Raw genomic sequence first — 48091 nt, 5'->3', positions numbered from 1 at the left:
GCCGCCTCCCGTCAATCCAAGCCGGCCAAAACCCAAAACATCGCCAAACCAAATGGCTTTCTTTTATGCCTGACAATTTCCCCGGACAGCCCTGCGCGAGCGGGGAGAGGGTTAGGGAGAGGGGCAAGCCATCGGCGCAAACCGGATAGCCGTGGCATAAGGCCGAGCATGACGTCCCGGGTTTTGCAGTGGTTCGTCAGCTTTAGCGACGGTTGTCCAAAACCCGCAGGATCAGGTTTCGTCTGCCCTTGCGCTGGACGAGATCGATATCGCTGACGAGCTTGGCGCCGCCCTCGCGCCGCTCCAAGGTGATCTTGCGGCTGTGGAAGGCTTCCAGCTCGGCGCGATGCGCCACGCTGATGATGGTGACGGTCGGCAATTCGTCGATCACCATCTCCATCATCCTGTCCTGGCTCTTCTCGTCGAGTGCCGAGGTTGCTTCGTCGAGCACGATGATATCGGGGGTGTGCAGCAGCAGCCGTGCGAAGGCGAGCCGTTGCTTTTCGCCGCCTGACAGGATCTGGTCCCACGGCGCGTCTTCCTCGATCTTCTCGCTCAGATAATCCAGCCCCACCTTGGCAAGGGCGGCCTTGATTTCCTCCGGCGTCCAGCTGTCGGCGGCGCGGGGGTAGGCCACCGCGCGGCGAAGCGTGCCGGACGGGATATAGGGCCGCTGCGGCAACATGAACAAGCGCCGGTCACCGTGGAAGTCGACGCTGCCGTGACCCCAGGGCCAAAGACCGGCGATGGCGCGCACCAGCGTGCTCTTGCCCGAGCCGGATTCGCCTGCCACCAGCACACGCTCGCCCGGCGCGATCTCGACCTGGGTTTCTTTGACCACCGCGGTGCCGTCGTCGAGAGACACTGCGAGATCGTTGAGGTTCAGGATCGCATTGTCCTTGGTTTCACCGTGCCTGATGCGTCCCAGAACGTCGCTCTGTTCGGCGCGCTCGAGCCCGTCGAGCGACATCATCAGCGAGGCGACGCGCCGCGCGCAGGCGTTCCAGTCGGCAAGACGCGGGTAGTTGTCGACCAGCCATCCGAACGCCGTCTGAACGATGGCGAAGGCGGAGGCAGCCTGCATGACCTCGCCAAGCGTCATGCCGCCGGCGAGAAATTTCGGCGCGCATAGCAGGAGCGGCACGACAGGCGCAATCAGCATCGACCCGTGCGAAACGAAGGTCGTACGCATGTGCTGGCGCGCAAGCAGCGCCCATTGCTTCAGCACATTGGAAAATGTCTTGTCGAGATCGCTACGCTCCTCTTCCTCGCCGCCGAGCAAGGCGATGCTTTCGCCGTTTTCGCGCACACGGGTCAGCGTGTAGCGAAGCTCGGCCTCGACCTGGTTCTTGACCTCCGAGACCTGGACGAAATGGCGGCCGATGACCGCGATCACGGTTGAGGTGATCACGGCATAGAGAACCGCGGTGACGACGAGAAAACCGGGGATGGTGATGGTCGACCCGGCGATCGGCAGCGTGAGCGCTCCGCCGATCGTCCACAGCACGACGATGAAGGTCGAGGCCGACAGAAAGGCGGCTATGACGCCGGCGATGAAATCGACCGGCGCTTCGGTGGCGATCCGCAAATCCTCCGAGAGGCGCGCCTCAGGATTCTTGTGGTCGCCGCCGATGAGGTTCAGCTGATAATAACGACCGTTGGCCAGCCAGCGCGTGATCACCGCCTTCGTCAGCCAGGAGCGCCAGCGGCGCTGGATCATCATGCGAACATAGACTTGCGCGGTGACAAGCGCGACGCTTCCGAGCACAAGCGGCACGAAGACGGCGCTGAGATAATAGACGGTGCCGGCGTCGTGTCGCTCTATGGCGTCGAAGATGCCGCGGTTCCAGCGATTGATCCCATATTGGAAGCCGACATTCATGCAGATCATCGTCAACAGACCGATCGAGCACGGCCAGGCGAGCTTGTCGCCACCACGGCCCCAGTAGCGGCGGGCGCTGATCCAGAAACGCCTCAACAAATATCGCTTGCGCGCCTGCTCGGCCTCCTCGGGCGTGAGCTTCTGACTTGGTTCGATGACATCTGGCGGCGGCGCGGTCTCGACAGTCGATGCCTTCTCCTGGCGCGACTTCTCGGCACCGTCCTGCTCGGTGCCATCGACCGATTTCGGGTTGAGTGTGACGTCGGTCATAAGCACGATAACGGCTTACAAATCAGAAGGTTTCATGACGCCGGCGTCAATGTGGCGCTCGCATGAACCCGACGGCTGCCGGCATAGGCGGCTCAGACGTTATCGTTCATAGTCTGCGGCAGCGATTGCAGCAGGGTCTGTCGGGCGGAGCGCAGGTGCACGCGGCAGGCTTTGCCGATCGCTGCCTGGTCGCCGGATTCCAGTGCGGCGATATAATCCAGATGTTCGTGGATGGCGCGCTCGTTGCGCTCGCGGGCGGCCGTCTTGTTCCACTGGTAATGATAATGGAAGATGATGGCGATCGCATCGTAGAAATCGGCGATGAAGCGGTTCTTCGAAGCGCGGTGGATCAGCAAGTGAAAGCGCTCGTCGAGGACGGAGAAGTCCTTGAAACGCTGGTTGATGTCGGCCAGCATGGAAAGATGCTCCTCGCGCATGGCGGCAAGATCGATCCACGCTTGATTGTCTTTGGGAAGCCGGCCGAACTCGGCGGCGGAGTGCAGTTCGAACATTTCTCGGACATCGGCAAGCTCGAGCGCGAATTCGCGGGTGAAGCCCTTCAGCGTCCAATGGCTGTTCGGCCGCTTTTCGATCAGGCCGAAGCGGGAGAAGCGGATCAGAAATTCGCGCACGCTCGTCGTGCCGGTGCCGATCTCGCGGGCAAGCTCCAGTTCGTTGATCTGCATGCCGGGGGCAGCGTCATCGGCAAGGATGCGCCGCATGAAGCTGCGCTCGATGATGTCATGCAGCGAATCCGTCTCTTCGGAGGGAAAGAGGTCGCGGTCGGTTGGCTCGCGCAGCACGATCTTCTGACGTTTGTTCCAGCGGATGATGCCTTCATCGCTGAGGCGGGTGAGGATGGCACGCGCGGTGGAACGGCTGACGCCGAGCTGGGCGGCGATCTCCGGTTCCGACGGCAGCGCCGTATCCGTGCGCAGGGCCGCGGCATACCTGTTGTAGGCTTCCTTGAAGACCGTATTCTGCCTTGCCATCAGATCCCCCGCTTTCCGCCCGCGTGCCGGTTTCCGTTCCGCTTCAACAACGAAACGGCGCCCGACCGGAGCTTGTTGAAAAAACCATTAGCGTATTTCCGATCGTCTGCGGCGCATTGCCTCCCTCGTCCACAGGATCAATATTCCCGTTGACTTGAAAATGTTTATTGTAGATAAAAAACAAAATCAATCGCATTCGCCGATGCAGCGAGCGTTTCCTTCAGGGAGAAGAGATTGGACAAACAGCCTTGGATCATCCTGTCGGCCGGCGACAATGTCGCGGTCGCAACGTCCGCCATCGCCGAGGGCTCGACGGTTGCCGGCATTGCAGCCCGCCAGAAGATCGAGCCGGGCCACAAGGTGGCGATCGCCGATATTCCGCTCGGCTCCGCCGTGGTGAAATACGGACAGGCGATCGGCCGCACCACCGCCGAGGTCAAGGCCGGCGACCATGTGCACAGCCATAATCTGCATTTCGAAAACGACCGGCTGGCCGCCACCGCCAATTCGGCGCCGGCAGAAGCAACCGCAGAGGACAAGGCGCGCACCTTCATGGGCTATCGCCGCGCCGACGGGCGGGCGGCGACGCGCAATTATATCGGCATCATCGCCAGCGTGAACTGTTCCACCACCGTCTGCCGGGCGATCGCCGACGAGGCGAACCGGACGATCCTGCCGCATTATGACGGCATCGACGGTTTCGTGCCGATCGTGCATGACCAGGGCTGCGGCATGAGCTCGACCGGCGACGGCATGAACGTGCTGCACCGGACGCTTGCCGGCTATACCAGGCATGTCAATTTCGGCGGCGTGCTGATGATCGGGTTGGGCTGCGAGGTCAATCAGCTGACGCTTTACGGCCAGAGCGGTGCCGGCGCCTCGAAGCGGCATTTCAACATCCAGGACGCCGGCGGCTCGCGCCGCGCGGTCGAGCGCGCCATGGGCGTGCTGCGCGAGATCGCCGCCGATGTCGGCAAGGAGAAGCGGGTGCCGATCTCGATCGGCGAGATCATCATCGGCCTGCAATGCGGCGGCTCGGACGGCTTTTCCGGCATCACCGCCAATCCGGCGCTCGGCGTCGCCGCCGATCTCCTGGCGGCGGCGGGCGGCACGGCGATCCTGTCGGAGACTTCGGAAATCTATGGTGCCGAGCATCTGCTGCGCAGCCGCGCCGTCAGCGACGAGGTGGCGAGAAAGCTCGACGAGAAAATCGCCTGGTGGGAAGACTATGTCGCCCTGCACGGCGCCTCGCTCGACAACAACCCGTCGCCCGGCAACAAGCGCGGCGGTCTCACCACCATCCTGGAAAAGTCGCTCGGCGCCGTCGCCAAGGGTGGCCGCTCGCCGCTGACGGCGGTCTATGGCTATGCCGAGCGGGTGACCGCGCCGGGCCTCGTCTTCATGGACACACCCGGTTATGACCCGGTCTCGGCAACCGGCCAGGTGGCCGGCGGGGCCAACATGATCGCCTTTACCACCGGCCGCGGCAGCTGCTTCGGCTGCCGGCCGGCGCCGTCCTTGAAGCTGTCGAGCAATTCGGCCCTCTATGCCTCGATGGAAGAGGACATGGACATCGATTGCGGCACGATCGCCACGGGTGATGCGACGATCAGCGGCAAGGGCCGCGAGATCTTCGACCTGATCGTCGACACGGCCTCCGGCAAGAAAACCAAGAGCGAGATCTTCGGTTACGGCGATAACGAGTTCGTGCCTTGGCATCTCGGCGCAACGCTCTAGATTGCGATGCTAAGCTTTTGTTTTTATGTAATTCCCGAGGGGGCATGATGAAGACGAGACGGATCGGCAAGACCGGGCTTGAGGTGACCGAGATCAGCTACGGCGCAGCTCCCTTGGGTGGTCTCTACCGCGATTGCCCGCGCGAGCAGGCGATGGAAACGCTGCAAGTCGCCTGGGACAGCGGCATCCGCTATTTCGACGTCGCGCCCTGGTACGGGCTTGGCCTTGCCGAACGGCGCGTCGGCGATTTCCTGCGCGACCAGCCGGACGGCGCTTACGTGCTGTCTACCAAGGTCGGCCGGCTGCTTCGGCCGGTGCCGACGGGGACGGTGCCGGATTACAGCTATGTCAATCCGCTCTCCTTCGATGCCGATTACGACTATTCCTATGACGGCATCATGCGCTCAGTCGAGTTCAGCTATGCGCGCCTCGGCCTCAATCGCATCGACATTCTCTACGTCCACGATATCGGCGTCTATACGCATGGCGCGGCGAAGAACGCGGTCTATCAGAAGCAGCTGCTCGATTCCGGCGTGAAGGCGCTGGAAGAGCTCAAGTCTTCCGGCGCGATCTCCGCCTTCGGCCTCGGCGTCAACGAAGTGCCTGTCTGCCTCGACGTCATGCGCCATGCCGATCTCGACTGCATCCTGCTTGCGGGCCGCTATACGCTGCTCGACCGTTCGGCGGTCGACGAACTGCTGCCGCTCTGCCGGCAGAAGGGCACATCGCTCGTCGTCGGCGGCGTCTTCAACTCCGGCATTCTCGCCACCGGCCCGGTGCCGGGCTCGCATTTCGATTATATGCCGGCCGATGCGGACGTGCTTGCCAAGGTCGGCGTTATGGAGGCGATCGCCAAGCGTCACGGCGTGCCGCTCGCGGCCGCCGCCATGCAGTTTCCGCTGCGCGACCCGATCGTCGCCTCGGTGCTGATCGGTACGGCGAAACCGTCGAGCCTGACGCGCAACATGGAGACCGTCGCGCCGCCGCTAACCGACGAGATCTACGCCGAATTCGAGCCCTATACGCTCACCGCGCCCCCGCTCGGCGCCGAAGCCGTCCGAGTCTGAGGAGACACTATGCTGAGAGGTATTCATCCGCTGCTCGGGCCCGACCTGCTTCACGCGCTGAAGACGATGGGACATGGCGACGACATCGTCATCGCAGACGCCAATTTCCCCGCGGGCTCGATGGGCCCGCCGGTCATCCGCGCCGACGGCGTCAGCGCCACCGCGATGGCCGAAGCGATCCTGACGCATATGCCGCTCGACACTTTCGTGCCGGAAACTGCGTGGCGGATGGAGGTGGTCGGCGACCCGCAGGCCGTGCCCGAAGTCTGCGCCGAGTTCCAGCAGATCGTTTCGAAGCGCGCCGGCGATTTCCGCATTGTCCCGGTCGAGCGCTTCGCCTTTTATGCGATGGCGCGCAAGGCCGCCTACATCGTGGCGACAACCGAATTCCGGCTGTACGGCAACCTGATTTTAAAAAAGGGCGTCGTGCATCCACATGAGGTTGATCTCGGCTGACACCTATTTTAGGTTATCGTGGTATTGAAATAAAATCAGATGCTTGGGAGGAGTTTTCCATAGCAAAAAAGCTGCATTGACACCCTTGCAATTTGATTGCGCCTCGGCTAGCTTCTGCCTGCAAATGTTTTTTATCGATAAAAACCCTCCGCCAGCGTTCAGCGGTCCGGTTTATTGGAGGAGAACGCATCCTGAGAGGAGAACCCTTATGACTATCGTGAAATCCCTTCTGTCGCGCCGCGCCTTTACCGCGCTCGCGGGTGCCGCCGTCATCGCCACGGCGATGCCGGTCACGTCCTTTGCCGCCGACGTGACGATCCCGATCATCGTCAAGGACACCACGTCCTTCTACTGGCAGATCGTTCTGGCCGGCGCCCGCAAGGCCGGCAAGGATCTCGGCGTCAACGTGCCGGAACTCGGCGCCCAGGCAGAATCCGACATCAACGGCCAGATCAGCATTCTCGAGAACGCCGTTGCCGGCAAGCCGGCCGCCATCGTCATTTCGCCGACCGAATTCAAGGCGCTCGGCAAGCCGATCGATGAAGCCGCCAAGTCGGTTCCGATCATCGGCATCGACTCCGGCGCCGACTCCAAGGCATTCAAGTCGTTCCTGACGACCGACAACGTCCAGGGCGGCCGCATCGCTGCCGATGGTCTTGCCGCCGCGATCAAGGAGATGACCGGCAAGGAAGAAGGCGACATCGTCATCCTCACCAATCTTCCGGGCGTCGGCTCGCTGGAACAGCGCCGCGAAGGCTTCCTGGATCAGATCAAGACCAAACATCCCGGCCTCAAGGTCATTGCCGACAAGTACGGCGATGGCCAGGCAACGACCGGCCTCAACATGATGACCGACCTGATCACGGCAAACCCGAAACTCGTCGGCGTCTTCGCTTCGAACCTGATCCTGGCGCAGGGTGTCGGCCAGGCGATCGCCGAAAACAAGCTCGGCGACAAGATCAAGGTCATCGGCTTCGACAGTGACGACAAGACGGTCGGCTTCCTCAAGGACGGCGCTATTGCCGGTCTCGTCGTTCAGGACCCCTATCGCATGGGTTATGACGGCATCAAGACCGCGCTTGCCGTCTCCAAGGGCGAGAAGGTTCCGGAAAATGTCGACACCGGCGCCAACCTCGTGACCAAGGCTAATATGGCCGATCCGAAGATCGATGCGCTGCTGAACCCGAAGATCAAGTAATAGAACAAGATGGCCGCGCCGGCTCAAAAACCGGCGCGGCTTTTTTCATCCATGGTATGATTCACCCGGGATGGAGCAGACGCGACAAGAGGAGGAGAGGTCCATGATCGGACTGGAAGAGGTCAGTCATCGCCATGATGACAGCGCCACGCTGAAAGAAGCCAATCGTATTCCCGCCGGATCGCCTATCCTCGAACTCAAAGGCCTGCAGAAGAATTATGGTCATGTGCAGGCGCTGAAGCCGGCAACGCTGACCTTCCTCGCCGGAGAGATCCACGCCATCGTCGGCGAAAACGGCGCCGGCAAATCCACCCTGATCAAATTGTTGACCGGCGTCATCACTCGCACGGCCGGCGAGGTGCTGTGGTGCGGCCATCCGGTGGGGCTGTCGACGCCGAATGAGGCGATCGCCCGCGGCATCAACGCCGTCCACCAGGAAGTGGTGCTCTGCCCACACCTGACGGTCGCCGCCAATCTCTTCCTCGGCGACGAGGTCAACCGCTACGGCCTGATGCGCAAGAAGCAGATGGAGAAGATGGGCCAGGCCGTGCTCGACGATCTCGGCTTCGGCTTGCCGGCCGGCGCGCTTCTAAGTTCGCTGACGATCGGCCAGCAGCAGCTGGTGGCAACGGCGCGCGCGGCGATGCGCGGCACGCAGTTCCTGATCTTCGACGAACCCACCGCTTATCTCACCCGCCAGGAATCGGCGCAGCTGTTCAAGCTGATCCGCCGCCTGCAGGGCGAAGGCGTCACCATCGTCTATATCAGCCATCGCATGGAGGAGGTCTTCGAACTGGCCGACCGTGTCTCGGTGCTGCGCGACGGCACGCATGTCGGCACGCGGCTGATCGGCGAGACCAACGATGCCGAGCTGATCGCTTTGATGATCAACCGCTCGATCGAGCAGATCTACCATAAGGAAGAGATCGCCTTCGGCGAGACGATCGTCGAGGTCAAAGGCCTTTCGGGTCCGGGCTTCGAGGACGTGTCGCTCAGCGTCAAATCAGGACAGATCGTCGGCCTCTATGGCCTGATCGGCGCCGGACGTAGCGAATTCGCGCTCGGCCTTTATGGGCGCCAGCCGACAAGCGCCGGCGAAATCCACTGGATGGGCAAGCGCGTCGACATCCGCAACGAACGCACGGCCATGGAGCTCGGCATTGCTCTGGCGCCGGAAAGCCGGCGCGACCAGGGGCTCTGCCTCAATCAGTCGATCGGCCTCAATATCAACCTGCCGGTCTTCGGGCGCCTCAGCCACGGGCCGGTCATCAACCATACGCGGGAATCGGCGAATGCCGACAATCAGATCCGCAATCTCAGCATCAAGACGCCGAGCCGGCGCGTTCCGGCCTCCAGCATGTCGGGCGGTAACCAGCAGAAGATCGTCATCGGCAAGTGGCTGAGCCACGGCGCCAGGCTGTTCATCTTCGACGAACCCACAGTCGGCGTCGACGTCGGCACCAAGGCGGAAATCTACCGGCTGTTCGCCAAGCTTCTGAAGGAGGGCGCCGGCATCATCCTGATCTCCTCCTATCTGCCCGAGGTCTACGAATTGGCCGACCGGCTGCATGTCTTCCGCGGCGGCAGGATCGTCGCCAGCCATGATTATCACGCGGCGACGCATGAAGAAGTGCTCAGCGAAGCGATCGGCGTCTGAGCGCGAGACAACAAAGAGATAGAGCATTTCCGCGGTTCGGAAAAATCGGAAAGGCTCTAAGAGGGAGAAAATTCATGACTGCCACCCCCACCGAAATCGTCGCGCCGCCGCCGCGCCGGAAAATGAACATCCTGTTCGGCCTGACGCTGATCGGGCTCTTGATCTTCCTCTGGGTCGTGCTTGGGCTGGTCACCCCGAGCTTCTGGACGCCGCTCAACATCTCGAACCTGCTGCGTCAGGGGGCGATGACGGCGATTCTGGCGCTCGGCCAGACCTTCGTCATTATCACCGCCGGCATCGATCTGTCGGTCGGCGCCATCGTCGGCTTCTGCACCGTCATCATCGCCTGGCTCCTGCAGGCCGGCGTGCCGCTCTGGGGCGCGATCATGCTGACGCTCGCCATCGGTGTCGCGATCGGCGCCTTCCACGGCTTCGGCATCGTGCATATGGGCCTGCCGCCGTTCATCATCACGCTGGCAACGCTGACGTCGCTGCGCGGCATCGGCCTGCTGATCACCAACGGCTCGACGATCAGCATCACCGACGAGAGTTTCAGCAATTTCGCGCGGGCCGATTTCCTCAGCATTCCGAGCCTGTTCTGGATGGTCATCCTGGTGGCGGTGCCTTCCTTCGTCTTCCTGCATCTCAGCCGCTGGGGCCGCTATCTCTTCGCCGTCGGCTCGAATGCGGAAGCCGCGCGCCTTTCCGGCGTCAACGTCAAGGGCATGATCTATCTCGCCTATATCCTCTCGGCCGGCTTTGCCGCCTTCGTCGGCGTGCTGCTTGCCTCGCGCATCGCCATCGGCAATGCGACGCAAGCCGACGGCTGGGAACTGCAGGCAATCGCCTCGTCGGTCATCGGCGGCACCAGCCTGTTCGGCGCGGTCGGTTCCGTGCACGGCCCGCTGATCGGCGCCTTCATTCTCGCCACCATCAACAACGGCGCCAATCTTCTGAACGTCAACTCCTTCTGGCAGCGCATCATCACCGGACTGCTGATCATCGTGATCGTGTTCTTCGACCAGCTGCGGCGCCGCAAGAGCAATTGAGCGACGAGAGAAAGCGGCCTGCCCCTCATCCGGCTGCCGCCACCTTCTCCCCGCCCGCGGGGAGAAGGGACCGGGCCGCAACCTTTCGGTCCCTCGCCAACGTCTCGCTGGGCACGTCCCTTCGCCCGGTTTACGGCAGCGCGTTAGGGTGAGGGGCAGCTATCCGCACAAACCGAACAGCAGTTGGCACGACACAGAGTAAAGAACGAAGAATGCGAGACCCGTCATGAAAGCAGTTGTTTGCCGGGAACCCGGCGTACTCGACATCGTCGAACGCCCATCACCCGCCGCACCGGCGCCCGGCTGGGTGCGGTTGGCCGTCAGCCATGTCGGCATCTGTGGCACCGATTATCATATTTTCGAGGGCAAGCACCCTTTCCTCGAATATCCCCGGGTGATGGGGCATGAGATCTCGGCGACGGTGATCGAGGCGGGCGACGGTGTCGCGCTTGCGGCCGGCACATCCGTCATCGTCAATCCCTATCTCTCCTGCGGCCAATGTGTCGCCTGCATCAAGGGCAAGCCGAATTGCTGCACCAACATCAAGGTGCTCGGCGTCCATACCGACGGCGCCTTCTGCGAGGAGATTTCGGTTCCGGCCGGGAACCTCTATGCCGCCGAGGGCCTCAGCCTCGAGGCGGCGGCGACAACCGAATTTCTGGCGATCGGCGCCCATGCGGTGCGCCGCTCGCTCGCCGGCGCCGGCGCCCGCTCGCTCGTCATCGGCGCCGGGCCGATCGGACTCGGAGCGGCAATCTTCTCGCGCATCGCCGGCCATGACGTGACCCTGCTCGATACCAGCGCCGAACGGCTGCAGATGGCAGCCGAACGCTTCGGCTTCACGTCAGGCATCGTCGCCAGCGAGGTGACGGCGGATGCGGTCAAGGAAAAGACCAATGGCGACGGTTTTGACGTGGTGTTCGATGCGACGGGTTACGGCCCGTCGATGGAAAAGGCCTTCTCCTTCGTCGCCCATGGCGGCGCGCTGGTGCTCGTCAGTGTCGTCAAGGACGACATCCGCTTCTCCGACCCCGAGTTCCACAAACGCGAGATGATGCTGATCGGCAGCCGCAACGCCACCCGCGTCGATTTCGAGCATGTAGCGGATTCAATCGCGAAGGGGCTGGTGCCGGTAGACAAGCTCATCACCCATCGCACGACGCTTGCCGACGCACCGCGCGACCTCGCCCGCTGGGCGCATGAGAAGAGCGGGCTGATCAAGGCGGTGATCCGGGTTGGTGGGTAGGTAATTCGTGGCCGCCGACGTTCTCACAATGGGACGTGGGAAACGGAGACGGTGCGGCATATCCCCTTCTCCCCAGCGGGGAGAAGGTGGCCCGAAGGGTCGGATGAGGGGGCCACACGGAACACCTCTCACGTTCAAAACTATCCCGCACGCAGCGGCACACGATCGAAGGATACCGTCGCCGTCGGCGGCCGGTGACCTTATCGGAAAGACCGGCGTTGGCGGCCCCCTCATCCGCCCTACGGGCACCTTCTCCCCGCTGGGGAGAAGAGGGAATCGAGAGGTCGCTGCTTGTCCCTTCGCCCCGCATGCGGGGAGAAGGTGGCGGCAGCCGGATGAGGGGCGGGTCACGGCCCTCTAACCCACCGCCTCAATCGCCTTGCGCATCTCCCTGACCACTTCAACGTCCGTCTTGTTCGCACTCTTCGCCTCGAAACCAAACGCCACCGCGCGCGGATGGGCGCTTTCGACCGGCGAGCTGCAGGAGCCGTGCACATCGCGGGCGCCGGTCGCACGGAGAATTTCGCCGACATTGGCGGGGCGGATGCCGCTGCCGGGCATGATCGAGATGCGGCCGGCCGCTTTCTCTGAAAGACGCTTCAGCGTGTCGATCCCATCGGCGGCCTTGACCGCGCAGCCGGAGGTGAGGATGCGTTCGCAGCCGAGTTCGATTGCTTGTTCCAGCGCCTGGTCGGCATCCGGCACCAGGTCGAAGGCGCGGTGCAGCGTCGAACCGAGGCCGGCGGCATGCGCTTTCAGCCGGTGGAGCAGCGGCAGGTCGAGCGTGCCGTCTGGGCGGTTGGCGCCGATGACGACGCCGGCGAGGCCGGCGGCGCGCACGGCCTCGATATCGAGCATCATCGCCTCCTCGTCGACGCTGTCGAAAATGAAGGGGCCGGCATGCGGGCGGATCATGGCATAGACCGGAATCGGCGCCCGGGCGGCAATCCGCATCAGGCTCGGCAGCGGCGTCAGACCACCGAGCTCCAGCGCCGAGCAGAGCTCGATGCGGCCGGCGCCGCCCTCGATTGCGGCGGCAAGGCTCGCGGCGCTGTCGACGCATACTTCCAGCAAAATCGTCACGCTGCAGTCTCCCTGGCCCCGTCGACCTGCTTTGTGATGTACGCGGCAGGTTCCGAGGTCATTCTGGCGGCCGCGGCGATAATCATCTCGCAGGCATCGGCAGCGGCTTTTCGATGGTTGAAGGCGACGTGATAGGACATCGGCAGACGCTCGTCGAGATCGACGATGCGCACCTTGTCGGCGATCGGCATGGCGCTGACGCGGCCGAGGAAGGAGACGTAGCCGTGATTGGCGACGAGGTCGACGATGACAGGCAGCGAATCCGCCGCGGTGATATCCCGGCTGCGCAAGCGCCGGTCGGGTGCGCGCTCGTCGCTGAAGACCATGGCCGCGTGGCCGAGGCCGGTGCGCGGGCTCGGCGTGCAGATCGCATGCGCGGCGACGAGTTCGGCGGCCGAGGTTTGCGTGCTTTCAAGCGGTGCGATCACCACCATGTCGGTCTGCAGCAGTTCGCGATGCCGGAAGTTTTCGAGGCCGAAGACCGAATCCAGGATCGCGACATCGATGCGGCCGCTCTTCAGCGCCTCGCGCAGGTCGTCGGCGGTCATCGAGACCAGCGAGATCGCATTATTGCTGCGGTGCGCATTCCACTCGGAAACGAGCAAGCCTAAGCAGCGCGCCACCCAGCTTTCCGATCCGGTCGGGATGATCGAGCCGATGCGCAGCGATCGGGCGGTGCGCCGGTAGCGCTCGTCTGCGGCCGATTTCAGATCGTTCCACGCCTGGCTGATCGCCATGAAGATCTGGTAGGCGTGCCGGCCCTCCTCCGTCAGCACCGAGCCCTGCGCCTGCCGCTCGAACAGGCGGCGACCGAGAAATCGCTCCAGATTGGCGAGCTGCAGCGAAAGCTGCGGTTGGCCCAAGTGAAGGCGGCGGGCAGCGCGGTTGATGCTGCCTTGGTCGGCCACCTCGAGAAAGCGCTCGATCGCAACGATCTTGACGGGAATGCGCGACGCCCAAGCCTCGACCGTCCCGGCGCCGGCGTCATGGCCGGCTAATTTGCCGAGTTCGCCGATCGCGACCGTAATCGGCTGCAGGCCTTCGAGCACCCCGCCGCCGGCGATCAGCGTCACCAGTTCGCCGGAAGCGCGTTCCGTCAGTTTCATCGCCAGTTCGCTCTCGGCATTGCGGATTGCCGCAGACACGGTGGACGGCGACAGCTGGAAGCGGCGCGCGGTCTCGCGGACCGAACCCGACGTCAGGACGTGGTGCGTTATGAACAGGGCGCCGAGATGCAAAAGGCGGGCTCCGGAAAGCACTGGAAAAACCGGACGATATGACGTGTTCGCGAAAAAAGATATCCCTGCCCCGGGAGAGCGGGGCTATCGTCGCCGTCATAAAAATCCGGGCGGCGGAATTCCCGCAACGAGCACCGGACCATCGTGGAAACACGCAAGGGGACAAAAACAAATCGCGCCGGCCTAGGAAAAGGAAATGCGTTTCCGCGCGCGGACATGTGTTCGCCGCCATAATCGTCGGCACGAGCGCAAAATACTGGAGGGGGCTTGCATCGATTTTTCGAGCGTGCACGCTATTTCCATGACGCACGCAATTCGGATGATGGCGGCCTTACCGCCCTCGCCGGCGAATTTCCTGCGCGCAAGCCTTGCCGGCTTGGGCCTCATCACGGTGTTTAAAAGGGGATATTCCATGCTGAAGAAACTCGCACTTGCCGTTTCGCTCTCCGCTTTCGCAGCGGGCGCGGTCCAGGCCGCCGACGTCGTCGTCTCGTCGAAGATCGATACCGAGGGCACGCTGCTCGGCAATGTCATCGCGCTGGCGCTCGAAGCCAACGGCATCAAGACGCAGGACCGTATCGCGCTCGGCGCGACACCGGTGGTCCGCAAGGCGATCACCGCAGGTGAAATCGATATCTATCCCGAATATACCGGCAATGCCGGCTTCTTCTTCAACAAGGCCGATGACGCAGCCTGGAAGAACATCGACCAGGGTTACGAGCTGGCGAAGAAGCTCGACTACGACGCCAACAAGATCGTCTGGCTGACGCCGTCGCCGGCTAATAACACCTGGGCGCTCGCCGTGCGCAATGACGTCGCCGAGCCGAACAAGCTGAAGAGCCTGACGGACTTCGGCAAATGGGTCGCCGGCGGCGGTGCTGCCAAACTTGCGGCTTCTTCCGAATTCGTCAATTCGGCCGGCGCGCTTCCCGCCTTCCAGACGACTTACGGCTTTCAGCTGAAGCCCGACCAGATGGTCGTTCTTTCCGGCGGCGATACGGCAGCGACGATCAAGGCGGCCGCCGACCAGACGAACGGCGTCAACACCGCCATGGTCTACGGCACCGACGGCGCGATCGAAGCAGCCGAGCTCACCGTTCTTGAAGACGACAAGAACGTGCAGCAGGTCTATGCGCCCACCCCGATCATCCGCGAGGAGGTGCTGAAGGCCAATCCGAAGATCGAGGAAATCCTCTCGCCGATCTTCAAGAGCCTGAGCGCCGACGAATTGCGCAAGCTCAACGCCAAGATCCAGGTGGACGGCGAGCCGGCAAAGTCTGTTGCCGAAGCTTATCTCAAGGAAAAAGGCTTCCTGAAGTAATCATTGCCGCTCCGCCCCGTCGCGGGCGGAGCCTCCCCTGACGTAGGGTCGGCCAGACAGGGTTGGATTGATGGAAGAAAGCTCAACGGTCCGCAGGCTGGATCGGCTCGGCGTGGTTCTGGTGGCGGGCGGCATTGCGGCGACGGCAGTGATGCCCTTCATCTATGTCAAGGCGAACCGCATCGCCGCCGGCAAGCCGATGCTGCTGATGCAGCTTCTTCCCCAGCCCTCCGTGATCGTCCTTACCGCTCTTCTCGTCCTGACCGCCCTCGCCACCTTGTTTCTTCGAAATACCATGGCGCGGCTCATCATTGCCACCCTTTGCCTTGCCGCCCTGATCGCCGCCATCGGCCTGGCCTCGACAGCGGCGACGCCGCCCGGCAGCACGGTAGCGCGCATGACGCCCGGCGGCGGTTTCTGGGTGTTGTTTGCGGTGATCGGGCTCATCATATCGGATGCGCTGGTCAAGATCCGGCTAGCGCCCTGGATGCGGGTGGCAGCGCTTGGCGTCTATACGGCGCTGCTCTTCGCCTTCCTCGCCTCCGGTCTGCTCGACAGCCTCTCGATCATGAAGGAATTCTCGACGCGGTCCGCACAGTTCGAGACCGAGGCATTCTCACATCTGCTGCTGGCGCTCGGCTCGCTCGTTATCGCCATCGTTCTCGGCCTGCCGCTCGGCATCCTGTGCTTCTGGGTGCCGAAGCTCAGGGCCGTCGTGCTGCAGGGTCTGAGCCTCATCCAGACGATCCCCAGCCTGGCGCTGTTCGGTCTGCTGATGCTGCCGCTCGGCTATCTCGCCACCCATGTACCGCTGGCCGCCGCTATCGGCATTCGCGGCATCGGCACGGCGCCTGCCTTGATTGCACTCGTGCTCTATTCGCTGCTGCCGATCGTTGCCAATACCGTCGTCGGCCTGCACGGCGTCGACCCTTCGGTGCGCGATGCGGCGGCCGGCATGGGGCTGACGCGCCGGCAGATCCTTACCGGCATCGACATGCCGCTCGCCTTTCCGGTCATCCTCACCGGCATCCGCATCGTGCTGGTGCAGGCAATCGGCATGGTGACGATCGCCGCGCTGATCGGCGGCGGCGGCTTCGGCATCTTCATCTTCCAGGGACTCGGCCAGACGGCGATGGACCTCGTCCTGCTCGGCGCCGTGCCGACCGTCTTCTTCGCCTTCTCATCGGCCGTCATCCTCGATGCGGTCATCGACAGCATCCGGGGACCCGCCGCATGAGCATGATCGAAATCAGCAACGTCACCAAGCGCTATGGTGCGGCGACCGTCGTCGACAAGGTCTCGATGAAGGTCGAGAAGGGCGAGATCACCGTCATCGTCGGTACATCGGGCTCCGGCAAATCGACGCTGATGCGGATGATCAACCGGCTGGTGCCGATCACCGAAGGCGAGATCTTCGTCGGCGGCCAGAATGTGATGGACGTCGAGGTGACCGAGCTTCGCCGCCGGATCGGTTATGCCATCCAGGGACACGGGCTCTTCCCACACCGGACCGTGGCGCAGAATATCGCCACCGTGCCGCAGCTGCTCGAATGGGATTCCAAACGCATCGCGGCCCGCGTCGAGGAACTGCTCGGGCTTTTCAACCTCGATCCGGCTGAGTTCGCCGACAAATATCCGCACCAGCTTTCCGGCGGCCAGCAGCAACGCGTCGGCGTCGCCCGGGCGCTCGCGGCCGAGCCGGAACTGCTGTTGATGGACGAGCCGTTCGGCGCGCTCGATCCGGTCATCCGCGGCAAGGCGCAGGACGACCTGCTGGCAATCCAGAAGCAGTTCGGCACGACCATCATCCTCGTCACCCACGACATGGACGAGGCCTTCCATCTCGGCAACCAGATCGCGGTGATGAGCCAGGGCCGAATGCTGCAATGCTCGACGCCGGAAAAGATCCTGACCGAACCGGCCGATCCCTTCGTGCAGCAATTGACCGGCACCTCCGACCGGGCGCTGAAGCTGATGTCGCTGCTGCCGCTGAAGGAGAGCATGGAGCCGGCCAAGACCGGCCTCGCCTATGCCCTGCCGCAATCGCTCAGCCTGCGCGATGCGCTGGCCGAAATGATCTGGCAGGGGGTCGACGAGGCGGCCGTGCAGGATAATGCGAAGGCACCGGTCGGGTCGATCTCGATGAGCCGGCTGCTCGAACTGGGCCGCAAGGCATGAAACTCCTCGTCGCCAATCTCTTCCGGCTGGCCGCACTCGCCCTGCTGCTCGTCCTGCTGTTCAGGACGGAGTGGCTTTCCTTCCTGTTTACGCCGCTGACCAGCAACAATGCGCCCGCCGTCTATACGCAGAACAGCCTTGCCTCGCTCGCGCTCGGACATCTGCAGCTCGTCGTCGGCTCGATCGCCTGCAGCGCCGTGCTTGCCGTTGTCGGCGGCATCTTCGTGACGCGGGAAAGCGGCGCCGACTTTCTGCCGCTGTCGCGTGCCATCGCCAATGCCGGCCAGACCTTCCCGCCGGTCGCCGTGCTGGCGCTCGCCGTGCCCGCCACCGGCTTCGGCGCCATGCCGACGCTGATCGCGCTCTTCCTCTACGGCCTGCTGCCGATCTTCGAAAACACCGTCGCCGGCCTGAAACAGGTGTCGCCGCAGGTGCTCGACGCCGCCGACGGCATGGGCATGAACGGCACGCAACGGCTGCTGCAGGTCGAACTGCCGCTCGCCCTGCCGCTGATCCTCGAAGGGCTGAAGGTCGCGACCGTCATCAATATCGGCACGGCGACGATCGGCTCGACGGTGGCGGCCAAGGGCCTCGGCGAGGTGATCATCGCCGGGCTGATATCGGACAATACCGCCTTCATCCTCCAGGGCGGGCTGATCGTCGGCTTGATGGCGGTACTGATCTATGACGCCATGGGCCTCCTCGAAGGTGCGATCACCCAAAGAATCGGCTTGCGCCCGGCGTAAGAGGACCGCTACCAAGGCTGCGGTGATCGATTGAACGGGAGGCTGCCTTGGCGAAGATGATACACTCCATGATCCGCGTTCTCGACGAGGCGCGCTCGGTCGAATTCTACGGCAAGGCCTTCGGCCTCTCGGTCGCCGACCGTGTCGATTTCGACACCTTCACGCTGATCTATCTGAGCAATGCCGAGACCGGCTTCGAGCTGGAGCTGACCGTCAACAAGGGCCGCGCCGAACCCTATGATCTCGGCAAAGGCTATGGCCATCTCGCCGTCTCGGTCGAAGAAGTCGCCATCGAACGCGAGCGCATGGTGAAACTGGGGCTCAAACCGGGCGAGCTGGTGGAGCTCAACCGCGACGGCAAGTTGTTCGGCCTGTTCTTCTTCGTCAGCGATCCCGACGGCTACAAGATCGAGGTGCTGCAGCGCCACGGGCGGTTTCTCTGACGGCGCGCGATCTTCCGACCCAACCATAATTCCACAGCTTCGAGCGGCATAATCAGGAGCCCGCCATGATCGAGAAGACCGCGCTCAATTCCGGCTGGACGCTCACCTGCAACGATACAGGAAGACCCGACCTGCCGGATGCGATGCCGGCGACAGTGCCGGGATGCGTCCATACCGACCTTCTCGCCAGCCGGTTGATCCCCGACCCGTATATCGATGTCAACGAGATCACCAACGACTGGATCGGCAGGGCGGACTGGATTTATCGCTGCCGCTTCGAGGCGACGCGGGACGATAGCAGGGTGCAGGAACTCGTCTTCGACGGGCTCGATACGATCGCGGTCATCAGCCTCAACGGCGAAGAGATCGGCCGGACATTCAACATGCACCGCACCTACCGTTTCGATGTTTCAGGACTGCTGAAGGCGGGCACCAACGAACTCTCCGTCACCTTCCGCTCCGCCTACGCCTATGGCGCAGAGATGGAAAAACATTACGGCTACCGGCCCAACAACTATCCGGGCCCGGGCAATCTGATGCGGAAGATGGCCTGCAATTTCGGCTGGGACTGGGGGCCGACATTGGTGACGGCCGGTCTCTGGAAGCCGGTCAGGCTGGAGAGCTGGAATCGGGCGCGGCTCGCCGAGACGCGGGTGTCGGCCACGCTTGCCGGCAGCGACGGCTTGGTAAAAGTGTATGCGAGGCTGGCGCGCCACGGCAGTGTTGGGCCATGCCGGCTGGTTGCCGCAATCGGCGGCGTGACGACGGCGGTGGCGGTGGCCGCCAGCGAAGACGAGGTGTCTTTCCAGGTCATCCTGCCCTCGCCGCAGCTCTGGTGGCCGCACCATCTCGGCGCGCAGCCGCTCTATCCGCTGACGCTCACGCTGATCGACGAGGCCCGCGGCGATCGGCTCGACAGCTTCGAGCGCGAGCTCGGCTTCCGTTCGCTCAGGCTCGACACCTCGGCCGACGAGCACGGCTCGTCCTTTACCTTCGTCATCAACGACGTGCCGCTGTTCATCGCCGGTGCCAACTGGATCCCCGACGATTGTTTCCCGTCGCGGGTGACGGGTGAGCGTTACGCCGCCCGGATCGAAGAGGCAAAGGCCGCCAATATCCATATGCTGCGCGTCTGGGGCGGCGGCATCTTCGAGCGCGACGAATTCTACGAAGCCTGCGACCGCATGGGCATGCTGGTCTGGCAGGATTTCCTCTTTGCCTGCGCCGCCTACCCGGAGGAGGAGCCGCTTCGAAGCGAGGTCGAGGCGGAGGTGCGCGACAATGTCGTGCGGCTGATGCCGCATGCCAGCCTGATCCTCTGGAACGGCAACAACGAGAATATCTGGGGCTTCGACGAGTGGGGCTGGCGGCCGATCATCAAGGTCGGCGAAAGCTGGGGGCTCGGCTATTATCTCGACCTGCTGCCGAGGCTCTGCAGCGAGCTCGACCCCGATCGGCCCTATTATCCCGGCAGCCCCTATTCAGGCTCGATGGAGATCGAACCGAATGCCGACGGACATGGCTGCAAACATATCTGGGACGTCTGGAACGATGTTGGCTACGAGGTCTACCGCAACTACATCCCGCGTTTCTGCTCCGAATTCGGCTGGCAGGCGCCGGCAACCTGGGCGACGATCGAAGAAAGCGTGCATGATGAGCCGCTGACGCCGCAATCGAACGGTGTGTTCCACCATCAGAAGGCGACGCAGGGCAACGACAAGCTGATCCGCGGCCTTGCCGGCCACCTGCCGGAACCAAAGACGATGGACGACTGGCACTTCGCCACCCAGCTGAACCAGGCGCGCGCCATCCGCTTCGGCATCGAGCACATGCGCTCGCATCGTTCTATCTGCAAGGGTGCGGTGGTCTGGCAGTTCAACGATTGCTGGCCGGTGACCTCCTGGGCCGCGCTCGACTCGGCCGGACGCCGCAAGCCGCTCTGGTATGCGCTCAAGGCCGCCTACGATCCGCGTCTGCTGACCGTCCAGCCGCGCGACGGCGGACTGGCGGCGGTCGCCGTCAACGAGAGGACGCTGTTCTGGCGGGCGAAGATCAGCGGCAGGCGTTTGAAGCTCGACGGGACCGTGCTTGCAGAATTCGAGTTCTGGCGCCTGCTCTGCGATCGGTTCGAGTCCAAGGAATTTCCGCTGCCTGAGGACATCGTCAGGCCGGACTTACCGAATGACGAGGTGGTTGTCGTTGAGATACTCGACAGGCGAGCGTTTCACTATTTCGTCGAAGATATCGATCTCGCCCTGCCCGCGCCGCGGCTTGCGGTCGAGGTCACAGCGATCGACGGCGGTTACGCGGTCAAGGTGACGGCGCAGAATTTCCTCAAGGATCTCTGCCTGATGGCGGACCGGCTGGATCCGGATGCGGTCGTCGATTCGATGCTGGTGACGCTGCTGCCGGGCGAGAGCCATGTGTTTTCGGTGAAGACGGCGAAGGTGATTGAGGCTGATGACATCGTCGTCGGTACCGTGCTACGGTCGGCTAATGATCTCGTCGCGGGGCTGCGATAAAGGCTGCCGCAACGTCTCGATTCCCTCTTCTCCCCTCGGGGAGAAGGTGCCCGTAGGGCGGATGAGGGGGCCGACGACGCCGGTCTTTCCAATATAGAGCCATGCGGAATGACTGCGGCTGGATCGTGTTAATCGTAATCAAGACGCTGGAGAATAGCGCTGCCGTTGGCATTCCCGAATAGGTTTTTACATGAGGATGTGCCCTGTAGCCCCCTCATCCGCCTGCCGGCACCTTCTCCCCGAGGGGAGAAGAGACTATGCCGTGAGCTCCCCGTTCCTCGCAACCTGCGCAAGGCACGTCCCTCTCTGTCATCCCGGAAACACACCAAAAAGGCCCCGCCTCCAACGGGGCCCTTCCATCTCGGTCCATCGAACGATGGTTACATCCAGTAGGGCGGCACGCCGTAATAATCATACACCCGGCGGCCATTGTCGTTGTACCAGGTGTCGTCATCGTCCGAATAGCTGGGTGCGCCTTCGATCTGCTCCTTGGTCAGGTCGATGCGATAGCCGTCCAGCTGGGTGTCGTAATTCAGCTTTTCCCAAGGCAGCGGATAGTGGTCGTGACCAATGCCCAGGAAGCCGCCGAAGCTCAGCACGGCATAGGCGACGCGGCCGTCGCGCTTGCCGATGATCAGGCGTTCGATCGAGCCGATATGCCGGCCATCAGGGCCATAGACTCGGGTGCCTTCGACGCGGTCGCTGGCGATCAGCGAATGCGTTTCCTTGGTGTTCGGGTCACGGCGGCTGGCGTCGGTGTCCTGATTCAACATTTGAACCTCCTTTTTGGTGTTCCTCATAGTTGGTATGAAAGGTCAACGCCATGACGGACTCAAAGTTCCCTGCCCTTTCCACGACCACACAACCGGCAAATGTTGACGTTTACGTCAAGGTTAGTATAGCGTCATACGGCTTGAACCGTTCAGGCAATGGCATAAGCTGCCGGACTGGAAGATGGAGGATGCTTCCGGTCAATGAGAGCCAGTCGATCACGGCTCGACCGGCGCGGCGGCCGCAAGGGAGAGAGACACGATGAGCAGCATTTCCGTCCATCCGAACGGAGCAAAAGCCGACAAGCCGTGGCTTGGCACCTATCCCGATGTGGTTCCGGCCGAACTCCCGGCGCTGGAATATGCCTCGCTTGCAGAACTTTTGGAAAAATCCTGCGCCCGTTACGCCGACCGAACGGTTTTTTCCAGCATGGGCAAGGCGATGAGCTACCGTGAGCTCGAGAGCCAGACGCGCAAGGTCGCCGCCTGGCTGCAGAGCATCGGCCTCGAGAACGGCGACCGCGTCGCGGTCATGATGCCGAATGTCCTGCAGAACCCCGTCGCCACCTATGCGATCCTTCGGGCCGGCCTGGTGGTCGTCAACGTCAATCCGCTCTATACGCCGCGCGAACTCGAACACCAGCTGCGTGATTCCGGCGCCAAAGCGATCTTCGTTTTGGAGAATTTCGCCCGCACCGTCGAACAGGTCCTCAACAAGACCGATCTGCGCCATGTCGTCGTCACCTCGCTTGGCGAAATGCTGGGGCCGAAGGGGCTGATGGTCAATTTCGTCGTGCGCAAGGTGAAGAAGCTCGTTCCCTCCTGGTCGATCCCGCAGCATAAGAGCTTCGGTCAGGTGCTCAGCGAAGGCGCAAAGAAAAGTCTCCAGCCGGTCACCCTTGCGGGCGGCGACATCGCCTTCCTGCAATATACCGGCGGCACGACGGGCATTGCCAAGGGCGCCGTGCTGACACATCAGAACCTGCTCGCCAACAAGCTGCAGCTGTCGCTCTGGCTGCGATCGGCTTTCCAGCGCAAGAAACAGCCCGAGGTTCTGAACTTCCTCTGCGCCCTGCCGCTCTACCACATCTTCGCGCTGACGGTGAATTCGCTGATGGGCATGTCGCTCGGCGCCCACAATATCCTGATTGCCAACCCGCGCGACATTCCCGGCCTCGTCAAGGAATTCGGAAAGTCGAATATTCATATCTTCCCCGGCCTCAACACGCTGTTCAACGCGCTGATGAACAACGCCGAATTCGCCAAGCTCGATTTCTCCTCGCTGATCATGTCGCTTGGCGGCGGCATGGCTGTCCAGCGCCCGGTCGCCGAACGCTGGCTCAAGATGACGGGCACGGCGGTGACAGAGGGCTACGGCCTTTCCGAGACATCGCCTGTCGCCACCGCCAACCGCTTCGATTCGCCCGAGTTCACCGGCTCGATCGGCCTGCCGCTTCCCTCCACCGAACTCGACATCCGCGACGAGGAAGGCCGTTCGCTGCCATCAGGCGAAATCGGCGAGATCTGCATTCGTGGGCCGCAGGTGATGGCCGGCTACTGGCAGAAGCCGGAGGAAACGGCGCGGGTGATGACATCAGACGGCTATTTCCGCACCGGCGACATGGGCTTCATGGACGAGCGCGGCTATACCAAGATCGTCGACCGCAAGAAGGACATGATCCTCGTCTCCGGCTTCAACGTCTATCCGAACGAGATCGAGGAAGTCGCCGCCATGCATGCCGGCATCCTTGAGGCGGCGGCGATCGGCGTGCCGGACGGGCATTCGGGCGAGGCGGTCAAGCTCTTCGTGGTCAAGAAGGATCCGAACTTGACGGAAGCGGAGGTGAGGGCCCATTGCATCGCCAATCTCACCAACTACAAGCGCCCGCGCTTCATCGAATTCCGCACCGAACTGCCGAAATCGCCTGTCGGCAAGATCCTGCGAAAGGATCTGCGCGGCTGAATTTGACAGTGTGATGAAATTAAAGCCATCCGCTCGCCGCCGGTGGCTTTTTTCATATTGGAGCAGTGGCTGAACTTGATTTGCGCCGGAGAAAGCGAATAGTTTCCGCAACCTTTCCGCCTCAAAAGGAGCCTCCCATGAACGCCATCGTCGAACAGCTGAAAAGCACTGCCGAAGCCACCAAGGCAACCGATCTCCGCGCCGCCTTCGCCGCCGATCCGCAGCGCTTTTCGCGCTTTTCCGTCTCGCTCGACGATCTGCTGATGGACTATTCCAAGACGGCGGTGAACGACGAGATCCTCAAGCTTTTGGTCAAGCTTGCCGAGGAGGGCGGCGTCGAAAAGAAGCGCGAGGAGATGTTCTCCGGCAAGGCCATCAACTTCACCGAGGACCGGGCGGTTCTGCACACGGCGCTGCGCAACCGCTCCAACACGCCGGTTCTGGTCGACGGCAAGGACGTCATGCCTGACGTCAACGCCGTGCTTGCCGCCATGGGCAAGTTTGCCGACGACATCCGCTCCGGCACGCTGAAGGGTGCGACCGGCAAGGCGATCACCGATGTCATCAATATCGGTATTGGCGGCTCGGATCTCGGCCCCGTGATGGCGACGCTGGCGCTTGCGCCCTTCCATGACGGCCCGCGCGCCCATTTCGTTTCCAATATCGACGGCGCCCATATCGCCGACATCCTGAAGCTGGTGCAGCCGGAGACGACGCTCTTCATCGTCGCCTCGAAGACCTTCACGACCGTCGAGACGATGACCAATGCGCAGACGGCGCGCAATTTCATCGCCAAGGCGCTCGGCGAAGCGGCCGTGCAGCATCACTTCGCCGCCGTCTCGACGGCGCTCGACAAGGTCGCCGCCTTCGGCATCGACAGCGCCCGCGTCTTCGGCTTCTGGGATTGGGTCGGCGGCCGCTATTCGATCTGGTCGGCGATCGGCCTGCCGCTGATGATCGCGATCGGGCCTGACAATTTCGGCAAGTTCCTCGACGGCGCCCATGCCGTCGACAATCACTTCCGTAAGGCGCCGGTTACCGAAAACCTGCCGATGCTGCTCGGCCTGCTCGGCTTCTACCATCGCAATGTGCTCGGCTACCCCACCCGCGCCATCCTGCCTTACGACCAGCGCCTGTCGCGTTTCCCGGCCTATCTGCAGCAGCTCGACATGGAATCGAACGGCAAGGGCGTCACCGTCGACGGCACGCCGGTCGAGGGAAATTCCGGCCCGGTCGTCTGGGGCGAACCCGGCACCAACGGCCAGCACGCCTTCTACCAGCTCATCCATCAGGGCACGAGCATCATCCCGGCCGAGTTCATGATCGCCGCCAACGCCTTCGAGCCGGAGCTGCGCCACCAGCATCAGCTCTTGATCTCCAACGTGCTCGCCCAGTCGGAAGCGTTGATGAAGGGCCGCACCTTCGCGGAAGCCAAGAAGCAGCTGACCGACAAGGGCATGGACGACAAGAAGGCCGATTTCATCGCCCCGCACCGCGTCTTCACCGGCAACCGCCCATCGATCACCTTCGTCTATGACAAGCTGACACCCTATGCGCTCGGCCGCCTGATCGCGCTCTACGAACATCGCGTCTTCGTCGAAGGCGTGCTCTTCCGCATCAACTCCTTCGACCAATGGGGCGTCGAGCTCGGCAAGGAACTGGCAACGGGCCTGCTGCCCGTCGTCGAGGGTAAAGAGAGCGCGGCGAGCCACGATTCCTCCACCCAGGGCCTGGTCGCGGCGCTGGCGAAGCTTGCGAAGTAAATATGGAGAGGTTTTTGCTCTGTCGCCCCTCACCCTAACCCTCTCCCCGTAAACGGGGCGAGGGGACGTGCCCTGTGAAAACTGGGTGGGGGACGGAGAGGTCGCGGCATGTTCCCTTCTCCCCGCGGGCGGGGAGAAGGTGCCGGCAGGCGGATGAGGGGCGGCCGCCAGATCGTCATAATGGCCGCAAATGATTAGATTGATTTCGGCGGGCTTGGCGCCGCTGCCCTGCAAAAACCGGATTGAATGTTCCACTAATAGAAAATTGTAGAAAGAATTCTTTCAATTCGCCGCCATCGCCCTAGATTCAAGCAAAATCTATGCGCATGGTACTTCCGACGACATGACCTATCAAACCGGGGACGACACCCCGTTCCACTGTTTCCGCTGGTCTATACACCGGGCAATTCGCATCCGGATCTGCTCTTTTGATGGCGGCGCCTGCCCTGCATCGCCCCTGCCCCGTGCAGGAGGCCCCCGGAACGCCCGCCACAGAGCGTTTTCCCGATCCATCTTCACTGAAGGAAGCTCATGAGCCGTCTTATCGTCATTTCCAATCGTGTCCCCACGCCGGCCAAGGATGGCGGCGCCGCGGCCGGCGGGCTGGCCGTCGCGCTGCAGGCAGCCCTGCAGGCGCGCGGCGGCATCTGGATGGGATGGTCGGGAGAGTCGAGCGGAGACAGGGAGCCCGGCGCGTTGTCGCTGCTGCAGAAGGGCAACATCACCTATGCGCTGACCGATCTCACCGACACCGACGTGGAGGAATATTATCGCGGCTTTGCAAACCGCGTTCTCTGGCCGATCTGTCACTACCGCCTTGATCTTGCCGAATATGGCCGGAAGGAAATGGCCGGCTATTTCCGCGTCAACCGCTTCTTCGCGCATCGGCTGGCGCCGATGATCGAGCCGGACGACATCATCTGGGTTCATGATTACCACCTCATTCCGCTGGCCGCCGAACTGCGGCAAATGGGGCTGAAGAACCGGATTGGCTTCTTTCTGCACATTCCCTGGCCGCCGGCCGATATTCTCGTCACCATGCCCGTTCATGAAGAAATCATGCGCGGCCTCTCCCATTACGATCTCGTCGGCTTCCAGACCGATTACGACCTTCAGAATTTCGCCGGTTATTTGAGACGGGAGGGTATTGGCGACGACCTCGGAAACGGGCTGTTCGATTCCCACGGGCGGATTTTCAAGGCCGGCGCCTATCCGATCGGGATCGAGACCGCTGGATTCGCCGACTTCGCCGAGAGCGCCGCAAACAATGTCATGGTGCAAAAAACCCGACGCAGCATCGAAGGCCGCGACATGATCATCGGCGTCGATCGCCTCGACTATTCGAAGGGCATCATTCAGCGGCTGGAAGCCTTCGAACGCTTCCTCACCAGCAATCCTGCCTACCAGAACAAGGTCACCTATCTGCAGGTCACGCCGAAATCGCGATCGGAAGTCCCCGAATACGAGCATATGCAGAAGATGGTCGCCGAACAGGCCGGCCGCGTGAACGGCGCCATCGGAACGGTCGACTGGGTGCCGATCCGCTACGTCAACCGATCGATCAGCCGCAACGTGCTCGCCGGTCTCTACCGCCTGGCGAGGATCGGACTGGTCACGCCGTTGCGCGACGGCATGAACCTCGTCGCCAAGGAATATGTCGCCGCCCAGGATCCGGATCGCCCGGGCGTCCTGGTGCTATCGCGCTTTGCCGGCGCGGCACGGGAGCTGAAGGGCGCGCTGCTGGTCAATCCCTACGATGTCGAGGGCACTGCCAATGCGCTTGCCAGGGGCCTTGCCATGTCGCTCGAGGAGCGCCGCGACCGCTGGAGCATGATGATGGAACATCTGCTCTCGCACGACGTCTCGCTGTGGTGCGAAACCTTCCTGCGGGACCTGGTGACCGCTCCAGAGCTCGGCCGTAGCGCGGCTCCCCAGGCAGCCTCCTGATCGATCGGTGCCGACCGGTCCTTCGGATTCCCGACGGGAGAAGAGGGGATCGAAACGTTGCCGCATATCTCTTCTCCCCTTGGGGAGAAGAGGGAATCGGAAGGTCGCGGCACATTTCCTTCGCCCCGCAAGCGGGGGCCCGAAGGACGGGTTGAGACCCGTGGCTCGACCCCGGTCGGTGCCGGCAGGCGGATGAGGGGCTGATTCTCGCTTAAGCCTTAAAGCCCAATCTCGTGCGCCCAGGGCGGATTGGCGCCGGCGCGGGAAACGGTGACGGCGGCGGCCTTGGCGCCGAGCGTCAGGGCGTTGCGCACCGCCTGTTCGTCGAGCGAGGCGACCTGCTCTTTGGTCAGCAGGTTATCCATCTTCAGCGAGGCCAGCACGCCGGCGTCGAAAGTGTCGCCGGCGCCGACCGTGTCGACGACCGCAACGCGCTCGCTCGGCACCGTCACCTTGCGATCCCTGGTATAGCCGGAGGCGCCTTCCGCGCCCTTGGTGATGACGACGAGCTTGGCGCCCTCAGCGAGCCAATGGGCGGCGAGCGTATCATGGTCACCTTCGAGCCCGAACCATTCGAGATCCTCGTCGGAGAATTTGACGATGTCGGCCTTTGCCGCCATGCGCCGGATGCGGGCCATATGCGCCGGCTTGTCCTTGATGAAGCCCGGGCGGATGTTGGGGTCGAGCGAAATGACACGCCGGGCGGCTTCGCGGTCGAGCAGGGCTTCATAGGTTTCGCCGCAGGGGCTTGGGATCAGGCTGATCGCACCGAAATGCAGAGCTTCGCAATCGTCACCAAGCCCCGGCAGGTCGGCCTCGGTGATCATCCGGCCGGCTGTGCCCTCATCGTAGAAGGCATACGTCGCCTGGCCGTTGACAAGCTTGACGAAGGCGATCGTCGAAGGGCGCGGGGTGATGGCGCATGGGCTGTAATCGACATTGCTCGCCTTCAGCGTCGCCAGCAGGATTTCGCCCATCATGTCGTCGGCGATGCCGGTGAAGAAGGCGGTGGGAATGCCGAGGCGGCCGAGCGCGATGGCGGTATTGAAGATCGCGCCGCCGGCATAGGGCGCAAAGCCCTTTTCACCAAGGGTCGTGTCCCTCGGCAGCATATCGATCAGGGCTTCGCCGCAGCACAAAATCATCGGATTCCTCCCATCAGCACGGATATGTTCATCAACCGATTAAGCGAGCTTTTGTCAACCGATTAGAGCGAAAGCTCACTTACTCCGCCATTCCTCGCCGACCAGGCCAATGGCGCATCGAGGAAGGCCTCGACCTCTGCAAGCGTCTTGTCGTCGAAAAGCTTCTCTGCCCTGGCAACCGCAAGGACGCTGCGCCAGGTGGCGATGTGATGCAGCCTGACCTTGCCGTCGACAAAGCGCTGATCGCCGAAAATGCCGTAGAAGAACAGCGCGATGCCATGATCGACAATGCCGCCGGCGGCGCGAATGGCGTCAATGAACTTGAACATGCTGCCGCCGGCCGTCGTCAGGTCCTCGATGACCAGCACGCGCGATCCTTCCGGCATATGGCCTTCGATCTGCGCATTGCGGCCATGGCCCTTCGGCTGCTTGCGGACATAGATCATCGGCAGGCCGAGGCGATCGGCGAGCAGGGCAGCGAAGGGAATGCCGGCGGTCTCGCCGCCGGCAATGCAATCGAACTTCTCGAAACCGGCATCGCGCAGGAGCGTGCTGGCAGCGAAATCCATCACCGTCGAACGGATGCGCGGATAGGACAACAGCTTGCGGCAATCGATATAGACCGGGCTCGCCATGCCGGAGGAGAGCTTGTAAGGCTGAGCCGCATTGAAATGCACCGCCTTGATCTCCCAGAGCATCTTGGCCACCAGTTCGGCCATCAGGGCGCGGTCGGGAAATGCGGTCTGGATCATCGGGCTCTCCTTTGGTTATGCGTCTCCGGCAATAGCAGCAAGCGCCCATCGTTTCCAGACGCAAGGCGAGCCTTACCGCAACAGACGGCCGATATCGAAGACCTGCATCGTCTTGAACAGGGCAATCGTCCGGCCGCCCTCCTCCTCATCCAGCGACACGGCGTACCGCACGGCGGCGGCAAGCAGCTGCATCGTCAGCCGGGCGATCGCCTGAAGTTCGCTGCGGTCCCGATCCGGCCAGAAGCGCACGAGCACGGCGAGAAACGCTTGAGCATGGAATTCCATATCTTCGGCGTCGACCTGCTGCAGCAGCTTATCGGTATGGGTCGCGTGCCAGATGTCGCGCATCACGGGCTCTCGGCGGAAGAAGGCATAATATTCGTCGACGATATTGGCCAGCGCCCCCGGCAGGGCCGCGGCGACGGCGACCTTCGCCAGTTCCGCCTCGACACAGCGCCGGCCCTCTTCGTTGAAGCGTTCGGCCAATGTCCGGATGATGGCGCTCTTGTCGGGGAAATACTGGTAGAGGGCGCCAAAGGAAAGGCCGGCCTTTTCGACGATCTCGCTCATCTTCAGGCCGTCGCTGCCACGGCTTTCGATCAGTTCGGCGGCAACGGCGAGGATTTTTTCGAAACGCTCGCGGCCGCGCTGCTGGCGCGGGATGCGGCGCGGCTGGCCGCTATGGTCCTGCTGGCGTCTGCGCGTTACGGCCGGCTGCTCCGACATGGTCTCTCCTTTGCCCGTTGACAAGAAAAATAAGAGAGTTTATCTGATTTTACAAATAAGAGAGTTTCTCTTGTTTTATTCAGGAAGGAGTTTCGACATGCAGATCGTCCTCATCCTTTCCCTCGTCGCCGCAGCGATCGGCAGCGGCCTCGTCGCCGGCATCTTCTTCGCCTTCTCGACCTTCATCATGACCGCCTTCTCACGCATCCCGGCCGAACAGGGCATTGCGGCGATGAACTCGATCAATGTGACGATCGTCCGCTCACCCTTCATGGGCCTCTTCGTGCCGACGGCGATCCTCTGCCTCGTCATCGCCGTGCTGGCGTTGATCGACTGGCGCGGCGGGGCGTCCGCGCTGATGCTGGCGGGTGCAGCCCTCTATGTGTTTGCCTCCTTCCTCTCGACCATCGTCTTCAACGTGCCGATGAACGACGCACTGGAAAAGGTCAGCGGCAACGGAGCGGAGGCAGTGGCGCTTTGGAGCACCTATGTCAGGGATTGGACGTGGTGGAACCATGTGCGAACCATGGCCTCGCTGCTTGCCTCGGTCGCCTTCGTCCGGGCGCTGATGATGGTTTGAGCAGCAGGCGCCCACACCCAAGAGAGCCTCATCCTGAGGAGCCCATCGGGGCCTCGAAGGACGAGGCGGGCGGTCCAGGCAAGGAGTAGCGTTGCGGCGTGTCCTTCGAGGCTTCGCCCTATGGGCTACGCGCCTCAGACTCTGTGAATCTTTAGGATTTTCGTCGTTTTTACGAGAGCTAAGTCATTGATTTGACTCGCATCGAAAAATCGAAAAATCGATAGATTCACAGGCTCTCAGGATGAGGAGCGTTGGAGGATGCCGCGGCTTGGGATGAGGGCCGCGGGAGAGTGCCGCGGCTCGGGTTCCGTCTCCGGCTTCCACCTTGATCCGCGTCGTTCCGGCGCCCTGAGCGACAAGCGCGACGTCCAAGAGAGCCTCATCCTGAGGTTCCCCGAAGGGGCCTCGAAGGACGAGGCGGGCATGCGGGCGTCTGTCGAGCAGCCGGGATCAAGACGCCGTGCGCGACACCTCGGCCGGAACTGCGGTGAGATAGCCGGCAAGCTCGACCCGGTTGCGGCCTCCACGCTTGGCGGCGTAAAGCGCCTTGTCGGCCGCACTCAGCATGGCGTCGAAATCGAGCGGCATCGAGCGGCCGGGCGCCACCCCAACGCTGACCGTGCATTTCAGCACCTCATCGTCGATCGGTATTTCGCGCGCCTCGAAGGCCCCGCGGATCCGCTCAGCCGTCAGTTCGGCCCGGCCTGGCATGATTTCCTTCAGCACCAGCGCAAATTCTTCGCCCCCGAGCCTCGCGGCGGTATCGCCGGGGCGGCAATTGGCGGCGAGCTCCTCGGCGAAAACGGTGATCACGCGGTCGCCGGCGGCATGGCCATAACGGTCGTTGACGGATTTGAAATGATCGATGTCGAAGACGATCACAGCGGCGGTCGTGCCCATCGGGCGGGTGCCATATTGATCGAAGACGGCGCGACGGTTGAGCAGGCCGGTCAGCGGATCGGTGATCGCCTCGAGACGATGACGTGCGGCGAGCCGCCATTGATGCAGCGCCAGCGACAGCGCGCCGATCCCGGTCATGCCGGCGATGCAGACGGCAAGGCTCAGATCCTCCGCCCAGTTGCTGGGCGCCTTGCCGAGCACCAGCTTCCCATCAGCAGTCAGCACGGCGGCGCAGAGAACGAAGGAAATTGCCGTCAGCGTATAGAGCGCCGCGATGCCGAGGAGCGGCGCCGGGGCTTCGGCGCGGGCGAGCCAATATTGCCGGGCGGTGGCAAAGAGCAGCAGGGCGATGGCGAGATTGTCGGCGATGAAGGCAAGACCGTCATATCCGGCAACCATCGGCACGATCGAGAAGGTCATCGCCGCCAGGGCCCGAATGGCAGTGGCAACGATCGATAGGCGGCCGGTCAGGAACTGTTTGCCCGCGCCCCAGATGGCGGCGAAGCCGGCATGGAACAGCATGAAACTGCCAATGGCGAAGCCTGTATCAGGCCTGCTCACATAGGCGCTGTAAACGAAAATGCCCGTAACGACTAGGACCAGACCGATAGTGGCGGTGAGCAGCACGGTTTCGGCCCGGCGCACCAGCCAGCTGCCCATCAATGTGACGGCAAGGCAGGCCGCGGAGACGCCGAGCGCCAACAAAAGGGAGTTGTAGTCAAGCATCATGCTTCTTCAGTCTCCGCAGCGGTGGCGCGCCAGATAATTGGCAACGTGGGGGTTCCGCGGAGAGAAATGTCTTATGCATCCGTTAACAAATGATGCATTGCACAATGAAAATGTTAGGCGTCTAACGTCCGTGCGCCACTTAGCATGAATATTCTATTTAAAATAGAAAACGCTTGAGGGAGTCCCTACGCCACTACCTGCCAATGCAGGGGAAACATCGGATCGAAGACAGTCACCGGACCAGCGCCGGTTTCTATCTTGGCGGGAAAGTCGACGGGTTCGGCCTGCTTCGACAGCGTGATCCGTTCCTCGTTCGGCGACAGCCCGTACCAGGCCGGCCCGTTCAATGAAGCGAAGGCTTCGAGCCTGTCGAGAGCGCCCTCCTCTTCGAAGACATGGGCAAGGCAGCTCATCGTATTGATCGAGGTGTAGATGCCGGCACAGCCGCAGGCGCATTCCTTCAGCGGATCGACATGCGGGGCGGAATCGGTGCCGAGGAAGAAGCGCTTGTCGCCGCTGACGGCGGCGGCGCGTAGCGCCAGCCGGTGGTTCTCGCGCTTGGCGACCGGCAGGCAGTAATAATGCGGGCGGATGCCGCCGACGAGGATGGCGTTGCGGTTGATGATCAGATGGTGGGTGGTGATCGAGCCGGCGAGATTGGACTTGGCCGCCTTGATGTAATCGATGCCATCCGATGTCGTCACATGCTCCATCGTCACCTTCAGCTCGGGCAGGCGCCGGCGCAGCGGATCGAGCACGGTGTCGATGAAGACCGCCTCGCGATCGAAGATATCGACCTCAGGCGTCGTCACCTCGCCATGGACGCAGAGCGGCAGACCGATCTCGGCCATGCGCTCGAGCACCGGGATCGCCTTCTCCATGTCGCGCACACCGCCATGCGAATTGGTGGTGGCGCCGGCGGGATAAAGCTTGACGGCGGTGATGAGGCCGCTCTTTGCACCCTCCGCCACATCGTCGGGGCTGGTGTGTTCGGTCAGATAAAGCGTCATCAGCGGCTGGAAGCGGTGGCCGTCCGGCAGTGCCTTAAGGATGCGCTCGCGATAGGCCTTCGCATCCGCAGTAGTGACGACCGGCGGCACCAGATTGGGCATGATGATGGCGCGGGCGAAGGTGCGGCTCGTATCGGCGATCACGCCTTCCAGCATGGCGCCGTCGCGCAGATGCAGGTGCCAGTCGTCGGGACGGCGGATGGTGATCGATTGCATGGCAGGCCTCCGAAGCGATGCGTCTGCGGCCTGATAGCACTAAAGCGCGTCGCATTGAAATTGATTCATGCGAGGCGCTTCAACGCAATTTCCTGCATGTCGCATCCCACCGCTGCACAGGTTCAGCCGGCATGGTCGTCAAGCCGATCGCCGCAGCATCACGCCAGCGCGATCTCCAGCGTCACGTCGGCCGGGCGGCGGTTTTCCAGGATCAGCCGGCCGTTCGGCAGGTCGTTGCCGTAGACCTTGGCGCTGGCCGCCTCCTCATCGAGGTTGTAACCGCGCCAGCGCGCCCAGAGCCGCTCCTCGAGCACCTCGATCGGCGGCGCCAGCATGATCGAAAAATCGAAGATGCCGTCGAGCTCGGCCCATTTGCCCTGCGTGAAGAGCAGATAATTGCCCTCGACGATGATGAAACGGTCCTTGGGATCGATCGGCCGGGCGGAAGCGATGGCGAGTTCGCGGGAACGGTCGAAGACCGGCGCCAGAACCTCCTGGTCGGCCCGGCGGACAGCGCGGATGATATCGAGGAAGCCTCTGACATCGAAGGTCTCGGGAATGCCCTTGCGCGCCAAGAGGCCGCGTTCGATCAGGATGGCATTGTCCATGTGGAAGCCGTCCATCGGCAGGACTGCGGCGCTTTCGCCTTTGGCTTTCAGCGCTGCCGCCAGATTGTCGGCCATGGTCGACTTGCCGGCCCCCGGCGGCCCGGCGACGGCAATCAGGAAACGTTTGGCATCGCCGGCGCGGGAAAGCACCTCGCCGGCGATGTCGTCGATGCGGATGCTCATGCCGCGACGGGCTCCGTCGGCACCGCCTTGGCGCCGGTCATGAAGGCGACGGCGTCCGACATGGTGTATTCCTTCGGATTGATCACCGTCAGCCGCCGGCCGAGACGGTGGATATGGATCCGGTCGGCGACCTCGAAGACATGCGGCATGTTGTGCGAGATCAGCACGATCGGCAGGCCGCGGGCGCGCACGTCGAGGATCAGTTCCAGCACGCGCCGGCTTTCCTTGACGCCGAGGGCGGCCGTCGGTTCGTCCATGATGATGACCTTGGAGCCGAAGGCGGCGGCGCGGGCGACGGCGACACCCTGGCGCTGACCGCCGGAGAGCGTCTCCACCGCCTGATTGATGTTCTGGATGGTCATCAGGCCGAGTTCGGACAGCTTGTTACGCGCCAGCTTTTCCATGGCCGGCCGGTCGAGCATGCGCAACAGCGAGCCGAGTGGGCCCTTTTTGCGGATCTCGCGGCCGAGAAACATGTTGTCGGCGATCGACAGTGCCGGCGACAGAGCAAGGTTCTGGTAGACGGTCTCGATGCCGGCTTCGCGCGCCTCCATCGGTGAGCGGAATTGCACCTGCCGGCCTTCGAGCGTGATCACGCCCTCGTCGGGGGTGACCGCGCCTGAAATCGCCTTGATCAGCGACGACTTGCCGGCGCCGTTATCGCCGATGACGGCAAGGATTTCACCCGGGTAGAGGTCGAAATCGGCATTGTCGAGCGCGGTCACGCGTCCATAACGCTTGACGAGGCCGCGGGCGGTGAGAATGGGTTCGACAGCCATGGTCATACCGAAACCTTTCTGATCCACTGATCGATGGCGACGGCGGCGATGATCAGCACGCCGGTCAAAAGGACTTTCCATTGCGGATCGGCGCCGAGCATGTTGAGGCCCATCGACACGACGCCGACGATCATGGCGCCGAACAGCGTGCCGAGAATGGAACCGCGGCCGCCGAAGAGCGAGATGCCGCCGATCACGGTCGCGGTAATCGCCTGGAGGTTATAATCGGTCACCGCCGAGGACGGCGAAATCGAGCCGTTGCGGCCGATCGAGACCCAGGCGGCGAAGGCGGCGATGACGCCCGAAATCGTATAGACGGTCAGCAGCACCTTCTTGGTCTGGATACCGGAAAGCTTGGCCGCTTCCGGATCGTCGCCGACCGCATAGACATGCCGACCCCAGGCGGTGTGATTGAGGATGTACCAGAGCAGGAGGACGAGCAGCACCATGGCGATGACGCCGAGGGTGAGCACGGCGCTGCCTACCTTGAAGCTCGCGGCGAAAAGATGCAGCAGCGGCGCCTGTTCGTCGACGTCGGTGTCGCGGATCGTCTCATTGGCGGAATAGATGAAATTCGTCGCCATAACGATGTTCCAGGTGCCGAGCGTGACGATGAAGGGCGGCAGCTTCATGAAGGCGACAAGGGCACCGTTCAGCAGGCCGCACAGGCCGCCGACCAGAAGGCCTCCAATCACCGCGATCGGCGTCGGTATGCCGTAGGTGATCGCGACATTGCCCATGATGACGGCCGAGATCACCATGATGACGCCGATCGAAAGATCGATGCCGGCCGTCAGGATGACCAGCGTCTGGGCCGCGCCGAGAATGCCGACGATGGCGATCTGCTGCAGGATCAGCGTCAACGTATAGGACGAGAAAAAACGTCCGCCGAGCGCCATCCCGAAAATGATGATCGCCAATACCAATACGATCAGCGGCACGGCGGCCGGTGTCGAGTGCAGAAAATGCTGGGCGCGCTTGATCAGCGGGACGCTCTGGTGCTCGAAGGAGGCGACGTTCTTGTCGCTGCCGTCGAGGACGCGTTCGAATTCCTGTGCTCCGGTCATGGTTCCTCCTCCGCATCCGCGCGCCGAACCCGCGCGGAGGCCGTCACTCCTGTTTGATCCGTTCGTTGCTTAGCCGGTGGAGCGACGGCCCATCGTCCGTCCAAAACGGCCGGGGATCAAGCCCCGGCCGTCTGCTCTTTCAAGAGATCGGGCTCAGCCCCAGCACTTGTCCGTGCCTTCCTTGGTGTCGATCGACTTGAGGCCGGAGACCGGCTTGTCGGTGACGAGCGAAACACCGGTGTCGAAGAAAGACTTGCCTTCGGTCGGCTTCGGCTTTTCACCCGAGTCGGCGAACTTCTTGATCGCCTCGATGCCGAGCGACGCCATCAGCAGCGGATATTGCTGCGAGGTAGCGCCGATGACGCCTTCCTTGACCGACTTGACGCCCGGGCAGCCGCCGTCAACCGAGACGATCAGCACGTTCTTTTCCATGCCGACGGCCTTCAGCGCCTGGTAAGCGCCGACAGCGGCCGGCTCGTTGATCGTGTGGATGACGTTGATGCTCGGATCCTTCTGCAGAAGGTTTTCCATGGCCTTGCGGCCGCCTTCTTCGTTGCCGTTCGTCACATCATGGCCGACGATACGCTTGTCGTCTTCGTCGCCGATCTTGTCGGGGTTCTTCGGGTCGATGCCGAAGCCCATCATGAAGCCCTGGTCGCGCAGAACGTCGACCGTCGGCTGCGACGGCGTCAGGTCGAGGAAGCCGACCTTGGCGTCCTTGGCCTTGTCCCCGAGGGTTTCCTTGGCCCACTGGCCGATCAGCTTGCCGGCGAGCAGGTTGTCGGTGGCGAAGGTGGCGTCGGCGGCATCAGCCGGCTCGAGCGGCGTGTCCAGCGCGATGACCAGCAGGCCGGCGTCGCGGGCCTTCTTGACCGCAGGCACGATGCCCTTGGTGTCGGAGGCCGTCAGCAGGATGCCCTTGGCGCCGTCTGCGATGCAGCTTTCGATCGCTGCGACCTGGCTTTCGCTGTCACCGTCGATCTTGCCGGCATAGGACTTCAGCGAAACGCCGAGTTCCTTGGCCTTGGCCGTCGCACCTTCCTTCATCTTGACGAAGAAAGGATTGGTGTCGGTCTTGGTGATGAGGCAGGCGGAAACGTCAGCCGCCATCGCCGGAGCAGAAAAAGCAACACCGAGCGCGAGCGCGCCAAAAGCGAGAACTGATTTCTTCATGAACTCCTCCCAGAGTTTGCCGGCGCCGCACCTGCGGGCCGGAATTTTCAAATATGACACTTCGCTCAGTCGCTGTCGCTCCAAAGCCATGTCCTTGACGATGGCAATTAAGAGCGAAAGAAATCTCCTTGTCAATAAATAAATCCAATTGAATTATTAATTCGATGTGGCATGCTCGACCGAATTAAGATGTACGGCGCCGCGTGTCTCAGACGCGAAGGAGGCTGTACGGCTTCGAGCTGCTGCATGTTTTAAATCGGTTCCGATGAGGAGAATGCAGGAGGCGAACGCTCGGGAGGAGCGGCCATGTCGTCATTGGATGGACCGGAACACACACCGGTCCCGCCACCAATTTTGAATCCGGCTGGTGGTGCGAACCAGGTCAGGGTGCGCGCCTATAACGAACGGCTCGTGCTGTCGCTGGTGCGCCTTTACGGCGCTCTGTCGAAAGCCGACATCGCACGCCGCAGCGGGCTTTCGGCCCAGACTGTCTCGGTCATCATGCGGGTCTTGGAAAAGGAAGGGCTGCTGTCGCGCGGGGCGCCGGTGCGCGGCCGTGTCGGCCAGCCGTCGATCCCGATGCATCTCAATCCCGACGCCGTCTATTCCTTCGGCCTGAAGATGGGCCGGCGCAGCGCCGATCTGGTGCTGATGGATTTCGTCGGCCGCATCCGCATGCAGCTGCACCAGACCTATGCTTATCCGCTGCCGCATGACATCCTCGCCTTCGTCACCGCAGGCATTCAGGAGATCGAAAGCCGGCTCGACGACAAGCAGCGCAGCCGCATTGCCGGCCTCGGCATCGCCGCCCCCTTCGAGCTGTGGAACTGGGCCGAAGAGGTGGGGGCGCCGCCGGGCGCCATGGAGGTCTGGCGGGATGTCGACCTGCAGGCCGATATCGCCGCGCGCGTCTCCCACCCCGTCTTCCTGCAGAATGATGCGACCAGCGCCTGTGGCGCCGAACTCGTCTTCGGCGTCGGCCCCTCTTATCCGGACTTCGTCTATTTCTTCATCGGCTCCTTCATCGGCGGCGGCATCGTCCTGAATTCGGCGATCTTTTCCGGCCGTACCGGCACGGCGGGCGCAATCGGACCGCTGCCCGTGCGCGACAGGAACGGCGAAACCAAGCAGCTGCTCGAAATCGCCTCGATCTTCGTCTTGGAAAACATGCTGCGTGAGCGCGGCATCGATCCCGAGCCGCTCTGGTATTCGGCCGAGAACTGGGTGGATTTCGGCGGGCCGATGGAGGCGTGGATCCAGGACACCGCCAAGGCGCTCGCGCAGGCGATCGTCGCCGCCGCCTCGATCGTCGATTTCAGCGCCGCCGTCATCGACGGCGGCTTTCCCCATTGGGTGCGCAGCCGCATCGTGCAGGCGACGATCGACGAAGCCGCCAAGCTCGACCTGCAGGGCGTTGTCATGCCCGAAATCATCGAGGGCGCGGTCGGCGCGCAGGCACGCGCCATCGGCGGCGCCAGCCTGCCGATCTTTGCGCGTTATCTCACCGATCAGAACGTACTCTTCAAGGAGGTAGACCATGCTGAAGGGACTTGATCCGCTCTTGAGCCCGGAATTGCTCGCAACACTTCGGGCCATGGGTCACGGCGACGAAATCGCCATCGTCGACGGCAATTATCCCGGCGTCGAACATGCCCGCCGGCTGATCCGGCTCGACGGCCACCACCTCATTCCGGTGCTCAATGCCGTGCTTAGCGTGCTGCCGATCGACCATTTCGTGCCGGAAGCGATCTTCCGCTCGACCGTCAAGGCCGAGCGCGACAAGCTCGATCCGGTGCACGAGGAGATGATCGACTGCTGCGCCCGCCACGAGCCGCATCGCCAGGTGGTGCCGCTGGTCGGCCAGGATTTCTACGGCCGGGTGCGGGCCGCCCATGCGCTGATCCAGACCAGCGAGCCCAGGCTCTATGCCAACATCATCCTGCGCAAGGGCGTGATCTATCCAAAGGAGGCCGGTGCGCAGGCCGAAGTCGACCCGTTTGTCTACTAAGGGTTCGATGCGCTTCAATCACCCGTCGATTTCGACTTCCGCTTCGCAGTTCACGGGCGCATTCAAGGGGATGGCCATGCCGATGGACGAGCGGGCGTGGGCGCCGACGTCAGGCCCGTACAGCTCCAGGATCAGATCCGAATAGCCGTTGGTGACCAGCGGCGTTTCGTTGAAGTCCGGAGCAACGTTCACCATGGCGAAGACGCGCAGCCATGCCGTGACCCGATCGAGGTCTCCAACGGCCCGCTTGAGGCTGGCGAGATGGGAGAGCGCAACGAGCCGCGCCGATGCGTAACCCTCCTCCGGCGAAACCTCGCCACCCACCTTGCCAAGGGGATTTGCCAGTGTTCCATCGCGGTTGCAGGCGACGTGACCGGAAATGTAAGCGCGGTTGCCGCGCAGGCGAACCCAGGCGAAGGGCAACCGCAGCCCCTCGCGAACCTTCAAAGGCTCGGGCAATTCCAGACCCATTTCGGCCAGGCGTTGTTCGATAATGGCCATAATGCACCTCCCGGTGTGGTTGGAGCATGCCGTGCAAAAAGCCTGCGCTGGTGTTGCGCCCCCGGAGCCGTTGCGCGGTTCCGGGCGGCATGCATCAGGGTACGATCGCGTCGAGCTCCGGCATCAGAACGACGCTCTCATTGGCTGCGGGGTCGTTGCGAGCGCCGAGAAATTCGGCATCTTCGCTGCTGCGGTTGACGGCGACATGCGGAACGCCGGCCGGAATGAACAGGTAATCGCCGGGGCGGATCGTTTCGCACCGTTCGAGCGCTGCTCCCGACCAGATCTCGATCTCTCGACCGGCGGTCATCAAAAGCGCCGTCTCGTGTCCCTCATGGCAATGGGCGCCGGTTCGCCGCCCCGCGGGCAGCGAAATCGTTCCGAGCCACAGCATGGTTGATCCGGCGCTTTCAGCCGAGACGCCGGAGCAATAGACCGATCCCTGCCTGGCGACATGGCTGCCGCCGGCGCGGACAATCCTGGCGAGGAATGCTTCAGATTCTTTCGGTTGCGTTGCTTCATTGGTCATAGCTCTCACCACTTCGACCGCTGCGATGGAGCCACACTGCGCGCCCAGCCGGCGCAAGTCCTGAAGCGGGGCCGAAAAATTCCGAAAAACTGCGAAACCGGCGTATCATTCCCGGCCATGGACACCCCGCACCTTGTATTCGGCCGCTTCGAATTCATTCCTGAGAACGGATGTCTGCTCCGCGACAACAGGCCTGTCGCCATCGGCGCCCGCGGCGCCAATCTGCTTGGCGTTCTGCTATCGGCAAAGGGGGGTGTGGTCTCGAAGTCCGCCTTGATGGATGCCGTCTGGCCGGGATTGGCCGTCGAGGAAAGCAATCTTTCCGTTCAGATTGCCGCCCTTCGTAAGCTGCTCGGACCCGCATCGGACGGCAGCGAATGGATCGTCACGGTCCCACGGGTCGGCTACAGATTTTCCGGTGAGGTGGAGAGCCGCACCGACGGAGCCGATAGCGGCCGGCATGCCGAGAGCAGTCCGATCCCAGGGATTGCCGTCCTGCCGTTCGAAAATCTGGGCGGCGATGCTGAAAGACAATATCTCGCCGACGGTGTCGCCGACGACCTGATCATGGCGCTTGCCCGGTTCAGATGGTTCCGCGTCGCTTCACGGGGGGCGAGTTTCAGCAGGAGGAGCGGCTCGAAGGATCCGGGGGCGATCGCGCGCGACCTCGGCGTCGATTTCCTCGTGGATGGGGCCATCCGCCAGAGCGGCAATCGGATCCGGATATCGGTGCACCTCGCCGACACCGCGAAAGGCGCCACCGTCTGGTCCGAACATTACGATCTCCAGCTGGCCGAGCTCTTTGCGGTGCAGGACGCCATCGCCGAGCGGATCGCAGCGGCGGTCGAGCCCGAGCTGCTGCTGCGCCACGGGCTTCCGGTCGCCCCCCACACCGGCAATATCACCGCCTGGGATCTCGTGCGGCAAGGCACGTTCAATTTTCACAAGGTCACGCTGCCCACCCACCTTCTCGCGCGCCGTTTCTTCCGCGACGCGGCGCAGCTCGATCCCATGCTTCCAGAAGCGCAGATCTGGCGGGCGCGGGTGAATGCCGGCCTGATCGCCTACGGCTGGACTGATAACCCTGCGGAAGACGCCAAGGAAGGATTGGATGCGGCGCTGCGGGCCATCTATCTCGACGCGCGAAATCCGTACTCGCACTATGCGCTGGCGATCGTGTCGGCTTACACGGGCCGGCCCGAGCAGGCGATCCTGGCGGCGGAACGGTCGATCGAGCTCGGTTCGAGCTTCGCCCTGGGGCATCTCGTCCTCGGCATGGCCCGCCTGTTTTGCGGCGATGCGGCCGGCGCGCGCGAGCCCCTGGCGCACGGCCTCGAACTCAACCCGTACGATCCGCAGAACGGCGTCTGGTTCAGCCTGCTGATGCTCGCCCGGTTCTTTTCCGGCGACGTCGAAGGCGCGCTCGAGACTGGGCGTACGGCGCTGAAGGCGCGGCCCGATTGGCCGGCGCTGCTGCGCATTCAGGCGTGCTGCCATCGGGCTGTGGGAGATCGCCAGCAGGCGCACCGCTTTGCTGCCGCAGCAAGCGATCTTCCCGAACCAGCCGGCGATGCGCTTGGTCCATTCAGAGATGGCAACACGGAATGGGCGGTCCGCCTGAACGGGCTGCTGCGCGAGGCGGAGCTTTGAAACCGGTTGACCGCCCGGAGCAAAATGACCGAGATGGTTCGTCGCGAAGCGCGGGCAAAACGCAACCCCGCGCCTCTGCAAGGAGAAAGCAATGGACGACGATATCAAAATTCTCCAACACATCTACGAGCGCTTCAACAAACGCGACATAGACGCCGTGCTGTCAGCGCTGGCCGAAGATGTCGTCTGGGCCAACGGCATGGATGGCGGCCACGTCTATGGGCGCGAGGCGGTGCGGGAATATTGGACGCGTCAGTGGTCGATGATCGATCCCCACGTCGAGCCGGTCGGTTTTCACCGGACAGCGGACGGCGCAATCATCGCCGACGTCCAGCAGTCGGTCCGTGACCTGCAAGGCCAACCGCTCCAAGGACAGAAGACGGTCGGGCACGTGTTCCGGTTTCGGGACGGCAAGGTGGCCCGCTTCGACATTCGGGATGCCGCCTGAATTCAGCGAGCCGGGTCGCCTCCTCTCCCCGGCGGGCCTTTGATGGTCAAGATGTAGCACGTCGATCTCGGCGTCGAGCGCACTGAGCCGCATCCAGTTTGCGACGAAGATATCCGTTGCGCGCAGCGAAACGCCCAAACCTTCGCAGCGGAAACGCACCATTAATCTTCGAAGACCACACTGAAATTCGGATTTGCGGATGCCCGCAGTCTGGCCAGTGATCGAATTGCCGATGCCCTTGGCTCCGCCCTATGAGTCGTGGCGGGCTTCGGCGTCATCGATGCCGGCATTCGGCGACAGGGTCGTCGATCGGAATATGGTCGGGGACGATGCAGTCTTCCGAGCTGGCCATGATGGCTCTTCACACACCAGGAGCCTGTTCATATGCCTCGCATCCGACCCACCAGACCGCAGATGGAGATATTGGCCTGGCTCTCGATCTTCCTGCTTCTCTTCTGCCTGTCCTGGCGCTTCCAATGGCACGAGAGCCTGGATGAGTTCATCGAGAAACATCACGACTTTCCGCTGGACCACGCGCTGCTTGCCCTGAATATGTCCGGCTTTCTCGGGCTGATCTATTCGGCGCTGAGGATCCGGGATCTCTCGATAGAGGTTAACCGCAGGCTGCAGGCCGAAAAGAACGTGGACTGGATTGCCTGTCACGACACGCTGACCGAATTGCCTAACCGCAGATTTCTGGAGTCCGTCTGCGCGCAATCGATGATCGATCAACGCGCGCAGGAAAGCTATGCCGTGTTCAGCATCGATCTCGACGGCTTCAAGAAGATCAACGACCTCCTCGGGCACGATCACGGCGATGCGGTGCTGAAGGCCGTCGCTCAGCGGCTTTCTTCCCTCTTTCCCCGTGACCGCGTTTTCCGCCTCGGTGGCGACGAGTTCGTCGTTCTGGCGCGGCGCACCGGAAATGCCGAATTCGTCGCTTTGGGAAACCGCATCGTGAGCGCGGTCAGCAAGCCCTTCACATTCAACGGTGTCGCCGTCGATCTCGGCGCCAGTGTCGGCCTCGCGCTCCATCCTGAAAACGGCGACGATCTAAGCCAGGTCATTCGCCATTCGGACTGTGCGATGTATGTGGCGAAAAAGCAGGGGCGCAATCTGGTGAAGCCTTTCGTGCCGGCGATGCAGGAAGAGCTGGCGAAGCGGATCCGGGTGGAAGCGGATCTGCGAGCCGCCATCAAGAACGCCGAGATCGTTCCCTATTACCAACCTCTCGTCGACCTGAAGACGAAGGAAATTATCGGCTTCGAGGCGCTGGCGCGCTGGAAGACGGCATCCGGCGAATTCATCCCGCCGAACGAGTTCATTCCCGTGGCGGAAGAGGCCGGTCTGATCGTCGACCTGACGGACCAACTGCTGCGCCGCGCCTGTGGCGATGCGCTTTCCTGGCCAAATCATCTGGTTCTGTCGTTCAACCTGTCTCCGATCCAGCTGAGCGACCGCTTGCTGGGCCTCAGGATTCTGAGGATATTGGGCGATGTCGGCTTGCCCGCGCATAGGATCGAGCTGGAGGTGACCGAGAGCGCCATCATCCAGGATGCCGTCACCGCACGAATCGTCCTCGACGATCTGGTGAACGCCGGCGTCCGGATTGCTCTCGACGACTTCGGTACAGGCTATTCCAGCCTGTCGCAGCTCTCGAACTACCGGTTCGACAAGATCAAGATCGACCGGAGTTTCGTCGCTTCGTTCGAAACCAACGACAAGCAGGACAAGGTGATCAAGGCCATTATCGCGCTCGGCGCGGGCCTCGGGGTGACGATAACGGCCGAAGGCATCGAAGAGGAAAGCCAACTTCAACGGCTTCAGGATCTCGGCTGCGACATCGGCCAAGGCTACCTACTTGGCAGACCGGCGCCGGCCGAGAGCCTTGCCGCAGACCAGATCGGCACCAGGATAGCGCAACGTCGCTGAAGGGCCGACGGGTCGTCGAGGCTGACTTGGAAGTCTTATCGCACTGTTTCGAAAGATGAGCGGCCAGAATCAAACTAATGATCGGATGGGCTCGCTTGTCATGCTGCACATCTTCTGTTTTCGGCTGTCTTTGGCGCAAGACCGCTGCACGCTGCTGCACGACATGCTCTAGACTTCGGCAGTCTGCCGATCTACGGTAGTGCTCGGTGAGACTGAAATCACATCAGGTCTCAGCCCCTTCGCAACGCCGACCGCAGTGAGTTTCGGTTCCGGCCTGCGCTTCAGCCCTCAATTCAACGCAATCTCACCGCGCAAGCGGGAGGAGTTTCCATGGCCAATGCCCAATGCGCCTGCGGCGCTCTCCGATTGAAGCTTAGCGAAGCACCGCAATTGACTGCGCTGTGTCACTGTTTCGCGTGCCAGCGGCGAACCGGTGCGCCGTTCAGCGCCAATGCGTTCTACGCGATCGACTGTGTCGAAATCTATGGAACGTCGACGGAATTCATTCGTACGGCCGAAAGCGGTCGCCAGGTCCGAATGCATTTCTGTTCAACCTGCGGTTCGACCGTCTATTGGAAGGCCGATGCCGCGCCACTCTGGATCGGGATGGCGATCGGCTCCCTCGCCGACCCGGCCTTCGCGCCGCCTGCCCTGTCTGTGTTCGAGCAGTCGAAGCATGGGTGGGTGCAGCTTCAGGAAACGGTAGAGCGTTTCCAGGGCAGTCCAATCGGCCGGACTTAGCATGAATCGAGCTGCGAGCCTCGGTCCAAGGCCATTGCGGTCCGGTTGCGATTCCAAGACCCCTCCCCAACCCCTCCCCACAAGGGGGAGGGGCTAGGTGCCGCACCGCTTCACATAAGTCTCCACCGTAACGATCCGGAGAACGGTAACAGCCAACAAGACTTTTCTTTTGATCGCCGCGGAGGACCGCAGCTTAGCCCCTCCCCCTTGTGGGGAGGGGTTGGGGAGGGGTCAGCTCAGCCTGATGAGGGGCTTTAACGGGGCCGGCCTCGCCGATCTCCTCGGTTCGACGCTGCTCAGATCTCCCCCGCCGATGGCCCCCAGACATCCGTCAGGGCAAAGCCGCCGGGATGTGGGTCGAAGGGGTCGAGGGCCACCTGAGTGAGGCCGAAGGTGAAGCCGCGGCCGGTGATGGTGGGGATGACCGCCGGGCGGCCGGCGACCTCGGTCACCGCCTGCAGGCCGACCTCGAATTCGGAGCCAATGATCGACTTCGAGGTGAAGACGTCGCCGACCTTGGCCTTGCCACGGGCATAAAGGGTGGCGAGATTGGCGGAATTGCCGGTGCCGCAGGGCGAGCGGTCGGCCCGGCCTGGCCACATGGTGGTGCAGGTGCGCACCGTGCCATCCGCCTCGGTATCGCGGAACATCACATAGGCGACGCCCGAGATTGCCGGGATTTCGGGATGGACGACCTTGATATCGCGATTGATCAGATCTTTGAGGATCATGCCGGCCTGGACGAGACCGGCGGCATTGGCCTTCTCGATCGTGAGATTGATCTGGCCGACATCGACGAGCGCATAGAAGATGCCGCCATAGCAGAGATCGGCCTTGACCTTTCCCCAATGCGGCGTGTCGATCTCGACGTCGAGCTCATGGACAAAGGAGGGCACCATGGTGAGCTTCACCTTCTCGCAGCGCCCGTCGCGGCAGGTGGCCACCGCCTTGACGAGGCCGGCAGCGGTTTCCAGCGTCACTGTCGTTTCCGGCTCCTTCATCTCGACGATGCCGGATTCGAGCAGTGCCGTCGTCACGCAGATCGAATTCGAGCCGGAACTGGCATGCGCCTGATCGGGCTGCAGGATGATGAAAGCAGCGTCGGCGTCGGGGTGCCTTGCCGGCAGCAGCAGGTTGACCGAGCCGATCGGAGCACCGCGCGGCTCCAGGCAGAGAAAGCGGCGGAGCTCGTCGCCTTTCGGATCGGTGTTCAGCCAGTGCAGCTGCGCGGCGATGGTTTCGCCGGGAATCTTCGGAACGCCGCCGATCGCGACGCGGCCGATCTCGCCTTCGGCATGGACATCCAGCAACTGGATCGTGCGCTTCCATCTCATACAAGAAACTCCGGATCAGACGCGACGGCCGACGCCATCGACGCGGTTTCAACTTTTGTTTTAACGCAATTCCCGGCAAAAGCGCTTCGCTTTGCCTGGGAAAACCGCTTCACACTTTTCCTGGAATTGCTCTAAATCAGTATCTGTCGATGCGGAACGGGGTCATATCGACCGACGGCTTTGCTCCGCTCACCATATCGCCGAGCAACCGCGCTGTCGTCGCGGCATATGTCAAGCCGAGATGACCATGACCGGTCGCATAAAAAATCCCCGGCATTTTCGAGGACGGCGAAATGATCGGGATCGTATCGGGCAAGGCCGGGCGGTGACCCATCCATTCCGTCGTCTCTTCAGCCTTCAGGCCGGGAAGCGCGCGCTGGGCGTGACGCACCAGCACCCGCGGGCGGCGGAAATCGGGAGCGGCGTCGAGGCCGGCGAGTTCGACATTGCCGCCGACGCGGATGCCGCCGGCCGTCGGTGTCACCATGAAGGCGCGGTGCGGCCAAATTATCGAATAACGCATCGAAATGCCCGGCTTCATGATCTGCGTGTGATAGCCGCGCTCGGTCTCCAGCGGGATCGGTTCGCCGAGCTTGGCCGCCAGGGACCGGGTGTGGACGCCGGCGGCAAGCACAGCGGAAGCCGCCTCGACACGGCTGCCATTGTCGAGGAGGACGACGACGGTGCCATCGCCCTTGCGCTCGATATTCCTCACGGAGCCGGAGACGAAGGTTGCGCCTGCCGCCAGGGCGGCGTCGGCCAGTTTGACAACCAGCTTGTAGGGATCGCGAACCGACTTGTTGTCGGGGAGCAGCACCGCTTTGGCGATGTCAGGTGACAGGGCGGGCTCATAATATTGGATGGCGCCGTTGCTCAACACCTCGAATTCGAGGCCGTAGCGCTGCATCATGGCGAGGTGGCCGCGATCGGCGGCAAACTCAGCCTCGGTCTCGTAGATCGCCAGGCAACCTTCCTCGGTCAGCAGCTCGGATGCGCCGATCGCCTGCAGCATCTCGCGGAAATCGGCGAGCGCCCGCAGCGACAGGCTCATGCCGGCATCCTCGATCTCCCTCAAGCGCGAAGGCCGGCCGGCGGCGAGGAAGCGCAGGAACCAGGGCAGCATTCGCGCGGCATAGGATGGCCGCAGCCAGACCGGGCCCTCGGGATCGAGCAGCCAGCCGGGGATCTTCTTCCAGGTCGACGGGCCGGAGCCGGCGGCGAAATCGAGCGCGATGCTCGCCATATTGCCGAAAGAGGTGCCGCGTCCGGGCTCACCCTTATCGATCAGCGTGACCTGAAATCCGCGCCGCTGCAAATCGACAGCGATCGAGGCGCCGATCACGCCCGCGCCGACGACGACCACCTTCTTCTTCGTCTCATCCGTCATGCGATCAACCCACCTGCACGGCAGACAGTATTGCCGTTCGTCAACCTGATATATCAGATCGGCGGGGCTGCCTAGATGTGGAGCCTCAACAGGTTGTCCTGGGTAAGAGCGAGTCTGCTGATTGGTGGTTTTGAATTTAGGCTTCCGTGAGGCCTGTGCCAATTG

General features: G+C 62.7%; 41 protein-coding genes. 23 read left to right on the top strand and 18 right to left on the bottom strand.

Translation table 11 applies throughout. From position 1 onward, the window contains the following. Positions 1-202: 202 nt before the first annotated feature. Both GGD53_RS28540 and GGD53_RS28535 read right to left on the bottom strand, forming a co-directional pair. Positions 203-2152 carry an ABC transporter ATP-binding protein/permease gene (locus GGD53_RS28540; RefSeq protein WP_184460074.1) on the bottom strand — a complete coding sequence of 650 codons (1950 nt, stop codon included), beginning with the start codon at positions 2150-2152 and terminating at the stop codon, positions 203-205. 92 nt (positions 2153-2244) lie between these two features. After that, the gene (locus GGD53_RS28535) at positions 2245-3144 is read right to left on the bottom strand and encodes a GntR family transcriptional regulator (RefSeq protein WP_184460073.1); all 900 of its coding nucleotides are present in this window, start codon (positions 3142-3144) and stop codon (positions 2245-2247) included. Between the two features lie 234 nt (positions 3145-3378). Between GGD53_RS28535 and GGD53_RS28530 the strand changes: the two genes are divergently transcribed. From GGD53_RS28530 to GGD53_RS28500, 7 genes are all read left to right on the top strand, one after another. Continuing rightward, positions 3379-4881 (top strand): UxaA family hydrolase, encoded by a 1503-nt coding sequence (locus tag GGD53_RS28530; RefSeq protein ID WP_184460072.1) that lies wholly within the window; start codon positions 3379-3381, stop codon positions 4879-4881. 47 nt (positions 4882-4928) lie between these two features. Then, a complete protein-coding gene (locus GGD53_RS28525; protein WP_184460076.1) occupies positions 4929-5948 on the top strand; it encodes an aldo/keto reductase in 1020 nt (339 codons plus the stop codon). A 9-nt stretch (positions 5949-5957) separates the two neighbouring features. Beyond that, positions 5958-6404, top strand: coding sequence for an RbsD/FucU family protein (locus GGD53_RS28520; RefSeq protein WP_184460071.1), 447 nt, complete (start codon positions 5958-5960; stop codon positions 6402-6404). Positions 6405-6612: 208 nt separating this feature from the next. After that, entirely contained in the window at positions 6613-7602 is a 990-nt protein-coding gene (locus GGD53_RS28515; protein WP_184460070.1) for an ABC transporter substrate-binding protein, read from the top strand. A gap of 103 nt (positions 7603-7705) precedes the next feature. After that, positions 7706-9259 carry a sugar ABC transporter ATP-binding protein gene (locus GGD53_RS28510; RefSeq protein ID WP_184460069.1) on the top strand — a complete coding sequence of 518 codons (1554 nt, stop codon included), beginning with the start codon at positions 7706-7708 and terminating at the stop codon, positions 9257-9259. A 74-nt stretch (positions 9260-9333) separates the two neighbouring features. Continuing rightward, on the top strand, positions 9334-10308 hold the full coding sequence (locus tag GGD53_RS28505; RefSeq protein ID WP_184460068.1) for an ABC transporter permease: 975 nt from the start codon (positions 9334-9336) through the stop codon (positions 10306-10308). A gap of 226 nt (positions 10309-10534) precedes the next feature. Beyond that, positions 10535-11554, top strand: coding sequence for a zinc-binding alcohol dehydrogenase family protein (locus tag GGD53_RS28500; RefSeq protein WP_184460067.1), 1020 nt, complete (start codon positions 10535-10537; stop codon positions 11552-11554). Positions 11555-11911: 357 nt separating this feature from the next. Here GGD53_RS28500 and GGD53_RS28495 read toward each other — a convergent pair whose 3' ends face one another. Then, positions 11912-12637, bottom strand: a complete 726-nt coding sequence (locus GGD53_RS28495) for a copper homeostasis protein CutC (RefSeq protein ID WP_184460066.1) — start codon at positions 12635-12637, stop codon at positions 11912-11914. Further along, complete coding sequence (locus GGD53_RS28490; protein ID WP_184460065.1) at positions 12634-13875, bottom strand: LysR family transcriptional regulator; 1242 nt, start codon at positions 13873-13875, stop codon at positions 12634-12636. Before GGD53_RS28490 ends, GGD53_RS28495 begins: the two co-directional genes overlap by 4 nt. Before the next feature lie 412 nt (positions 13876-14287). On the opposite strand from GGD53_RS28490, the gene osmF reads away from it, so the two are divergent. The 6 genes from osmF to GGD53_RS28460 all read left to right on the top strand — a co-directional run bounded on the left by osmF (position 14288) and on the right by GGD53_RS28460 (position 21085). Beyond that, positions 14288-15196: a glycine betaine ABC transporter substrate-binding protein OsmF gene (gene osmF / locus GGD53_RS28485; protein WP_184460064.1), complete on the top strand. Its 909-nt coding sequence runs from the start codon at positions 14288-14290 to the stop codon at positions 15194-15196. 70 nt (positions 15197-15266) lie between these two features. After that, complete coding sequence (locus GGD53_RS28480; protein ID WP_184460063.1) at positions 15267-16433, top strand: ABC transporter permease; 1167 nt, start codon at positions 15267-15269, stop codon at positions 16431-16433. Next, positions 16430-17374: an ABC transporter ATP-binding protein gene (locus GGD53_RS28475; protein ID WP_184460062.1), complete on the top strand. Its 945-nt coding sequence runs from the start codon at positions 16430-16432 to the stop codon at positions 17372-17374. Before GGD53_RS28480 ends, GGD53_RS28475 begins: the two co-directional genes overlap by 4 nt. Further along, complete coding sequence (locus tag GGD53_RS28470; protein ID WP_184460061.1) at positions 17371-18120, top strand: ABC transporter permease; 750 nt, start codon at positions 17371-17373, stop codon at positions 18118-18120. Before GGD53_RS28475 ends, GGD53_RS28470 begins: the two co-directional genes overlap by 4 nt. A 47-nt stretch (positions 18121-18167) precedes the next feature. Then, positions 18168-18563: a VOC family protein gene (locus GGD53_RS28465; RefSeq protein WP_184460060.1), complete on the top strand. Its 396-nt coding sequence runs from the start codon at positions 18168-18170 to the stop codon at positions 18561-18563. Between the two features lie 65 nt (positions 18564-18628). Beyond that, positions 18629-21085: a glycoside hydrolase family 2 protein gene (locus tag GGD53_RS28460; RefSeq protein WP_184460059.1), complete on the top strand. Its 2457-nt coding sequence runs from the start codon at positions 18629-18631 to the stop codon at positions 21083-21085. Positions 21086-21465: 380 nt separating this feature from the next. Here the strand turns inward: GGD53_RS28460 and GGD53_RS28455 are convergent, their stop codons facing one another. Then, positions 21466-21858 carry a PRC-barrel domain-containing protein gene (locus GGD53_RS28455; protein ID WP_085776800.1) on the bottom strand — a complete coding sequence of 131 codons (393 nt, stop codon included), beginning with the start codon at positions 21856-21858 and terminating at the stop codon, positions 21466-21468. Between the two features lie 259 nt (positions 21859-22117). Here GGD53_RS28455 and GGD53_RS28450 point away from each other — a divergent pair, with 259 nt between their 5' ends. The 3 genes from GGD53_RS28450 (at position 22118) to otsA (ending at position 27528) form a co-directional block, all read left to right on the top strand. After that, positions 22118-23818 (top strand): long-chain fatty acid--CoA ligase, encoded by a 1701-nt coding sequence (locus GGD53_RS28450; RefSeq protein WP_184460058.1) that lies wholly within the window; start codon positions 22118-22120, stop codon positions 23816-23818. Positions 23819-23955: 137 nt separating this feature from the next. After that, positions 23956-25581 carry a glucose-6-phosphate isomerase gene (gene pgi, locus GGD53_RS28445; protein ID WP_184460057.1) on the top strand — a complete coding sequence of 542 codons (1626 nt, stop codon included), beginning with the start codon at positions 23956-23958 and terminating at the stop codon, positions 25579-25581. Between the two features lie 531 nt (positions 25582-26112). After that, entirely contained in the window at positions 26113-27528 is a 1416-nt protein-coding gene (gene otsA / locus GGD53_RS28440; protein ID WP_184460056.1) for an alpha,alpha-trehalose-phosphate synthase (UDP-forming), read from the top strand. Positions 27529-27746: 218 nt separating this feature from the next. Here otsA and GGD53_RS28435 read toward each other — a convergent pair whose 3' ends face one another. From GGD53_RS28435 to GGD53_RS28425, 3 genes are all read right to left on the bottom strand, one after another. Next, entirely contained in the window at positions 27747-28673 is a 927-nt protein-coding gene (locus GGD53_RS28435) for a carbohydrate kinase family protein (protein ID WP_184460055.1), read from the bottom strand. A 62-nt stretch (positions 28674-28735) separates the two neighbouring features. Continuing rightward, positions 28736-29425: an orotate phosphoribosyltransferase gene (locus GGD53_RS28430; protein WP_184460054.1), complete on the bottom strand. Its 690-nt coding sequence runs from the start codon at positions 29423-29425 to the stop codon at positions 28736-28738. A 72-nt stretch (positions 29426-29497) separates the two neighbouring features. Next, positions 29498-30151 carry a TetR/AcrR family transcriptional regulator gene (locus tag GGD53_RS28425; protein ID WP_184460053.1) on the bottom strand — a complete coding sequence of 218 codons (654 nt, stop codon included), beginning with the start codon at positions 30149-30151 and terminating at the stop codon, positions 29498-29500. A 97-nt stretch (positions 30152-30248) separates the two neighbouring features. Here GGD53_RS28425 and GGD53_RS28420 point away from each other — a divergent pair, with 97 nt between their 5' ends. Next, positions 30249-30731: a DUF1772 domain-containing protein gene (locus GGD53_RS28420; protein WP_184460052.1), complete on the top strand. Its 483-nt coding sequence runs from the start codon at positions 30249-30251 to the stop codon at positions 30729-30731. Between the two features lie 450 nt (positions 30732-31181). On the opposite strand, the gene GGD53_RS28415 is transcribed toward GGD53_RS28420, so the two are convergent. From GGD53_RS28415 to GGD53_RS28390, 6 genes are all read right to left on the bottom strand, one after another. Further along, on the bottom strand, positions 31182-32360 hold the full coding sequence (locus GGD53_RS28415; protein WP_184460051.1) for a GGDEF domain-containing protein: 1179 nt from the start codon (positions 32358-32360) through the stop codon (positions 31182-31184). A gap of 185 nt (positions 32361-32545) precedes the next feature. Further along, positions 32546-33586 carry a dihydroorotase gene (gene pyrC, locus GGD53_RS28410; protein ID WP_184460050.1) on the bottom strand — a complete coding sequence of 347 codons (1041 nt, stop codon included), beginning with the start codon at positions 33584-33586 and terminating at the stop codon, positions 32546-32548. Between the two features lie 158 nt (positions 33587-33744). Beyond that, a complete protein-coding gene (locus tag GGD53_RS28405) occupies positions 33745-34377 on the bottom strand; it encodes a nucleoside triphosphate hydrolase (RefSeq protein ID WP_184460049.1) in 633 nt (210 codons plus the stop codon). Next, complete coding sequence (locus GGD53_RS28400; protein WP_184460075.1) at positions 34374-35156, bottom strand: ATP-binding cassette domain-containing protein; 783 nt, start codon at positions 35154-35156, stop codon at positions 34374-34376. Before GGD53_RS28400 ends, GGD53_RS28405 begins: the two co-directional genes overlap by 4 nt. A gap of 2 nt (positions 35157-35158) precedes the next feature. Then, positions 35159-36223: an ABC transporter permease gene (locus GGD53_RS28395; protein WP_184460048.1), complete on the bottom strand. Its 1065-nt coding sequence runs from the start codon at positions 36221-36223 to the stop codon at positions 35159-35161. A gap of 153 nt (positions 36224-36376) precedes the next feature. Beyond that, a complete protein-coding gene (locus GGD53_RS28390) occupies positions 36377-37396 on the bottom strand; it encodes a sugar ABC transporter substrate-binding protein (protein ID WP_184460047.1) in 1020 nt (339 codons plus the stop codon). 306 nt (positions 37397-37702) lie between these two features. On the opposite strand from GGD53_RS28390, the gene GGD53_RS28385 reads away from it, so the two are divergent. Further along, positions 37703-38950 (top strand): ROK family transcriptional regulator, encoded by a 1248-nt coding sequence (locus GGD53_RS28385; protein WP_184460046.1) that lies wholly within the window; start codon positions 37703-37705, stop codon positions 38948-38950. Continuing rightward, on the top strand, positions 38934-39404 hold the full coding sequence (locus GGD53_RS28380; protein ID WP_184460045.1) for an RbsD/FucU family protein: 471 nt from the start codon (positions 38934-38936) through the stop codon (positions 39402-39404). Before GGD53_RS28385 ends, GGD53_RS28380 begins: the two co-directional genes overlap by 17 nt. Positions 39405-39422: 18 nt before the next feature. On the opposite strand, the gene GGD53_RS28375 is transcribed toward GGD53_RS28380, so the two are convergent. Both GGD53_RS28375 and GGD53_RS28370 read right to left on the bottom strand, forming a co-directional pair. Beyond that, positions 39423-39905 carry a RidA family protein gene (locus tag GGD53_RS28375; RefSeq protein ID WP_184460044.1) on the bottom strand — a complete coding sequence of 161 codons (483 nt, stop codon included), beginning with the start codon at positions 39903-39905 and terminating at the stop codon, positions 39423-39425. Positions 39906-39999: 94 nt separating this feature from the next. Further along, complete coding sequence (locus GGD53_RS28370) at positions 40000-40434, bottom strand: cupin domain-containing protein (RefSeq protein ID WP_184460043.1); 435 nt, start codon at positions 40432-40434, stop codon at positions 40000-40002. A 117-nt stretch (positions 40435-40551) separates the two neighbouring features. Between GGD53_RS28370 and GGD53_RS28365 the strand changes: the two genes are divergently transcribed. The 4 genes from GGD53_RS28365 (at position 40552) to GGD53_RS28350 (ending at position 45205) form a co-directional block, all read left to right on the top strand. After that, positions 40552-42084 carry a winged helix-turn-helix domain-containing tetratricopeptide repeat protein gene (locus GGD53_RS28365; RefSeq protein ID WP_184460042.1) on the top strand — a complete coding sequence of 511 codons (1533 nt, stop codon included), beginning with the start codon at positions 40552-40554 and terminating at the stop codon, positions 42082-42084. A gap of 91 nt (positions 42085-42175) precedes the next feature. Next, positions 42176-42532 carry a nuclear transport factor 2 family protein gene (locus GGD53_RS28360; RefSeq protein WP_184460041.1) on the top strand — a complete coding sequence of 119 codons (357 nt, stop codon included), beginning with the start codon at positions 42176-42178 and terminating at the stop codon, positions 42530-42532. A 384-nt stretch (positions 42533-42916) separates the two neighbouring features. Further along, entirely contained in the window at positions 42917-44464 is a 1548-nt protein-coding gene (locus GGD53_RS28355) for a putative bifunctional diguanylate cyclase/phosphodiesterase (protein ID WP_184460040.1), read from the top strand. Positions 44465-44794: 330 nt separating this feature from the next. Beyond that, the gene (locus tag GGD53_RS28350; RefSeq protein WP_184460039.1) at positions 44795-45205 is read left to right on the top strand and encodes a GFA family protein; all 411 of its coding nucleotides are present in this window, start codon (positions 44795-44797) and stop codon (positions 45203-45205) included. A gap of 296 nt (positions 45206-45501) precedes the next feature. Here GGD53_RS28350 and GGD53_RS28345 read toward each other — a convergent pair whose 3' ends face one another. Both GGD53_RS28345 and GGD53_RS28340 read right to left on the bottom strand, forming a co-directional pair. Continuing rightward, positions 45502-46539 (bottom strand): 4-hydroxyproline epimerase, encoded by a 1038-nt coding sequence (locus GGD53_RS28345; RefSeq protein ID WP_184460038.1) that lies wholly within the window; start codon positions 46537-46539, stop codon positions 45502-45504. Positions 46540-46675: 136 nt separating this feature from the next. Further along, a complete protein-coding gene (locus GGD53_RS28340; RefSeq protein ID WP_184460037.1) occupies positions 46676-47926 on the bottom strand; it encodes an NAD(P)/FAD-dependent oxidoreductase in 1251 nt (416 codons plus the stop codon). Between the last annotated feature and the right edge of the window lie 165 nt (positions 47927-48091).

The organism is Rhizobium aethiopicum (assembly GCF_014197535.1).
GTDB classification, from domain to species: Bacteria; Pseudomonadota; Alphaproteobacteria; order Rhizobiales; family Rhizobiaceae; genus Rhizobium; species Rhizobium aethiopicum_A.
This window is presented reverse-complemented; position numbering and strand designations above follow the sequence as displayed.

Excerpts from the sequence above, each read along its gene's own strand:
- GGD53_RS28540 (WP_184460074.1), bottom strand. The coding sequence starts at position 2,152 with ATGACCGACGTCACACTCAACCCGAAATCGGTCGATGGCACCGAGCAG.
- GGD53_RS28535 (WP_184460073.1), bottom strand. The coding sequence starts at position 3,144 with ATGGCAAGGCAGAATACGGTCTTCAAGGAAGCCTACAACAGGTATGCC.
- GGD53_RS28525 (WP_184460076.1), top strand. The coding sequence starts at position 4,929 with ATGAAGACGAGACGGATCGGCAAGACCGGGCTTGAGGTGACCGAGATC.
- GGD53_RS28520 (WP_184460071.1), top strand. The coding sequence starts at position 5,958 with ATGCTGAGAGGTATTCATCCGCTGCTCGGGCCCGACCTGCTTCACGCG.
- GGD53_RS28515 (WP_184460070.1), top strand. The coding sequence starts at position 6,613 with ATGACTATCGTGAAATCCCTTCTGTCGCGCCGCGCCTTTACCGCGCTC.
- GGD53_RS28510 (WP_184460069.1), top strand. The coding sequence starts at position 7,706 with ATGATCGGACTGGAAGAGGTCAGTCATCGCCATGATGACAGCGCCACG.
- GGD53_RS28505 (WP_184460068.1), top strand. The coding sequence starts at position 9,334 with ATGACTGCCACCCCCACCGAAATCGTCGCGCCGCCGCCGCGCCGGAAA.
- GGD53_RS28500 (WP_184460067.1), top strand. The coding sequence starts at position 10,535 with ATGAAAGCAGTTGTTTGCCGGGAACCCGGCGTACTCGACATCGTCGAA.
- osmF (WP_184460064.1), top strand. The coding sequence starts at position 14,288 with ATGCTGAAGAAACTCGCACTTGCCGTTTCGCTCTCCGCTTTCGCAGCG.
- GGD53_RS28480 (WP_184460063.1), top strand. The coding sequence starts at position 15,267 with ATGGAAGAAAGCTCAACGGTCCGCAGGCTGGATCGGCTCGGCGTGGTT.
- GGD53_RS28475 (WP_184460062.1), top strand. The coding sequence starts at position 16,430 with ATGAGCATGATCGAAATCAGCAACGTCACCAAGCGCTATGGTGCGGCG.
- GGD53_RS28470 (WP_184460061.1), top strand. The coding sequence starts at position 17,371 with ATGAAACTCCTCGTCGCCAATCTCTTCCGGCTGGCCGCACTCGCCCTG.
- GGD53_RS28460 (WP_184460059.1), top strand. The coding sequence starts at position 18,629 with ATGATCGAGAAGACCGCGCTCAATTCCGGCTGGACGCTCACCTGCAAC.
- GGD53_RS28455 (WP_085776800.1), bottom strand. The coding sequence starts at position 21,858 with ATGTTGAATCAGGACACCGACGCCAGCCGCCGTGACCCGAACACCAAG.
- GGD53_RS28450 (WP_184460058.1), top strand. The coding sequence starts at position 22,118 with ATGAGCAGCATTTCCGTCCATCCGAACGGAGCAAAAGCCGACAAGCCG.
- pgi (WP_184460057.1), top strand. The coding sequence starts at position 23,956 with ATGAACGCCATCGTCGAACAGCTGAAAAGCACTGCCGAAGCCACCAAG.
- otsA (WP_184460056.1), top strand. The coding sequence starts at position 26,113 with ATGAGCCGTCTTATCGTCATTTCCAATCGTGTCCCCACGCCGGCCAAG.
- GGD53_RS28435 (WP_184460055.1), bottom strand. The coding sequence starts at position 28,673 with ATGATTTTGTGCTGCGGCGAAGCCCTGATCGATATGCTGCCGAGGGAC.
- GGD53_RS28430 (WP_184460054.1), bottom strand. The coding sequence starts at position 29,425 with ATGATCCAGACCGCATTTCCCGACCGCGCCCTGATGGCCGAACTGGTG.
- GGD53_RS28425 (WP_184460053.1), bottom strand. The coding sequence starts at position 30,151 with ATGTCGGAGCAGCCGGCCGTAACGCGCAGACGCCAGCAGGACCATAGC.
- GGD53_RS28420 (WP_184460052.1), top strand. The coding sequence starts at position 30,249 with ATGCAGATCGTCCTCATCCTTTCCCTCGTCGCCGCAGCGATCGGCAGC.
- GGD53_RS28415 (WP_184460051.1), bottom strand. The coding sequence starts at position 32,360 with ATGATGCTTGACTACAACTCCCTTTTGTTGGCGCTCGGCGTCTCCGCG.
- pyrC (WP_184460050.1), bottom strand. The coding sequence starts at position 33,586 with ATGCAATCGATCACCATCCGCCGTCCCGACGACTGGCACCTGCATCTG.
- GGD53_RS28405 (WP_184460049.1), bottom strand. The coding sequence starts at position 34,377 with ATGAGCATCCGCATCGACGACATCGCCGGCGAGGTGCTTTCCCGCGCC.
- GGD53_RS28400 (WP_184460075.1), bottom strand. The coding sequence starts at position 35,156 with ATGGCTGTCGAACCCATTCTCACCGCCCGCGGCCTCGTCAAGCGTTAT.
- GGD53_RS28395 (WP_184460048.1), bottom strand. The coding sequence starts at position 36,223 with ATGACCGGAGCACAGGAATTCGAACGCGTCCTCGACGGCAGCGACAAG.
- GGD53_RS28390 (WP_184460047.1), bottom strand. The coding sequence starts at position 37,396 with ATGAAGAAATCAGTTCTCGCTTTTGGCGCGCTCGCGCTCGGTGTTGCT.
- GGD53_RS28385 (WP_184460046.1), top strand. The coding sequence starts at position 37,703 with ATGTCGTCATTGGATGGACCGGAACACACACCGGTCCCGCCACCAATT.
- GGD53_RS28380 (WP_184460045.1), top strand. The coding sequence starts at position 38,934 with ATGCTGAAGGGACTTGATCCGCTCTTGAGCCCGGAATTGCTCGCAACA.
- GGD53_RS28375 (WP_184460044.1), bottom strand. The coding sequence starts at position 39,905 with ATGGCCATTATCGAACAACGCCTGGCCGAAATGGGTCTGGAATTGCCC.
- GGD53_RS28370 (WP_184460043.1), bottom strand. The coding sequence starts at position 40,434 with ATGACCAATGAAGCAACGCAACCGAAAGAATCTGAAGCATTCCTCGCC.
- GGD53_RS28365 (WP_184460042.1), top strand. The coding sequence starts at position 40,552 with ATGGACACCCCGCACCTTGTATTCGGCCGCTTCGAATTCATTCCTGAG.
- GGD53_RS28360 (WP_184460041.1), top strand. The coding sequence starts at position 42,176 with ATGGACGACGATATCAAAATTCTCCAACACATCTACGAGCGCTTCAAC.
- GGD53_RS28355 (WP_184460040.1), top strand. The coding sequence starts at position 42,917 with ATGCCTCGCATCCGACCCACCAGACCGCAGATGGAGATATTGGCCTGG.
- GGD53_RS28350 (WP_184460039.1), top strand. The coding sequence starts at position 44,795 with ATGGCCAATGCCCAATGCGCCTGCGGCGCTCTCCGATTGAAGCTTAGC.
- GGD53_RS28345 (WP_184460038.1), bottom strand. The coding sequence starts at position 46,539 with ATGAGATGGAAGCGCACGATCCAGTTGCTGGATGTCCATGCCGAAGGC.
- GGD53_RS28340 (WP_184460037.1), bottom strand. The coding sequence starts at position 47,926 with ATGACGGATGAGACGAAGAAGAAGGTGGTCGTCGTCGGCGCGGGCGTG.